Annotated in this window: 57 protein-coding genes (1 of these 57 running past the window's edge); 12 read left to right on the forward strand and 45 right to left on the reverse strand. The window is 60.7% G+C overall.

What is annotated here, in order from left to right; genetic code table 11:
- The 5 genes from ACODSZ_RS19115 to ACODSZ_RS19135 all read right to left on the reverse strand — a co-directional run.
- Window positions 1-2,689: S8 family peptidase (locus ACODSZ_RS19115; protein ID WP_488928280.1), on the reverse strand; the 2,689-nt coding region annotated here is incomplete at its 3' end.
- 273 nt (window positions 2,690-2,962) lie between these two features.
- Window positions 2,963-3,490, reverse strand: coding sequence for a hypothetical protein (locus ACODSZ_RS19120; protein WP_488928281.1), 528 nt, complete (start codon window positions 3,488-3,490; stop codon window positions 2,963-2,965).
- Between the two features lie 292 nt (window positions 3,491-3,782).
- Complete coding sequence (locus ACODSZ_RS19125) at window positions 3,783-5,258, reverse strand: efflux transporter outer membrane subunit (RefSeq protein ID WP_488928282.1); 1,476 nt, start codon at window positions 5,256-5,258, stop codon at window positions 3,783-3,785.
- Complete coding sequence (locus ACODSZ_RS19130) at window positions 5,258-6,826, reverse strand: MDR family MFS transporter (protein ID WP_175343623.1); 1,569 nt, start codon at window positions 6,824-6,826, stop codon at window positions 5,258-5,260. Before ACODSZ_RS19130 ends, ACODSZ_RS19125 begins: the two co-directional genes overlap by 1 nt.
- Window positions 6,823-8,016 (reverse strand): HlyD family secretion protein, encoded by a 1,194-nt coding sequence (locus ACODSZ_RS19135; protein WP_175343622.1) that lies wholly within the window; start codon window positions 8,014-8,016, stop codon window positions 6,823-6,825. The genes ACODSZ_RS19130 and ACODSZ_RS19135 overlap by 4 nt, the downstream gene beginning before the upstream one ends.
- Window positions 8,017-8,228: 212 nt before the next feature.
- On the opposite strand from ACODSZ_RS19135, the gene ACODSZ_RS19140 reads away from it, so the two are divergent.
- A complete protein-coding gene (locus ACODSZ_RS19140; protein WP_034350741.1) occupies window positions 8,229-8,753 on the forward strand; it encodes a MarR family transcriptional regulator in 525 nt (174 codons plus the stop codon).
- Between the two features lie 92 nt (window positions 8,754-8,845).
- Here the strand turns inward: ACODSZ_RS19140 and pip are convergent, their stop codons facing one another.
- The gene (pip, locus tag ACODSZ_RS19145) at window positions 8,846-9,814 is read right to left on the reverse strand and encodes a prolyl aminopeptidase (protein WP_488928283.1); all 969 of its coding nucleotides are present in this window, start codon (window positions 9,812-9,814) and stop codon (window positions 8,846-8,848) included.
- Window positions 9,815-9,881: 67 nt separating this feature from the next.
- The gene (locus tag ACODSZ_RS19150; RefSeq protein WP_008330522.1) at window positions 9,882-10,343 is read right to left on the reverse strand and encodes an Lrp/AsnC family transcriptional regulator; all 462 of its coding nucleotides are present in this window, start codon (window positions 10,341-10,343) and stop codon (window positions 9,882-9,884) included.
- Between the two features lie 198 nt (window positions 10,344-10,541).
- On the opposite strand from ACODSZ_RS19150, the gene ACODSZ_RS19155 reads away from it, so the two are divergent.
- From ACODSZ_RS19155 to fnr, 4 genes are all read left to right on the forward strand, one after another.
- The gene (locus ACODSZ_RS19155; protein WP_039784832.1) at window positions 10,542-11,609 is read left to right on the forward strand and encodes a 1-aminocyclopropane-1-carboxylate deaminase; all 1,068 of its coding nucleotides are present in this window, start codon (window positions 10,542-10,544) and stop codon (window positions 11,607-11,609) included.
- A 207-nt stretch (window positions 11,610-11,816) separates the two neighbouring features.
- Window positions 11,817-12,443, forward strand: a complete 627-nt coding sequence (locus ACODSZ_RS19160; protein ID WP_175343619.1) for an OmpW/AlkL family protein — start codon at window positions 11,817-11,819, stop codon at window positions 12,441-12,443.
- A 253-nt stretch (window positions 12,444-12,696) separates the two neighbouring features.
- The gene (locus ACODSZ_RS19165; RefSeq protein WP_008330529.1) at window positions 12,697-13,767 is read left to right on the forward strand and encodes a fatty acid desaturase; all 1,071 of its coding nucleotides are present in this window, start codon (window positions 12,697-12,699) and stop codon (window positions 13,765-13,767) included.
- Between the two features lie 374 nt (window positions 13,768-14,141).
- Window positions 14,142-14,990, forward strand: a complete 849-nt coding sequence (fnr, locus tag ACODSZ_RS19170) for a fumarate/nitrate reduction transcriptional regulator Fnr (protein ID WP_488928284.1) — start codon at window positions 14,142-14,144, stop codon at window positions 14,988-14,990.
- Window positions 14,991-15,021: 31 nt separating this feature from the next.
- On the opposite strand, the gene ACODSZ_RS19175 is transcribed toward fnr, so the two are convergent.
- The 17 genes from ACODSZ_RS19175 to yddG form a co-directional block, all read right to left on the reverse strand.
- Window positions 15,022-15,279 (reverse strand): hypothetical protein, encoded by a 258-nt coding sequence (locus ACODSZ_RS19175; protein WP_488928285.1) that lies wholly within the window; start codon window positions 15,277-15,279, stop codon window positions 15,022-15,024.
- A gap of 75 nt (window positions 15,280-15,354) precedes the next feature.
- Complete coding sequence (locus tag ACODSZ_RS19180; RefSeq protein WP_008330536.1) at window positions 15,355-15,900, reverse strand: FixH family protein; 546 nt, start codon at window positions 15,898-15,900, stop codon at window positions 15,355-15,357.
- Window positions 15,901-15,953: 53 nt separating this feature from the next.
- Complete coding sequence (gene ccoG / locus ACODSZ_RS19185) at window positions 15,954-17,429, reverse strand: cytochrome c oxidase accessory protein CcoG (protein WP_488928286.1); 1,476 nt, start codon at window positions 17,427-17,429, stop codon at window positions 15,954-15,956.
- A 140-nt stretch (window positions 17,430-17,569) separates the two neighbouring features.
- Complete coding sequence (gene ccoP / locus ACODSZ_RS19190; RefSeq protein WP_175343615.1) at window positions 17,570-18,502, reverse strand: cytochrome-c oxidase, cbb3-type subunit III; 933 nt, start codon at window positions 18,500-18,502, stop codon at window positions 17,570-17,572.
- Window positions 18,495-18,689 (reverse strand): cbb3-type cytochrome oxidase subunit 3, encoded by a 195-nt coding sequence (locus tag ACODSZ_RS19195; protein ID WP_008330546.1) that lies wholly within the window; start codon window positions 18,687-18,689, stop codon window positions 18,495-18,497. The genes ccoP and ACODSZ_RS19195 overlap by 8 nt, the downstream gene beginning before the upstream one ends.
- Before the next feature lie 4 nt (window positions 18,690-18,693).
- Window positions 18,694-19,308, reverse strand: a complete 615-nt coding sequence (gene ccoO, locus ACODSZ_RS19200) for a cytochrome-c oxidase, cbb3-type subunit II (protein ID WP_175343614.1) — start codon at window positions 19,306-19,308, stop codon at window positions 18,694-18,696.
- A 12-nt stretch (window positions 19,309-19,320) separates the two neighbouring features.
- Window positions 19,321-20,748 carry a cytochrome-c oxidase, cbb3-type subunit I gene (ccoN, locus tag ACODSZ_RS19205; protein ID WP_008330550.1) on the reverse strand — a complete coding sequence of 476 codons (1,428 nt, stop codon included), beginning with the start codon at window positions 20,746-20,748 and terminating at the stop codon, window positions 19,321-19,323.
- A 152-nt stretch (window positions 20,749-20,900) separates the two neighbouring features.
- The gene (gene ccoS, locus ACODSZ_RS19210) at window positions 20,901-21,074 is read right to left on the reverse strand and encodes a cbb3-type cytochrome oxidase assembly protein CcoS (RefSeq protein WP_008330551.1); all 174 of its coding nucleotides are present in this window, start codon (window positions 21,072-21,074) and stop codon (window positions 20,901-20,903) included.
- Window positions 21,074-23,590, reverse strand: coding sequence for a heavy metal translocating P-type ATPase (locus ACODSZ_RS19215; RefSeq protein ID WP_175343613.1), 2,517 nt, complete (start codon window positions 23,588-23,590; stop codon window positions 21,074-21,076). The genes ccoS and ACODSZ_RS19215 overlap by 1 nt, the downstream gene beginning before the upstream one ends.
- Window positions 23,591-23,592: 2 nt before the next feature.
- Window positions 23,593-24,447, reverse strand: a complete 855-nt coding sequence (locus ACODSZ_RS19220; protein WP_488928287.1) for a sulfite exporter TauE/SafE family protein — start codon at window positions 24,445-24,447, stop codon at window positions 23,593-23,595.
- 11 nt (window positions 24,448-24,458) lie between these two features.
- On the reverse strand, window positions 24,459-25,910 hold the full coding sequence (hemN, locus tag ACODSZ_RS19225; RefSeq protein ID WP_175343611.1) for an oxygen-independent coproporphyrinogen III oxidase: 1,452 nt from the start codon (window positions 25,908-25,910) through the stop codon (window positions 24,459-24,461).
- A gap of 243 nt (window positions 25,911-26,153) precedes the next feature.
- A complete protein-coding gene (locus tag ACODSZ_RS19230; RefSeq protein WP_488928288.1) occupies window positions 26,154-27,689 on the reverse strand; it encodes a histidine-type phosphatase in 1,536 nt (511 codons plus the stop codon).
- A 49-nt stretch (window positions 27,690-27,738) separates the two neighbouring features.
- Window positions 27,739-29,853 (reverse strand): TonB-dependent siderophore receptor, encoded by a 2,115-nt coding sequence (locus ACODSZ_RS19235; protein ID WP_488928289.1) that lies wholly within the window; start codon window positions 29,851-29,853, stop codon window positions 27,739-27,741.
- 133 nt (window positions 29,854-29,986) lie between these two features.
- Entirely contained in the window at window positions 29,987-30,400 is a 414-nt protein-coding gene (locus ACODSZ_RS19240; RefSeq protein WP_488928290.1) for an ExbD/TolR family protein, read from the reverse strand.
- Window positions 30,400-31,134 (reverse strand): MotA/TolQ/ExbB proton channel family protein, encoded by a 735-nt coding sequence (locus ACODSZ_RS19245; protein ID WP_008330565.1) that lies wholly within the window; start codon window positions 31,132-31,134, stop codon window positions 30,400-30,402. The genes ACODSZ_RS19240 and ACODSZ_RS19245 overlap by 1 nt, the downstream gene beginning before the upstream one ends.
- Window positions 31,135-31,156: 22 nt before the next feature.
- Entirely contained in the window at window positions 31,157-31,939 is a 783-nt protein-coding gene (locus tag ACODSZ_RS19250; RefSeq protein ID WP_488928291.1) for an energy transducer TonB, read from the reverse strand.
- Window positions 31,940-32,103: 164 nt separating this feature from the next.
- Window positions 32,104-32,997, reverse strand: a complete 894-nt coding sequence (yddG, locus tag ACODSZ_RS19255) for an aromatic amino acid DMT transporter YddG (protein ID WP_488928292.1) — start codon at window positions 32,995-32,997, stop codon at window positions 32,104-32,106.
- A gap of 192 nt (window positions 32,998-33,189) precedes the next feature.
- Here yddG and ACODSZ_RS19260 point away from each other — a divergent pair, with 192 nt between their 5' ends.
- Both ACODSZ_RS19260 and ACODSZ_RS19265 read left to right on the forward strand, forming a co-directional pair.
- Complete coding sequence (locus tag ACODSZ_RS19260) at window positions 33,190-33,843, forward strand: 7-cyano-7-deazaguanine/7-aminomethyl-7-deazaguanine transporter (protein WP_488928293.1); 654 nt, start codon at window positions 33,190-33,192, stop codon at window positions 33,841-33,843.
- 96 nt (window positions 33,844-33,939) lie between these two features.
- Window positions 33,940-35,097, forward strand: a complete 1,158-nt coding sequence (locus tag ACODSZ_RS19265) for an MFS transporter (protein ID WP_175343605.1) — start codon at window positions 33,940-33,942, stop codon at window positions 35,095-35,097.
- A gap of 82 nt (window positions 35,098-35,179) precedes the next feature.
- Here ACODSZ_RS19265 and argE read toward each other — a convergent pair whose 3' ends face one another.
- Window positions 35,180-36,382, reverse strand: a complete 1,203-nt coding sequence (gene argE, locus ACODSZ_RS19270) for an acetylornithine deacetylase (RefSeq protein ID WP_008330592.1) — start codon at window positions 36,380-36,382, stop codon at window positions 35,180-35,182.
- A gap of 521 nt (window positions 36,383-36,903) precedes the next feature.
- Here argE and ACODSZ_RS19275 point away from each other — a divergent pair.
- Window positions 36,904-37,359, forward strand: coding sequence for a response regulator (locus ACODSZ_RS19275; protein WP_175343604.1), 456 nt, complete (start codon window positions 36,904-36,906; stop codon window positions 37,357-37,359).
- Between the two features lie 82 nt (window positions 37,360-37,441).
- Here ACODSZ_RS19275 and ACODSZ_RS19280 read toward each other — a convergent pair whose 3' ends face one another.
- Complete coding sequence (locus ACODSZ_RS19280) at window positions 37,442-37,684, reverse strand: hypothetical protein (protein ID WP_008330598.1); 243 nt, start codon at window positions 37,682-37,684, stop codon at window positions 37,442-37,444.
- Between the two features lie 497 nt (window positions 37,685-38,181).
- Between ACODSZ_RS19280 and ACODSZ_RS19285 the strand changes: the two genes are divergently transcribed.
- Together ACODSZ_RS19285 and ACODSZ_RS19290 are read left to right on the forward strand one after the other, a co-directional pair.
- Window positions 38,182-39,450: a lipopolysaccharide biosynthesis protein gene (locus ACODSZ_RS19285; protein ID WP_488928367.1), complete on the forward strand. Its 1,269-nt coding sequence runs from the start codon at window positions 38,182-38,184 to the stop codon at window positions 39,448-39,450.
- Between the two features lie 14 nt (window positions 39,451-39,464).
- The gene (locus tag ACODSZ_RS19290; RefSeq protein ID WP_488928294.1) at window positions 39,465-40,730 is read left to right on the forward strand and encodes a hypothetical protein; all 1,266 of its coding nucleotides are present in this window, start codon (window positions 39,465-39,467) and stop codon (window positions 40,728-40,730) included.
- 374 nt (window positions 40,731-41,104) lie between these two features.
- On the opposite strand, the gene ACODSZ_RS19295 is transcribed toward ACODSZ_RS19290, so the two are convergent.
- From ACODSZ_RS19295 to ACODSZ_RS19350, 12 genes are all read right to left on the reverse strand, one after another.
- Complete coding sequence (locus tag ACODSZ_RS19295; protein ID WP_008330613.1) at window positions 41,105-41,728, reverse strand: LysE family translocator; 624 nt, start codon at window positions 41,726-41,728, stop codon at window positions 41,105-41,107.
- Window positions 41,728-42,183: an Lrp/AsnC family transcriptional regulator gene (locus tag ACODSZ_RS19300; protein ID WP_488928295.1), complete on the reverse strand. Its 456-nt coding sequence runs from the start codon at window positions 42,181-42,183 to the stop codon at window positions 41,728-41,730. The genes ACODSZ_RS19295 and ACODSZ_RS19300 overlap by 1 nt, the downstream gene beginning before the upstream one ends.
- 1,259 nt (window positions 42,184-43,442) lie before the next feature.
- Window positions 43,443-43,964, reverse strand: coding sequence for a hypothetical protein (locus ACODSZ_RS19305; protein WP_488928296.1), 522 nt, complete (start codon window positions 43,962-43,964; stop codon window positions 43,443-43,445).
- Window positions 43,965-44,158: 194 nt separating this feature from the next.
- Window positions 44,159-44,506: a hypothetical protein gene (locus tag ACODSZ_RS19310; protein WP_488928297.1), complete on the reverse strand. Its 348-nt coding sequence runs from the start codon at window positions 44,504-44,506 to the stop codon at window positions 44,159-44,161.
- Between the two features lie 574 nt (window positions 44,507-45,080).
- Window positions 45,081-45,359, reverse strand: coding sequence for a hypothetical protein (locus ACODSZ_RS19315; RefSeq protein WP_488928298.1), 279 nt, complete (start codon window positions 45,357-45,359; stop codon window positions 45,081-45,083).
- A 1,371-nt stretch (window positions 45,360-46,730) separates the two neighbouring features.
- The gene (locus ACODSZ_RS19320; RefSeq protein WP_488928299.1) at window positions 46,731-47,096 is read right to left on the reverse strand and encodes a DUF1353 domain-containing protein; all 366 of its coding nucleotides are present in this window, start codon (window positions 47,094-47,096) and stop codon (window positions 46,731-46,733) included.
- Between the two features lie 4 nt (window positions 47,097-47,100).
- Window positions 47,101-47,517 (reverse strand): hypothetical protein, encoded by a 417-nt coding sequence (locus ACODSZ_RS19325; RefSeq protein ID WP_488928300.1) that lies wholly within the window; start codon window positions 47,515-47,517, stop codon window positions 47,101-47,103.
- A gap of 44 nt (window positions 47,518-47,561) precedes the next feature.
- Window positions 47,562-47,732, reverse strand: coding sequence for a hypothetical protein (locus tag ACODSZ_RS19330; RefSeq protein WP_488928301.1), 171 nt, complete (start codon window positions 47,730-47,732; stop codon window positions 47,562-47,564).
- Between the two features lie 2 nt (window positions 47,733-47,734).
- A complete protein-coding gene (locus ACODSZ_RS19335; protein WP_488928302.1) occupies window positions 47,735-48,277 on the reverse strand; it encodes a hypothetical protein in 543 nt (180 codons plus the stop codon).
- Between the two features lie 37 nt (window positions 48,278-48,314).
- Window positions 48,315-48,818, reverse strand: coding sequence for a BRO family protein (locus tag ACODSZ_RS19340; protein WP_488928303.1), 504 nt, complete (start codon window positions 48,816-48,818; stop codon window positions 48,315-48,317).
- Window positions 48,819-48,918: 100 nt separating this feature from the next.
- Window positions 48,919-49,572, reverse strand: coding sequence for a glycoside hydrolase family 19 protein (locus tag ACODSZ_RS19345; protein ID WP_488928304.1), 654 nt, complete (start codon window positions 49,570-49,572; stop codon window positions 48,919-48,921).
- Window positions 49,557-49,853, reverse strand: coding sequence for a hypothetical protein (locus ACODSZ_RS19350; RefSeq protein ID WP_488928305.1), 297 nt, complete (start codon window positions 49,851-49,853; stop codon window positions 49,557-49,559). The genes ACODSZ_RS19345 and ACODSZ_RS19350 overlap by 16 nt, the downstream gene beginning before the upstream one ends.
- Window positions 49,854-50,024: 171 nt before the next feature.
- Between ACODSZ_RS19350 and ACODSZ_RS19355 the strand changes: the two genes are divergently transcribed.
- Together ACODSZ_RS19355 and ACODSZ_RS19360 are read left to right on the forward strand one after the other, a co-directional pair.
- The gene (locus ACODSZ_RS19355; RefSeq protein WP_488928306.1) at window positions 50,025-50,336 is read left to right on the forward strand and encodes a hypothetical protein; all 312 of its coding nucleotides are present in this window, start codon (window positions 50,025-50,027) and stop codon (window positions 50,334-50,336) included.
- A 40-nt stretch (window positions 50,337-50,376) separates the two neighbouring features.
- On the forward strand, window positions 50,377-51,135 hold the full coding sequence (locus ACODSZ_RS19360) for an FkbM family methyltransferase (RefSeq protein ID WP_488928307.1): 759 nt from the start codon (window positions 50,377-50,379) through the stop codon (window positions 51,133-51,135).
- Here ACODSZ_RS19360 and ACODSZ_RS19365 read toward each other — a convergent pair.
- The 7 genes in view from ACODSZ_RS19365 to ACODSZ_RS19395 are tightly spaced (at most 33 nt apart) and all read right to left on the reverse strand, a layout consistent with a single transcriptional unit that may run on beyond the window.
- Window positions 51,132-51,419 carry a hypothetical protein gene (locus ACODSZ_RS19365; protein ID WP_488928308.1) on the reverse strand — a complete coding sequence of 96 codons (288 nt, stop codon included), beginning with the start codon at window positions 51,417-51,419 and terminating at the stop codon, window positions 51,132-51,134. The genes ACODSZ_RS19360 and ACODSZ_RS19365 overlap by 4 nt on opposite strands.
- Before the next feature lie 11 nt (window positions 51,420-51,430).
- The gene (locus ACODSZ_RS19370; RefSeq protein WP_488928309.1) at window positions 51,431-52,159 is read right to left on the reverse strand and encodes a hypothetical protein; all 729 of its coding nucleotides are present in this window, start codon (window positions 52,157-52,159) and stop codon (window positions 51,431-51,433) included.
- A 9-nt stretch (window positions 52,160-52,168) separates the two neighbouring features.
- The gene (locus ACODSZ_RS19375; protein ID WP_488928310.1) at window positions 52,169-52,831 is read right to left on the reverse strand and encodes a DUF2612 domain-containing protein; all 663 of its coding nucleotides are present in this window, start codon (window positions 52,829-52,831) and stop codon (window positions 52,169-52,171) included.
- Window position 52,832: 1 nt separating this feature from the next.
- Window positions 52,833-54,011 carry a baseplate J/gp47 family protein gene (locus ACODSZ_RS19380; protein ID WP_488928311.1) on the reverse strand — a complete coding sequence of 393 codons (1,179 nt, stop codon included), beginning with the start codon at window positions 54,009-54,011 and terminating at the stop codon, window positions 52,833-52,835.
- A complete protein-coding gene (locus ACODSZ_RS19385; RefSeq protein WP_488928312.1) occupies window positions 54,008-54,361 on the reverse strand; it encodes a contractile injection system sheath initiator in 354 nt (117 codons plus the stop codon). The genes ACODSZ_RS19380 and ACODSZ_RS19385 overlap by 4 nt, the downstream gene beginning before the upstream one ends.
- 10 nt (window positions 54,362-54,371) lie before the next feature.
- Window positions 54,372-55,115: a Gp138 family membrane-puncturing spike protein gene (locus ACODSZ_RS19390; protein WP_488928313.1), complete on the reverse strand. Its 744-nt coding sequence runs from the start codon at window positions 55,113-55,115 to the stop codon at window positions 54,372-54,374.
- A gap of 33 nt (window positions 55,116-55,148) precedes the next feature.
- A protein-coding gene (locus ACODSZ_RS19395) for a phage protein (protein ID WP_488928314.1) crosses the window boundary here: on the reverse strand, window positions 55,149-55,586 show its 3' end. Its footprint extends 537 nt past the window's final position; the window shows 438 of its 975 coding nt (coding positions 538-975); its start codon lies beyond the right edge, outside the window; its stop codon occupies window positions 55,149-55,151.

Below are 55,586 nucleotides of genomic sequence, written 5' to 3' on the forward strand. Positions count from 1 at the left end.
TCGCGGCAGGCGTACTGGTAGCAGGCGCACTCGTTACCGGCGTGCTCGCGGCAGGCGTACTGGAAGCCGGCGCGCTGTCTACCGGTGTACTTGCGGCTGGTGTATTGGACACTGGCGTGCTCTCCGCCGCTACACTTGCGGCAGGTGTAGTGGTGGCCGATGTGTTGGTGACAGGAGCAGCGGAGGCAGGTGTACTGGTCACCGCTGCGCTCGCCGCCGGTGTACCGGATTCAGATGTGCTTGCCGGCGTAGCGGCCGGCGCGAGCGTGTCATGGACCAGCTTGTCGATACTCACCGCAGTGACGATATCCAGGTCCACGGCGTTGCTCGTCACCACGGGGTGGAAGTCGAACAGCAGCGAATTGTCCGAAACGTTCAGGCGCGGCGCGCTGAGACTGCCGGCCGTGACCACGCCAGCCAGCTTCTGACCGTTGTTCAGCGTCGCAGCCTTGGCCACATCGACCGCCATCGCGGCGCCCGAGGCGAAGCTGGCCGCATCGGTCACCACCAGCTTGCCGTATTGGGTGGCGCTGGCCACGCCTATCGTCAGGGTCTGTCCCGCCGTCTGGACGTAGCCTGGCACGCTCAGCGTGCCGGCCGCGATCGTCGTATTGCCGCTGTAGCTCACCGTACCGAGCACGCGCAGCGTCCCCTCGCCCTGCTTGACCAGGCTGCCCGGCGCGCTGCCATCGGCCATGCCGTTGTTGAGCGTGAAGGTGAAAGCCTGAGTATCGATATTGCCCGTACCGCTGATGCGCACCGCATTGGCCAGGGTCAGACTGTCAGCGGCGGCGCGCAGGGTGGTGCCATCGCCCATGACCAGCGCGCCGCTGCCCAGCGCGGTGGACGAGGCCACGCCCAGCGTGCCGCCTTCCAGGCGGGTGCCGCCCGAATAACTGTTGTTGCCCGACAGGGTCAGGCTGCCCTCGCCGGTCTTGACCAGGCTGCCCACGTAGTCGGCATCGGTCTTCTTGCGCACGGCGTCGAGGTAGGCGGTCTGGCCGTTGTAGTTGCCCAGGGCCAGGTTGGCCGCGACGGTATTGGCATCGGTGGAGAGCATGTAGGTCAGCAATTGCTCCTTGCTCAGCAAAGGCCCGCTGCCGGACTGCTTCAGAATGGCGGCCGCCAGCGTGTTGGCGGTCACGGCCTTGTCGGCGTTCTGGAAGGCGGTATTGTCGGCCTTGCTCTTGCTGGCCTGATAGGCGGCGTTGAGTCGGGCCCGCGTCTGCACCAGCGCCAGGGCCGCATCGTAGTCACTGTCGACCTTCGCCGTGACGACGGCAGTGGCACTGTCGAGCGTCGCTTGCAATGTGGAGGGAGACAAAGCCTCCCAGGCGGCCAGTTGCGCCTTCTCTTCGCTCTTGCGCTGGATCAGCGCGGCTTCGGAAATGTCGTTGCTCCAGGTATCGGCCTTGCCTGCACCGATCCTGGCATTGAAGACGCCCAGCAACTGGCCGGGGCCGTAGAGGGCCTTGTTCAGATCCGGCAAACCCCAGCCGAACATGGCGTTGGGAGCATCGGCCGGACCATCGCCGAGATGCTTGGCCGTAGTCAGCAGAATGGTGCGGATGGCCTGGTTGTCCAGCTCCGGATAACGCTGCATCAGCAGGCCCAGCGCGCCGGTCACGTGGGGGGCCGCCATGGAGGTGCCGGAGGCGTTGACCAGGGCGGTGTCGGAGGTAATGTTCAGGCTGGGAATGGCCGAGCCCGGTGCGGATACGCACCAGTACCTGGCCAAACCGCACTGGTTGGAAAAACTGGGCAGCGCCGAACTGGCATTGACCGCGGCCACCGCGATCCAGTTCTGCTCCAGCTCCGGCCTGAAATACGGCAACGCCGAGCGGATGTTGACGTTGGCCTTGCCGGTATTGCCGGCGGCCCAGACCATGAGCGCATTGGACTCTTGCGCGACGTCGGCTGCCGCATCCAGCCAGCTCTTCTTGCCGCCGCCCTGGAGGCGCTGGTAGGAGGCCGCCACGCCGCCGATGCTGCCGAAATCATCGCGTGAATCGGGGCTTCCCCAGCTGCTGTTGATCACGCGCACACCCGCGCTGGCGAGATTGCCGTAGGCCGCCTTGAAGTAGTTGTAGTCCACGTTCACGCCATAGACCGAACTGTCGGTGCCGTTGGTATTGGTGATGTAGTAGTCGCTGTCGAACGCCACGCCCAGGAAACCGGCGCCATTCTTGGATGCCGCGATGGTGCCGGAGACATGGCTGCCGTGCTTGTCGTTGAGGGAGCTCAGGGCACCGGTGGTGCTGAAGGCGTCACCAGCCTTCCAGGGCTGCTTGCCATCCTGGTATTGCGATCCATCGTTGGCATAGGTCCCCACGACGGCCAGCGGCGTGGCGTTGCGGCCGACGAATTCGGCATGGGTCAGCATGAGCCCCGAATCGACCGAGCCCAGCTTGATGCCCAGGCCGGTGTAGCCCGCCGCATAGGCATATTGGGCATTCATGGCGCCCAGGCCCCAGTTGGTCTTGAACTCCTTGTTGTCGGCCCAGCTGGCCACGGCCGCTGCCGCATCGGTGCTGGTGCTGCCGTCATAGTTGACATAGCTCTGCGCCATCGCCGGCACGCTCAGGGCCGGGCCCAGGGTCAGCAATACGGCAGCATACAAGGCTTTTTTCTTGAAGACGGCCGGTGGCATCGGCGCGACTTGATGTAGCGACTTCTTGTTCTTCTTCATCTTCCCTTCCTAGGTCGATCGTGTGGAATTGGCCAGGAGATCGGGAATGCTTGCCCGCCCCCGCGCTGCGTGTCGTCGCCCCGGATGCCGGCTGATACCGGCTTTTTGTAGGGGCGAATTGTCGGGGGCCGACCAGGTTCTGCACATTGTCTTTTGGTGCTGTTTGCACGCAGACAATGTGCTGTTTTTAGCATCACGCCAGGGCGTGATCAGAGGAAGGAAAAGACAAAAAAGAAGCGCAAGCCAGCTCAGCCGCGCTGACCGCAACCTGCTTCAGAAACGCCAGTTGGCGCGGATCCGATAGCTCACGCTGGCCTTGAATGGCCAGGGCGGACGCGGCGTTCCGGGCACGGCCTCGGTCAGGGCGGCCAGGCCGTCGCGCTCGGCAAGGAGCTCGAAGCGACTGGCCGGATGGTGACTGCGTGGCGGCAGCGCACGCCCGCCGGAATGCAGCTGCGAGAGCACGCCTGACAATGACCGTTGACCAGGCTGGCCCGGCAGGGACAGATCCAGATCAGCCACGCCAGCGGTGCCGAAGAATGTGTCTTGCCGACGCGAAGTACCAAGCTGCAGGCCAAGATCAAAGGTCCCCGGAACCAGGCCCAGGCCCGCCGCCAGATTGACGATGCCGGCCGTGGACGCCAGGCTGTAGCTATGGCCGCTGACCCGGTGCTGGGCCCTGGCGGCCAGGCCCAGCATCAGGCCCAGCACCAGCAGCATGAGGGCATTGCGCCAATAGGAAAGGAAGATCGCCGCAACATGCGGCACGCCATGCTTGCTCAGGTTCTCACGATTGCTCATCTGTTTGCCCACCTCGACGCTGCGGAATCGATCAGGGCAAACCACCATGCCGGATGCCCCGTCCTCGTTTTTTTTCATCCCCGGAGGGACGCTGCTCACCGCTTGTTATGTCGCGTATTGTCGGAGCACTGGGCGATTCTGGACACTGTCTTTTGGTGCAGCTTCCGTAAAGAATATGTGAATTATTTTTCGTAAGCTCACCCACCCGGAAGATGAATCTTCTGTCGCAATGGCGCAAAAAAACCGGCAGCGCATCGAGGCGCTGCCGGCGTGGGGGTGCGCTCGGGCGGATTCAGCCCGGCTGGTCGGACCAGCCCAGTCCCAGCGCCTTCTGGATGCCCACGAAGCTGCGCGTGAGATTGGCCTCGGCCTGCAACAGGTTCTGTTGCGCGGTGAGTTGCTGGCGGGTGGTATCGAGCACCTCGATGAGCGTGCCGGTACCGGCCTCATAGCGTTGCCGCGCCAGCGCCAGCGCACGGTCGGCGGAGACCTTGGTACGTGCGAGCGTGGCCACGCTGATGCGACCATAGCGCATGCGCGAGAGCGCATCCTCGGCATCGCGCAGCGCTTCGAGCACGGCCTGGCGGTACTTCATCTCGGCTTCGTCACGCACCCGTTCGGCTTGCGTGACGCGCGCCCTGGCGCGGCCAAAGTCGAGGAAATTCCAGCTCAGCATGGGGGCGCCGATGGCAGCGAAATCATCCAGGCGCGTCAGGTCCGATGGATGCGTGCCGCCCAGCCCGATGACACCAAAGAGCTTGAGACTGGGATAGCGTGCCGCTTCGGCCTGGCCGATCCTGGCGGTATCGGCGGCCAGCGTGCGCTCGGCCGCACGCACGTCGGGCCGGCGACGCAGCAACGACACCGGATCGCCGACGGCGACCTGTTGCGGTGGCAGCGGCACCGGTGCGGTCGCGGCCAGTTCCGCATCGAGCGTGCCGGGCTCCTGCCCCAGCAGCGTGGCCAGCTGGTTGAGGTAGGCATCGCGCTCGGCCTGCAAGGGGACCAGGTCGGCGCGGCTGGCATCGAGCTGGTTCTGGACACGCAACTGATCCAGCGACGAGGCGGTGCCGCGCTGGACCCGCTGATCGGTCAGCTGCAGCATCTGCTCCTGCGCCTGCACCGCTTGCCGGCCCAGCGCCAGGCGCTGCTGGCGGTCGCGCAGGCTGATATAGGCGTTGCCCACTTCGGCGGCCAGGCTGACCTGTACATCGGCCAGCGAGGCTTGCGCGGCGTCCGCCGTCGCCGTGGCTGCCTGGACGGCGCGGCGGTGTGCACCGAAGAGATCGATCTCCCAGCTGGCATCGAAGCCCACGCTGTAGAGATTGGCGCTGGTGGCCGAGCCATTGCCGGAGCTGGAACCGCCGGTCAGCGCCCCCAGATTGGCCGGTGGCAGGCGTGCGTGCGCCGCCAGCGCCGAGGCGCCCACGCTGGGCGCGGCGTTGGCCTGCTCCAGCGCCAGCCCGCCGCGCGACTGCTGCAGGCGGGCGCGGGCCACGCCAAGATTCGGGTTGGCCTGCAAGGCGCGTTCGATGAGACTGGTGAGCTCGGCATCACCCAGGGCTTGCCACCACTGGTTGATTGGCGCGGTGGTAGTCACGGTGTCGCCGCCGCGCACGAACTGCCTGGTGTGTGCGGCTTGCGGGGCGGCCTCGGGCGGGCCGGCATAGTCCGGACCGAGGGCGCAGCCGGCCAGCAGAGCTGCCGCGGCCAGGGCGATGAGGCGCGTGGCCGGAAAGGAAGAAGAGGTCTTGTCCATGTTGTTCATCAATGAGAAGCCACCGGTGCGGCATGGGTCGGCAAGGGACGCAGGAACAGCACCAGCGGCGTCACGCACAGGATGGCCACGCCCAGCAGCCAGAACAGGTCGGCGTAGGTCATGGTCAGCGCCTGGGCCTGGATGGTGCTGCCCATGAGCCGGATGGCCACATCCTGGCCGCCCAGCAGATGGCCTTGCGCAGCGATGGTGGATTGCACCAGCTCGGAATTGGCGTTGAGGCTTTCTTCCAGGCGGCGGCTGTGCAGCCACAGGCGCTGGTCCTGGATCACGGCGATGGCAGCCAGCGCCAGCGAGCCGCCAAGATTGCGCGCGGCGCTGTAGAGTCCGGAGGCATCGCCGGCCTGCGAGGGGGGCACCGAGCGGATCGCCGCCTGGTTCAGGAACAGCATCGCCAGCACGGTGCCCACCCCGCGCATGAGCTGCGAGGCCACGAAGGAGCCGCCGTAGGAGAGCGGGCTGAGGTCGGTCTCGATGAAGGCCGATGTCGCCAGCAGCAGGAAGCCCGTGCCGACGGCGATGCGGATGTCCACCAGCCGCATCAGCAAGGGCGTGAAGGGCATCATCAGGATCATCGGTACGCCCGAGAGCAGCACGATCCAGCCCGACTGCAAGGAGTTGTAGCCGGCGATGCCGGAGAGGAACTGCGGGATCACATAGGCCGTGCCATACAGCGCCACGCCCACGATCATGGCCATCATCACCACCGAGCCGAACTGGCGGTCACGCAAGAGCCGCAGCTGGATCACCGGATGGCGCGAGCGCACCTGGCCGATGGCCAGCAGGATGAAACCCAGCACGGAAGTGGCGGCCAGCCAGCGGATGTCGGGCGAGGAAAACCACTGCTCGCGCTCGCCCTCTTCGAGCACCACCGTCAGCCCGCCCAGCCCCAGCGCCAGTCCGGCAATGCCGAACCAGTCAGCCTGGCCGAACTGCTCGAACTTGGGACGCTCATAGGGGATCGCCACCAGCAGCAAGGTGATGAGGGCCGCGCCCACCGGCAGGTTGATGAAGAAGGCGTAGTGCCAGCTGACGTTCTCGGTGAGCCAGCCTCCCATCACCGGCCCCAGCACCGGCCCGAGAATGGCAGTAGCGCCGAACAGGGCATTGCCCACCGGCTGCTGCGCGCGCGGCAGCCGGGTGGCGATGATGGTCATGGCGGTCGGAATGAGCGCACCGCCCGTGAAGCCCTGCCCGACCCGCCCCACGATCATCATCGGCAGCGTGGTCGAGAGACCGCACAGCACCGAGAACATCGTGAACAGGCTGGCTGCCGTCAGCAGCAGCACGCGCAGCCCCAGCAGCCGCTCCAGCCAGGCCGACATGGGGATGATGACGATCTCGGCCACCAGATAGGCGGTGGCGATCCAGGTACCTTCGGTGCCGGAAGCACCAATCTCGCCCTGGATGGTGGGCAGCGAGGAATTGACGATGGAGATGTCCAGCGTGGCCATGAGCGCGCCCAGCGTACCGGCGGCTACTGCCAGCCAGGCAGCGGCATCGGCCTTCTCTCCCTGGACGCCCTGCCCTGGCGACGCGGCGCGCGCGGCGCTGCTCACTGCGGCTCCTTGCGGGTGGCGTTGATCTCGCTGTTGCGTTCGCGCAGATCGCGCAGTTCATCCTTGGCGGCGATGGTGTTGACCTCCACCGTCACCGACAGGCCGGCCACGAAGGCGCGGGTTTCTTCCGGGGTGGCATCGATGGCAATGCGCACCGGCACGCGCTGGACGATCTTGGTGAAGTTGCCCGTGGCGTTCTGCGGCGGCAGCAGCGAGAACTGCGCACCGGTGCCCGGCGAGAGGCTGTCCACATGACCGTGGAACTCCACGCCCGGCAAGGCATCGACCTTGATGATGGCGGGCTGGCCGATGCGCATGATGCCGATCTGAGTTTCCTTGAAGTTGGCCGAGACGTAGAAGTGTGTCGGCACCACGGTCATCATGCGCGTCCCCGGCGAGACGAACTGGCCGACCCGCACCTGCTTGTCGCCGATGCGGCCATCCACGCTGGCGCGGATCTCGGTGTAGCCGAGGTTGACGCTGGCGGCGTCATACTGCGCACGGGCGGTTTCGCCCTGGGCCTGGGCCTGGCGCACCTGCGCCTGCAGCGAGCGCACCCGCAGCTGGGCCGCATCCAGCGCCGCACGGCGCGCCGCCACGGTGCTGCGCGCCTGGGCCTGCTGGTTGCGCAGGCTGGTCAGGCGTTCGCGGGTCTCGGCGCCGGAGGCGGCCAGGGGCGTGTAGCGTTCCACTTCGGCGCTGGCGAAGCGGGCATCCTCGTCCGCCGAGGCCAGCTGTGCCTTGGCCTGGGCGATGGCGGCCTGCTGCTCGGCCAGCTGCGCCTTGGCAGCTTCCTCGCTGGCGGCGGCGGCATCGATCTGGGCCTTGGCCTGGGCCGCCTGCGCGGAATAATCACGGGCATCGATGCGTACCAGTGCCTGGCCGGCCTTGACGATCTGGTTGTCGGCCACCAGCACCTGGTCGACATAACCGGTGACCTTGGAGGAGACCGTCACGCTGTCGGCCTGGACGAAGGCATCATTGGTGCTTTCGAGATACTTGCCACGGAACTGGTAGTACAGCACCCAGGCCGCTACGATGACCAGCACCAGCAAACCCAGCGTACGCAGGATGAAACGGGCACGCGGGCTCATGCGTTTCTTGGGAGCGCTGTTCTTGTCGTTACCGGGAGAGGAGGAATCTGGCTGGGATGGACTGGCTTCTGGTTTGCCGGGTGTGGCGTCGGTCATCTTTTTTATCCTAATATCGGGGCGCGGAAGGTTTCAAACGGAATCCATACGGTGCCAGTACAGTGTTGGTGACTGGCAATACACTTGGCCGTTGGGGAGCAATACAGTGCCAATACAGTGCCAAGACAGTGGCGATACAGCGTCAGTACGGTTGTGCGCAAACCAAGGCAATAATTAATGAGGTACCATATGATATGGTATCTGGAAAAATCATGTCTACAAGCTTTACAAACGATGACAGCAGCAGTGCCGCCGAGGCACTGCGCGACTTCTACATTCGCTCGCACCGCACGCTGGACAAGCTCATGGCCGGTGAAGGCGCCTCGCTGGCGCGCAACAAGATGCTCGGCCATATCGAGCGCAACAGCCCGGTGCGCGCGGCTGATCTGGCGACGGCCTTCGGTTTTGCACCGCGCACCATCACCGAGGCCATCGATGCGCTGGAGCGCGACGGACTGGTCCGGCGCAGTGGCGACGCCAGCGACCGCCGGGTCAAATACATCGCTTTGACCGCATCGGGCAAGGAAGTGCTGCGGGCCTCGGAGCCGGTGAAGAAAACCTTCATCGATGGACTGTTCGCTGCCTTGAGCGAAAAGGAGATCGCCAGCTTGACCACTGTCCTGGGCAAGCTCAACCATCGATTGGCGGAACTGGAAGAAGTGTATTCCGCGCCCCCCTCTGCGACAGCCGTTGCAACGGATGAGGTACCCGCCAGGCGCGGTCGAAAGAAAAGCTGACACGGCAGAACAGACAAGAAAAACGCTCCCGCCAGGGGAGCGCCAGAACATGCGGTATGGCGAGGGGTGAGACCGCCCTCAGCGCCGGGCCATCACCGATCCGCGAAACGATCGGTGGCTGCGATGAGCTGGTCGAGAATACCGGGTTCGTTGTAGGCGTGACCGGCACTGTCGATCAAGTGCAGTTGCGAACCGGGCCAGGCCTGGTGCAGGTCCCAGGCGGACTTGGCCGGGGTGGCCAGGTCATAGCGACCCTGCACGATCACACCGGGAATGCCTTCCAGGCGCGCGGCATTGGCCAGCAGCTGGCCCTCCTCCATGAATCCCTTGTTGAAGAAGTAGTGGTTCTCGATGCGCGCAAAGGCCAGCGCGAATTGCGCATCGTTGAAGGAATCGATCAGGCCCTCATCGGCTACCAGGGTGATGGTGCTGGCTTCCCAACGGCTCCAGGCGCGCGCGGCCTGCAGCTTGGCGGCTTCGTCGTTGCCGGTCAGACGTTGGCGATAGGCATGCACCAGATTGCCGCGCTCGGCCACCGGGATCGGGGCCAGGAATTGGTCCCAGCGATCCGGCACCATCCACGAAGCTCCCTCCTGGTAGTACCAATCCAGCTCGGCCTGGCGCAACAGGAAGATGCCGCGCAGGACCAGCTCGGTCACGCGCTGTGGATGGGTCTCGGCATAGGCCAGCGCCAGCGTGCTGCCCCAGGAACCGCCGAAGACCTGCCAGCGGGCGATGCCCAGCAGTTCGCGCAGGCGTTCGATGTCGGCCACCAGGTCCCAGGTGGTATTGGCCTCGAGGTTGGCATGCGGCAGCGAGCGGCCACAGCCGCGCTGGTCGAACAGGACGATGCGGTATTTTTCCGGATTGAACAGGCGCCGGTGCGAGGGGCCGCAACCGCCACCGGGCCCGCCATGCAGGAAGACCACCGGCTTGCCCTTGGGGTTGCCGCAGACTTCCCAATAGACCTGGTGACCGTCACCAACGTCGAGCATGCCGTGCTCATGGGGTTCAATGGGGGGATAGAGGCCGCGCAGGCTGGCAGGGGCGGAAGTGGTCATCAGCAGATCCTTGGGGATGAAGACAAAAGAGGCAGTATAGGGTGGGCAGGATGAGAATGCAGATTCCTCATTCCACCACGAGTTCCGGATTGTTCTTCACTTCGTTGAGGACAAAAAAGGAACGCAATTGCCGCACCCCCGGCAAGCGCAGCAGGGTGTTGGCATGCAGGCGATTGAAGGCTTGCAGATCCTTCACGCGCAGCTTGATCCAGTAATCGAATTCCCCGGCCAGCAGCAGGCACTCCTGGACGGCGGCAATCTCGCGCACCGCCTTCTCGAATTCGGCGAAGCTCTCCGGGGTGGAACGGTCCAGCACCACGCCCACCGTCACCAGTACCGGCAGACCTAGTTTTTCGGGATCGAGGATGGCGCGCACTTCCTTCACATAGCCCTCGTCCATCAGCCGTTTGGTGTGGTTCCAGCAGGCCGTGGCACTCATGCCGAGCTTCTTGGCCAGCTCGGCATTGCCGATGCGGCCATCCTTCTGCAGCGCCTTGAGGATGCGCTTGTCCATGCGGTCGAGCGTCATGATGATTCTTTCCTTAAATGACAAATTGTCGCAATTTTATTTGCATGAAATAATTTACATCGATTTTTCATCACGAATAATGCCATAAATTCGGAAGCACCATTTTAATCCTCCGGCGTAAAGTTGATCCCGGCGATTCACCATGAATCGGACCAGATTCGGACCCCTTTCGACCATCCACCTGAACCGGAGCACTCCATGCTGGCACTCGACAAACTCTTCCCTCGCAAGACCCTGGGCTTCTTCCCCTCCCCCATCCACAAGCTGGAACGCTTGTCCGCCATGCTGGGCGTGGAAGTGTGGGCCAAGCGCGATGACGTCTCTTCCGGCCTGGCCTTCGGCGGCAACAAGATCCGCAAGCTTGAATGGCTGGTGGCCGATGCCCTGGCCAAGGGCTGCGACACCCTGGTTTCGATCGGCAACATCCAGTCCAACCACACGCGCCAGGTCTGCGCAGCGGCTGCTGCCGTGGGCATGAAGTCCTACACCGTGCAGGAAACCTGGCTGGAATGGGATGACCCGGTCTACGACAAGGTCGGCAACATCCTCCTGACCCGCATCATGGGCGGCAACCCGATCATGGGCGGCTATGGCTACTCCACCACCGAGAAGGACACCTGGGCGCGCGCCCTGGAAGAAGTGCGCGCCAAGGGCGGCAAGCCCTATGCGATTCCGGCCGGTGCGTCGGACCACCCGCTGGGCGGCCTGGGCTATGCCAACTTCGCCGATGAAGTCGCAATGCAGGAACAGCAGCTGGGCATCTTCTTCGACAACATCGTGGTGGCCACCTGTACCGGTTCCACCCAGGCCGGCATGGTGGTCGGTTTCGCCGCCCAGGAAAAGCGTCGCCGCGTGATCGGCATCGACACCGCCGATGACGAAGCCATGACCCGCCGCGCCGTCACCAAGATCGCCAACGACACCAGCGAGCTGATCGCCGCCAAGGGTGGCCAGCGCGTCGTGGTGCGCGATGCCGACATCGAGATCATTCCCGACTACAGTGGCCCGGCCTATGGCTTGCCGAGCGAGCAGACCATCGCCGCCATCCGTACCGCGGCCGAGATGGAAGCCATGCTGACAGATCCGGTGTATGAAGGAAAATCCATCGACGGCTTGATCGACATGGCCAAGAAGGGCCATTTCAAGGGCCAGCGTGTACTGTATGCCCACCTCGGTGGCGCACCGGCACTGAACGCTTATTACAAGGCCTTCGAAGATCCGGAAAACCTCACCAAGCTGGCGCGCGAAGCACGCTACAAGGAGTAAGCCGGAGCGCTCCGCGCAGACGCATCGGCGCGCTGCACATCCAGCCCGTGCCTGCTCAAGCAGGCCGGGCTTGTGTCATTTTGGGGCGCAAGTTCCCGCTGGCCGGCTCATTTTTTCTTCATGTGCCTGCCCGCTTGATCGGCATCAAAGCCCGCAGAAAGCTTCACGCGTACCTTTCGGACATCCTCACTCGACAGGTAAAACACCGTGAAAAAAATCGTCACCCTCACTGCCGCCGTGGCCGCCCTGGCCTCCTCCTTTGCTGCTGCTCCCGTGTTCGCACAGGAAGCCCAAGGCCCGTGGCTGGTGCGCGTACGCGCCGTCAACCTGAGCCCGGAAAACAAGTCCGACCCGGTCGGCGGCACCGGCGCCTCGGACCGCATCACCATCAACAACAAGGTGATTCCCGAGTTCGACATCAGCTACTTCTTCACCCCGAACATCGCTGCCGAACTGGTGCTGACCTATCCGCAAAAGCAGGACGTGCGCCTGGACGGCACCAAGATCGGTACCTTCAAGCACCTGCCGCCGACCCTGACGCTGCAATACCACTTCATGCCTGAAGCGGCCTTCAGCCCCTACATCGGCGCCGGCATCAACTACACCCGCATCTCCAGCGTCAGCCTCGCCAACGGCCTGCAACTGGATAGCAGCAGCGTCGGTGGCGCCCTGCAGATCGGTGCCGACTACAAGATCAACAAGAACTGGCTGATCAACTTCGACATCAAGAAGGTGCAGATCTCCAGCGACGTGAAGACCGCTGCCGGCACCAAGGTCAGCAACGTCAAGATTGATCCGTGGCTGATCGGCGTTGGCGTGGGTTACCGTTTCTAAGGTATTCTTGCCGCACCCAAACGGCGCGATCCGTCATCGATGATGACCGGTCGCGCTGTTTTTTGGGATCCGCGCTAACGTCCCGCCACCGGTTTTCCGGCCGCCATGTCTTGCAATGCCATCCGCCCCTTGCAGCGTTAGCTGGAGCAGTCTCCTGCGGCATGCTCCCCCGTCCACCGTTTGATAGTAGGAAGAGGTAATTACGATGTCGACGACTTCGCACCCCCACACCCCGGTCGCGCCTGGCGCACCGATGCCCCATCGCAAGATCATCCGCTCCTGGGTGATCCCCATCAGCCAGCGCAGCACGGCCATCGCCCTGGCGCTGTCGGTACTGGACTTCTGCCTGTTCGGCGCCAGCCTGGCGGCCATCGTCTGGGCCCCCTGGCTACTGGCCAAGATCGCCCTGGGCGTGGTCAATGGCTTCATCATCGGACGCCTGTTCATCCTCGGCCACGATGCCTGCCACCAGGCCTTCACGCCCAGCCGCAAACTCAATACCTGGCTGGGCCGCCTGCTGTTCATGCCTTCGCTCACGCCCTATAGCCTCTGGGCCGTGGGCCACAACGTGGTGCACCACGGCTATACCAACCTGAAGGGTTTTGATTTCGTCTGGCAGCCGCGCTCGCTGGAAGAGTTCCGCGCCCTGCCGCGCTGGCGCCAGCGCCTGGAGCGCCTCTATCGCAGCGGCTTCGCTCCGGGTCTGTACTACATGGTCGACATGTGGTGGAAGCGCATGTACTTCCCCTCCAGGAAGCAGATGCCGACCCGTCGTGCCGAATTCATGTGGGATGGCGTGCTGGTGACGGCCGTGGCGGCTGTCTGGATCGCCGGCCTGGCCTGGGCTGCGCAAGCCACCGAACAATCCTTCTGGACCCTGCTGGTGACCGGTTTTGCGATTCCGCTGCTGTTCTGGAAGGCCATGATCGGCTTCGTGGTGTATGTGCACCATACGCATACCTCAGTGGCCTGGTATGAAGACAAGATCACCTGGGCTGCTGCGCAACCCTTCGTCTCCACCACCGTGCACCTGACCTTTGGCCGCTACTGGGGCGCGCTGCTGCATCACATCATGGAACACACCGCGCACCACGTGGACATGAGCGTGCCGCTGTATCGCCTCAAACAGGCCCAGAAGAAGCTGGAAACCATGCTGCCCGGCCGCATCGTGATCCAGCGCTTCTCCTGGCGCTGGTATTTCGATACCGCACGTCGCTGCAAGCTGTACGACTTCAAGCGCCTGTGCTGGACCGACTATCGCGGTCGTCCCACCAGCACGCCGCTGCCGCTGCCGGAAGTCAACAAGGCGACGGCCGAAGCCTGATCCGGCAGTGGCCGGTCAACGCCTTCAGATCGCCACGAAGATACTGAAGTTTCAATAACAAGACGGTCGCATGGAAGGGCATTCGCGGGTCCCCGGTAACCCCGCGATACCGCCCACTTTCCCCCATCAAGGCCGCTTCTCTACACTGCGCTGTGCGCGCTTTCCGGTGCCGCTCAGGCACCGTCAGTTGTGACGGATTGCAGTGAAATTGCGCGTGACGACGCGGCCTCGCCAGTCGATTTCGGCGATTACTTCGACCATGTTTGATCTGGGACAAGAAATGCCGTCTGATACGGGAATACTGTGCTTCCTATTACGTTCCGCGCACTTAAAATCGAGTCATTCGATTGCCACAAGTCCGCCGGGAACATCGTATGAACCAGCCTTGCCACTCCACTTCGCTCGCCGCTGGCGCCACCAACGCCAACGCTTCCCTGACCTCATGTTCGCCGCTGACGGCCGCGCGTGAAGCCGCTGCCAGCTCCGCGCTGCGCAGTTGCACCGCCTGCGGCATGCACCAGCTGTGCCTGCCCATGGGTCTGGACGAATCCGACATGAAACGCCTGGACAAGATCATCGGCCGCCGCAAGGTCGCACGCGATGACTTCCTGTACCGTATCGGCGACCGTTTCACGGCACTCTATGCAGTGCGCGTGGGACACTTCAAGACCTACCAGGAAAACCTCGACGGCGACCGCCAGATCACCGGCTTCCAGATGCCCGGCGAACTGCTGGGCATGGATGCCATCAGCACCGAGCAGCATCAATGCGATGCGGTGGCCCTGCAGGACAGCGAAGTCTGCGAAATCCCGTTTGCACGCCTGGAACAGCTGTTCGGCCAGATTCCGCATCTGCTGCGTCATTTCCACCGCATGATGAGCCACGAGATCACCAGCGAACAGAACGTCATCATGCTGTTGGGGAACATGCGTGCGGAACAGCGGTTTGCCGCTTTTCTGGTGAATTTGTCTTCACGTTACGCTGCACGCGGCTATTCCTCCACACGCTTCCAGCTGCGCATGACGCGCCAGGACGTCGGCAACTATCTCGGCCTGACCATCGAGAGCATCAGTCGCCTGATTTCCAAGTTCCGCAAGCAGGGTCTGCTGGCGGTGGAACAGCGCGATGTGGAAGTGGTCGACCTGGCCGCGCTCAAGCGCCTGGCTGCGGGCATGGATGCCTGCACTCCGGTGGCGGCGGCAACCGCCCGCTCGGGCAGCTAAGCGCTAGCGGCCCGAAAAGCGTCCGGAGTGCTCAGCCCTGGACGAAATGGCGCAGGCGCTCTCTTGGCAGCGCCCGCGTCAGCCGTACGGCCAGCAGGCCACATGCGGCAAAACTTCCCCAGAAACAGAAGAACCCTACGGTGTAGGCCGCCAGTGCTTCCCACTCATGGCCGGCTGCCATGGCCAGCTCCTCGGGATTGAACAGGGAAAAGAACATTCCTTCGGCCGCGATGGCCATCAGGAAGGCGACCCAGCCCACGATGGCGAGATTGCGTTGTTGTTTGCGCATGACTGTCTCCTTGATGCAGGAAGTTTCATCCGTAGAGGGCCGGTCTTGAAGCCGACTTCACTCCAGCTTAGCGCATTATTCGGCCGGTGCGTAGGCCTCGGCATTCATTTCGATGCTGCGCTGTTGCGGCCACACCCAGGTACCGTGCAGGCGCCAGCGGTGGCTGCCATCTTCGGCTACCAGGCGCCAGCGCGCCTGTTCCATCTCCGCCAGCGGCACCGAGAAGCTGCCATCGGCGGCGGGGTGGACCATGAGCGTCCTGTCCTTGGCGGGCAGCGTCGGGTGCACCAGGTTCAGTACCAGGGTCTGCCCTTCTTCGCCGGTAGCAGGCGTCTGGCGCATCTGCAAGCGGCCCCGCAGCACCGCGCTGGCCGGATCATAGGCAATACCGATGGAGGCGCCCAGGCGCTGCGCTTCGTGATCGCGGCGCAGGTCCTTGTTGATGGCCTTGCCCTGCTTGTAGTAATCGTCGGCCACCAGCGCATCGGCGCGCGAAATGGCCAGCCAGGCGGTGAAGATGCCGGCCACCACCACCACGGCCGGGCCGGACATCAACAGCCAGGGCCAGCGGTGACGGTACCAGGGAAGGGTGTTGCCAAGCTTGGGGGAGACGGTCTGCATGGTTTCCTCTCGATATGACGTTGGGTTCATGTGAGCTGCGCCATTTTCTGCCGTCAGCGGCGCGGCACCAGGAAGACCGCCTTCTCGCTGACGTGCAGCGCGGGCTGGTCCTCGGCCTGCAATTCGATATGAATCTTGTTGGAGCCGGACTCGCCTGCCCCGTGCGGTGCCCTCACCCTGACCGGCACCATCAGGGTCTGGGTCGCAGCCAGTTCGATGGGACCGACTGGATCGACCGTCAGACCATCGATGCCGGTGGCGCTGATGCGGTAGCGATGGCCGCGCTCGTCGGTATTGATGACCTGCAGGCGATAGACGTTTTCGATGATGCCATCTTCCACTTCGCGCCCCATCGAGCCCCGGTCGCGGATCACATCCAGCTTCAGCGGGGTGCGCACCACCAGCGAGCCCAGGAACAGCGCGATCACCGCCCCCAGGATGGCGGTGTAGATGAGGATGCGCGGACGGAACAGGCGGCGCCGGATTTCCGGCGTCGAGAAGCCCTGCTCGATGGCGTTCTCGGTGGAATAGCGGATCAGGCCGCGCGGACGGTCGATCTTGTCCATCACGCTGTCGCAGGCATCGACGCAGGCGGCGCAACCGATGCACATGTATTGCAGGCCCTGGCGGATATCGATGCCGGTGGGGCAGACCTGGACGCACATGGTGCAGTCGATGCAATCGCCCGCCTTGCTGCCCTCCTGCAGCTTGGCCGCCTTGGCCGCCGGCATGCGTGGCTCGCCACGGGTGTCGTCGTAGGTAATGATGAGCGAGTCGCGGTCGAACATGGCGCTCTGGAAGCGCGCATACGGGCACATGTACTTGCACACCTGCTCGCGCATCCAGCCGGCATTGCCGTAGGTGGCGAAGGCGTAGAAGACAATCCAGAAGCTTTCCCACGGGCCCAGCGCGAACTGCCCGATTTCAGGCAGCAGGTCGCGGATGGGCGAAAAGTAGCCGACGAAGCTGATACCGGTCCACAGGGCCACGCTGCCCCAGGCCAGGTGCTTGGCCGACTTGCGCCAGAGCTTGTCGAACGACCAGGGCTGGCGGTCCAGACGCATGCGGGCGCTGCGGTTGCCTTCGATACGACGTTCAATCCACAGGAAGATCTCGGTGTAGACCGTCTGCGGGCAGGCATAGCCGCACCAGACGCGGCCGGCGATGGCAGTGAAGAGGAACAGGCTGAAGGCACAGATGATCAGCAATGCGGCCAGCCAGATGAAGTCCTGCGGCCACAGCACCAGGCCGAACAGGTAGAACTTGCGCGAGGCCAGGTCGAACAGCACGGCCTGGCGCTCGTTCCAGTTGAGCCACGGCAGGCCGTAGAACACCAGCTGCGTCAGGAACACGCACAGCCAGCGCAGGCTGGCGAAGCGTCCTTGAATCTCGCGCGGGTAGATCGGTTCACGCGCGGCATACATGCGGATGACGGCATATTCATCCTTGCCGTCCTTGCGGGGCGCTTCCTCCTGGGATGGCGGGCCCTCTTCCTTGCCCTGCCTGGGTGTCATTGCGGCCTTGTTCATGGTCTTGCCTGCTCTGCTTTCGCTCTCTGTCATGCGCCCCTTGGCCGGGCGCGGCCGGTATGGCCATCACGAAGAACGCCGGGGCCGCGCAGTTCTGTGACTGCGTCGGCCCCGGCGCGGGTTCAACTGCTCATCGGAGCCTACTTGGCCTCGGCATTGCTGGGCTTGTTGGACAAGCTCCAGACATAGGCCGCCAGCACGTGCACCTTGGGTTCACCGAGGAATTCGCCAAACGCCGGCATGGTGTTGTCGCGGCCTTTGTTGATGGTTTCCTTGATGGTGTCGATGCTGCCGCCGTAGAGCCAGATCTTGTCCGACAGGTTGGGCGCGCCCAGGGCCTGGTTGCCCACGCCGCCAGGGCCGTGGCAGGCCATGCAGGCGGCGAACTTGGACTTGCCCAGCTCGGCCTTGATCGGGTCATGCGCCGAGTTGGACAGGCTCAGCACATAGTTGGCGACGTTGTCGACATCCTTGTCGGTCCCCACCGCAGCAGCCATGGGTGGCATGACGCCGTGACGGCCCTTGAGGATGGTTTCCTTGATGATCTCGGGTGTGCCGCCATGCAGCCAGTCGTTGTCGGTCAGGTTAGGGAAGCCCTTGTTGCCGCGTGCATCCGAACCGTGGCACTGCGCGCAGTAGGTCAGGAACAGGCGCTCGCCGATGGCATGGGCCTGCGGATCAGCGGCCACTACCTTCAGGTCCTTCTTGAGGTAGCTGTCGAAGAGCGGTCCGTACTTGGCTTCGGCCTGCTTGACGTCGGCATCATGCTCGCCGGTCGAACGCCAGCCCAGGGTGCCGGGCAGGTTGCCCAGGCCGGGGTAGGCGATCAGGTAGCCCACCGAGAAGATGATGGTGATATAGAACAACCACATCCACCAGCGCGGCAACGGGTTGTTCAGTTCGGTCAGGTCTTCGTCCCAGACATGACCGGTGGTCGAACCGGCGATGGGCTGGTCGCCCTTCTTGACCTTCCAGCTGGACTGCTGCCACAGCAGCAGCGCGCAACCGGCGATACCCAGCACGGTCAGGACGATGATCCAGATATTCCAGAAACCATTGGTGAAATCAGCCATGGCTTGTCTCCTTGTCGCTGCTGTCGGCCGCGGGCTGGCCGATGTCGCCATCGGCGAAGGGGATCATCTCGGCTTGCGTGAAGTCAGCGGGCTTGTGGCTGACATAGGTCCACCACAGGATGCCGGCAAAGGTGAGGAAGCTGATCAGCGTGATCAGGCTGCGTGGATCGGTCAACATTTCAATCATGGTCTTATCTCTCCGCCTTGATCAGGACACCCAGGCCTTGCAGGTAGGCGATCAGCGCATCCTGTTCGGTCTTGCCGACCAGCTCGGCCGGCGCATTCTTGATGTCTTCTTCGGTGTACGGGTCGCCGATGCGCTTCAAGGCCTTCATGCGCGAGACGATGTCGTAGTTGTCCAGCTTGGTCTGCTCCAGCCACGGATAGGCCGGCATGTTGGACTCCGGCACCACGTCACGCGGATTGTGCAGGTGGGCGCGATGCCATTCATCGCTGTAGCGGGTGCCGACCCGGGCCAGGTCCGGACCGGTACGCTTGGAGCCCCACTGGAAGGGGTGGTCATAGACCGATTCACCCGCCACCGAATAGTGGCCATAACGCTCGGTCTCGGCGCGCAAGGGGCGGATCATCTGCGAGTGGCAGTTGTAGCAACCCTCGCGGATGTAGATGTCGCGGCCGGCCAGGCGCAGGGCCGAGTAGGGCTTCAAGCCGGCGATCGGTTCTGTGGTCGATTTCTGGAAGAACAGCGGCACGATCTCGGCCAGGCCACCCACGCTGACCACCAGCAGCACCAGGCCGATGAGCAGCCAGGGGTTCTTCTCAATCCATTCATGCGAAAACTTCATACTTTCCCCCAATCAGTGCGCAGCGTTGGTCACGGCAGGAATCGGTGCGACAGCCAGTTCGGTGCCGCGCATGGTGCGCCAGGTGTTGTAGGCCATCACCAGCATGCCGGACAGATACATCAGGCCACCCATCAGACGAATGACGTAGTACGGGTAGGTCGCCTTGACGCCCTCGACGAAGGTATAGGTCAGGGTGCCGTCGGGATTGACCGCACGCCACATCAGGCCCTGCATCACCCCGGCGATCCACATGGCGGCGATGTAGAGCACGATGCCGATGGTGGCTACCCAGAAGTGGATCTCGATCAGATCCTTGCTCCACATCTGGGTCTTGCCCGACAGACGCGGGATCAGGTAATACATCGCTCCCATGGTGACGAAGCCAACCCAGCCCAAGGCACCGGAGTGCACGTGGCCGATGGTCCAGTCGGTGTAGTGGGACAAGGCGTTGACGGTCTTGATGGCCATCATCGGACCTTCAAAGGTGGACATGCCATAGAAGGACAGCGAGACCACCAGGAACTTCAGGATGGGATCGGTACGCAGCTGGTGCCAGGCGCCCGACATGGTCATCATGCCGTTGATCATGCCGCCCCAGGACGGTGCCAGCAGGATCAGCGAGAACACCATGCCCAGCGACTGGGTCCAGTCAGGCAGCGCGGTGTAGTGCAGATGGTGCGGACCGGCCCACATGTAGGTGAAGATCAGCGCCCAGAAGTGCACGATGGACAGGCGATAGGAGTACACCGGACGGTTGACCTGCTTGGGAATGAAGTAATACATCATCCCCAGGAAGCCGGCGGTCAGGAAGAAGCCCACCGCGTTGTGACCGTACCACCACTGGATCATGGCATCCTGCGCGCCGCTGTACATGGAGTAGGACTTGGTCAGCGTGGCCGGCATGGTCATGCCGTTGACGATGTGCAGGATGGCCACGGCGATGATGAAGGCACCGTAGAACCAGTTGGCCACGTAAATGTGCTTGACCTTGCGCTTGACGAGGGTGCCGAAGAACACCACGGCGTAAGCGACCCAGACGATGGCGATGAGAATGGTCAGGGGCCATTCCAGTTCGGCGTATTCCTTGCCGCGGGTCAGCCCCATGGGCAGCGTGATGGCCGCACCGACGATGACCAGCTGCCAGCCCCAGAAGGTGAAAGCGGCCAGGAAGTCTGAGAACAGCCGCACCTGGCAGGTCCGCTGGACGACGTAATACGAGGTAGCCATCAGCGCACAACCGCCGAAGGCAAAGATGACTGCGTTGGTATGCAGGGGACGCAGCCGGCCGAAGCTCAGCCAGGGAATCCCCATGTTCAATTCGGGCCATGCCAGCTGGGCGGCGATGATCACACCGACCAGCATACCGACTACGCCCCACAGGATGGTCGCCACGGTAAATTGGCGCACAACCGTGTAGTTGTAGCTATTTTCTTTGCTCACGAAACTCTCCCCACTTTGTTGAGTACTGTTCAATGCGAGCTTACGGGGCAAGCCTTCCAGGGGCATTGACGTGTATCAAGTAGAAAGACAGCGGCAGAGAAATGCCGCAGATCGTGAGCCACAGGCCGCAGCGCGCGGCACGCAAGAGCGGCTCAGGAAGGATCGTGCCGACCCTGCGGCGCAGGGGTGTCATCGTCGTGGAGAATGCGCATGGCCGGGCCTTCGAGGTCATCGAACTGGCCGCCGTCGGAGGCGCGGAAGAACACCCAGATCGCCACGAACACCAGCAGCGTACTGAGCGGAATGAGCAGGTAGAGCGCTTCCATCACGCCCCTCCTGCCAGTGCTGGCCGAGGTGCCGATGTCGGCACCGTGACCGGCAGCGATGGGCGCGTGGCCCGACTCAGGCGCAAGGCATTGCCGACCACCAGCAGCGAGCTGGCCGACATGCCCACCGCCGACATCCAGGGATCGAGCAGGCCGAAGGCTGCCGCCGGGATGGCGAGGAAATTGTAGAGGCTGGCCCACACCAGATTCTGGCGCACGATGCGCATGGTGCGCCGAGCCATCTGCGCGCACTGCGCCACGGCAGACAAGCGGTCGCTCATGATGACGGCATCGGCACTGACCTGGGCCAGCGCCGCACCCTTGCCCATGGCGAAGGACACATCCCCGGCGCGCAGCATGGCGGCGTCGTTGATGCCATCGCCAACGATGGCCACCACCGCCCCGCCCTGCTGCAGTTCGCGCACCACCTCCAGCTTGCGTTGCGGGGTACAGCCGGCAATCACTTCATCGATGCCGACGGCGGCCGCCACCTCGGCGCAGACGTCAGGCTGGTCACCGCTGAGCAGGATCACGCGCATGCCCTGCGCACGGAAGGCGGCCACCGTCTCTTCGGCATCGGCACGCAATGCGTCAGCCAGGTCGAAGCGCGCCAGCCAGCCATCGCTGTTGCCCAGATAGACCGACCCGGCCGCCGCGGCAGCGGGATGACTCAGCTCGGAAGGCAGCCGTGCTCCGGCAAGCTCGGCCACGAAACGACGCGCTCCCAGACGATGCGGTACGCCATCGATGAGGCAGTGCATGCCAGCACCGGTCACCGAACCCAGTTGCATCACCTCGCACGCCGCAATACCCTGACGCCGCGCCTCGTCCACCAGTGCCCTGGCCAGTGGATGCAGGCTGCCGTGCTCCATGGCCGCTGCCAGCGACAAGGCCCGTGCTTGCGGAATGCGGCTCCACAAGGCCGTCAGTTGCGGCCGGCCCTGGGTGAGCGTACCGGTCTTGTCGAAGAGAATGGTATCGGCGCGTTGCAAGGTTTCCAGTACATTGCCACGCACCACCAGGGTACCTTCACGCAGCAGGCGATCCGTCGCGGCGGCCAGGGCCGAGGGCGTGGCCAGCGACAGCGCACACGGACAGGACACCACCAGAACGGCGATGGCCGTGGCCCAGGCGCGCGCAGGATCGATCAGGTGCCAGGTGAGAAACGTGATGGCCGCCAGCAGCAGCAAGGCCACCACGAAGCGCGAGGCCACGATGTCAGCCCACTGCGCCAGGGCCGGCTTGCCCTGCCCGGCTTGCTCGGCCAGGCGGGTAATGGCGGCCAGCGTACTCTCGCGCGTGGTGCGCAGTACACGCAGCAGCACCGGCTGGCTCAGGTTGACGGCACCGCCCGGCGCCTCCTGGCCGGGCTGGAAAGTCTGCGGACGACTTTCGCCGGACAGCAGAGCCAGATCCAGTTCGGCCAGACCTTCGAGCAGGCAGGCATCGGCGGCGATGGTATCGCCGGGACGGGCCAGAATGACGTCGCCGACCTGCAATTGCGCGGCTGCCACCAGCGTCGTCTCACGTTGCTGCGGATAATTGCGCAGCACCAGCGCCGCCGCAGGAAAAGCCTGCTGCATGCGTTCCAGCGCCGCCGCCGACTTGCGTCGTGCGGCGGTTTCCAGATAGCGGCTGGCCAGCAGCAGGAAGATGAACATGCTCACGCTGTCGAACCAGATCTCGCCCTCCCCGCGCCAGGTGGCGATGGCGCTGCCGGCGAAGGCGGCGGCGATGCCAATGGCCACCGGCAGGTCCATGCCCGGCGCACGGGCGCGCAGACCTGCCCAGGCGCCGGTGAAGAACGGCAAGGCCGAATAGAACACCGCCGGTATGGTGAGGAACAGGCTGGCCCAGCGCATCAGCGCCATCATGTCGGGATCGATGCCTTCACGCGTCATGTAGACCGGAACGGCATACATCATCACCTGCATCATCGACAGGCCCGCGATGAACAACTGGCGGAACAGGCGGCGACCGGCGCGGCGCGCCTGTTCGCCCTGGCGTAGCGGATCGAAGGGATAGGCGGTATAACCCAGGCCACGCAGGCCGCGCAGGATGGTGGAAGTGGAACAAAGGGCGGGATCACGGCGGATGTGCAGCCGTGCACTGGCCACGTTGAGTTCGGCCATGTGGATACCGGGCAGCCGCGCCAAGTATTTTTCGATCAGCCAGACGCAGGCGGCACAGCGCAAGCCATCGATGGACAACACCAGTTCCTGCGCTTGGTCGGTTGTGCCAGAAACTTCACCATCGCCTGTCTGCACGGGCAGGTCCACCAGCGCCAGCTCGGGCGGCAGCAATTGTTCCGGGTCGACACGGGCTGAGGGAACGGTACGACGCAGGTAGAAATCTTCACATCCACTCTCGACGATGAGCCGGGCCACGCTCTGGCAGCCCACGCAGCACAGGGCGCGCTGAACACCGCCGATCTCCAGCCGCCACGACTCCCCCGCCGGCACCGGCTGGCCGCAGTGGAAACACAGATTCGCCGCGTCACTTTCCTGCTTGCGCATGGTCATCCTCCATGTACCGGACTGACGCAGAATACGTCGATCCAGCCACGTGCGATTCCCAGGCCGCCTATTTCGGCAACGCGCAGCAAACCCAGCAAGCCGAAGGCCAGCACGATCACACCGGCGCTGCGCCGCACCCAGGCCCGCGCGACCAGCTGACGCAGGCGCGCACCCGACATGCCTGCCACCAGCAGCACCGGCAAGGTGCCGGCACCGAAGCTCAGCATGGTCAATGCGCCCTGCCAGGCACTACCGGCCATGAGTGCGGTGAGCAAGGCGCTGTAGACCATTCCGCACGGTAGCCATCCCCACAGACTGCCCAGCAGCACGGCCTTGGCGGGCGTATCGACCGGTACCAGCCGTGCCGCGTGCGGACGCAGGCGCGCCCACAAGCCGCTGCCCAGTTGCTCCATGCGTGACATGCCGCTCCACCATTGGGTCAGGTAGAGCCCCAACAGGATCAGGATGAGATTGGTGATGACGTAGGCCACCGTCTGCGCCGGTGCCATCCAGCCCAGCACATCGGCGCCGCGCAGCAGACCGGCGGCGATGCCACCGGCCAGCGCACCCGCCAGCGTATAGCTGGACAGGCGTCCCAGGTTGTAACCCAGCACGCGTACCAGGTCTTGTCCGAAGGCCCGCAGCTGCGCCGGGCCAACGAAATGAAGAGGAATCACGCGAGGTGTGCCGCGCACCTGCTGAGCCGCCATGACGCAGACCTGAGCCGGCGCCTGTGCAGGCCTGCCCGAAGCACGGGCAGGCGCGGCCGAACTGAGCGCACCGACGATGCCGCCACACATGCCGATGCAATGGACACTGCCCATCAGGCCTACCAGGAAGATCGGCAGCAGGTTCATCGTGGCTCCGCTCAGACGGTCTGCGAATAGCGCTGCGGTGCGTCCTTGTTTTGGCTCGCAGCCTTCTCGCGATCCTGGGTCAGGTAACGATCGAACACCATGCAGATGTTGCGGATCAGCAGGCGCCCCTTGGGCTCGACAGTGATCCATTCAGGTTCGATCTTGATGAGGCCGTCTTGCTCCAGCAGCTTGAGCTTTGCCATCTCGGGTGCGAAGTATTCGCGGAAGACGATGGGATAGGCGATCTCCAGCGAGTTGATCGACAGTTCGAAATTGCACATCAGTCGCTGGATGATGAGCCGGCGCAGCACGTCATCCATGCCCAGCTGGATCCCGCGTGCAATGGGCAAGGTGGAGTTTTCCAGACGGGCGTAATAGCCGTCCAGGGTCTTTTCGTTCTGGCTGTAGCTGCCGCCCACGGCGCTGATGGCCGAGACGCCGCAGGCCACCAGATCGGTCTCCGAATGGGTGGAATAGCCCTGGAAGTTGCGATGCAGGCGGCCCTGCTGCTGGGCGATGGCGAGGTCGTCGGTGGGTTTGGCGAAGTGATCCATGCCGATGTAGACGTAACCCGCACCGGTCAGCTGGCGGATGCACAGCGAGAGCATATCGAGCTTGCTGTCGGCGCTGGGCAGGTCTTCTTCCCTGATCTGGCGCTGGGTCTTGAACAGCGCCGGCATGTGCGCATAGTTGTAGACGGCGATGCGGTCGGGGCTGGCGGCGATGACCTTGGCCAGGGTGCGCGACATGGACATCACGTTCTGCTTGGGCAGTCCGTAGATCAGGTCGATGCTGACCGAGCGGAAGCCGGCATCACGCGCGGCGGCGATGATCTGCAGCGTCTGCTGCTCGGACTGCACGCGGTTGACGGCCAGTTGCACCTCCGGATCGAAGTCCTGGACGCCCAGGCTGATGCGGTTGAATCCCTGCTGGCGCAGCTTGTGGACACGCTCCACCGAGACCGTGCGCGGATCGATTTCGATCGAATATTCGCCGACGTGATCCGGTGCCAGCGTGAAACTGTGGCGGATGTGGTCCATCAGGTCAGACATCTGCTCGTCCGACAGATAGGTCGGCGTACCGCCACCGAAGTGTAGCTGCTCCACCTGGTTCATGCCGGAGAACAGCGAGCCCTGCATGCTGATCTCGCGCTTGAGATAGCTCAGATAGAGTGCAGCCTTGGCGCGGTTCTTGGTGACGATCTTGTTGCAGGCACAGTAGTAACAGATGGTGTCGCAGAACGGAATGTGCAGATACAGCGACAGCGCCCGCCAGGCGCTCATGTTGCGGCGGTCGGAGACCGCGTGCAGGTAGTCGGTGACGTCAAAGTCGCTGGAAAAGCGGTCTGCCGTCGGATAGGAGGTGTAACGCGGGCCACGCTGGTCCATTTTGCGCAGGACGGCCTTGTTCATGCCGGCGAGACTGGCGGAAGGATGCAGGGTGGACGGATGGGCGACTTGCATGCGATGCTCCTGGCCGGCTGCCGCGCCGGACTGACGCGGCGCGCACATGCGCTGGGCCGCGAGCCCACCGGGCGAGCTGGTATTGACTGGAGCTTGCAGAATAGACAGATCCTTGCAGGATCGCATTGATGTGCATCAAAGGGGCGGGCCTGTTGACCGGTGGATATCAGTTACGTCATGGCTCAAGCAGTACAGCCGCATACCGGCGCCCGTTGGCTCAACCGTGCCACCAGCCTCAGCACCTCAGTGCTGAGCGCCTGCGCGGGCCTGTCCATAACAGGCCCGCAACGCGTGATAGTCGTAGTAGTGGCTGCGGGGCGCGATCCTGGCCTGATCACAGGACGACTTGAAATCCATCTCCCCCTCGTTGTACAGCAGTCGCACCAAGGTACGCCCGGCGGCATTGGCAAACATGTCCCATTGCAGGTTGGCAGCCATCGGCGCAATCTGCGCGCCACGCCAGCCATTGCGAGCCGGCGCATAGGGTTCACGCGCGTCAACCTGCTGCGCCGCACCGGGCAGGCCCAGCAACGTGGCCAGCGGTATGACGATCTCGGCATGGGCAAAGCGCAGCTTGGCCAGATGCTGGCGCTGACCACGGTCGATGGCGTCGGCCTCATCAAAGAAATCCTGCAGCAGGATGCGTCCCATGCGCGACGTCACATCGCCCTGCTCTACCATTGCCGGCCCTTTGCTGTAGAAATCTTCAGCATCTTCGATTTCCGCGAAGACCTGCGCCGCCATCGGAGGCATGATGTTGTCGAAAACCTTCACATTGCTACCAGCCCGCTCCAGTTCAGTACGCATCCCGGCACTGATGGCATAGAGGTCATACAGCGCCCTGGCTGCCTGCACGCCGCTGGCGATGACGCTGCGGCCGTCGCCGGTCAGGGTATTGGTATGACGCCCATCCGCGCTGGTAAAGCTGAGCGTGCCGCTGTTGCTGAAACGATAGCTACCCCGCTCCAGGCGCGTCAGGAAGTCCGCACTGAACAGCCTCGACAGGACCGCATCGGCGGCGTCCTGCAAGCGCGGATCCTGGCCGATGCGCGCCAGTTGCGCCTGCAGCGCCGCCCCATGCAGATAGGCTTGGTAGGCGCGGCTATCCCTCCAGGTCTGCAGGCGCAGCGTGGTCGTCTGTGTCGGGAGATTCTTGGGCAAACGATGGAAATACAGCAGATAGGCATCCTTGGACGGCCCCTGCACATGACCACGCAAGCCCGGACGAGCGGCCAGCAACGACTGCGTGAAGGCCTCTGCACTATCCACCGCGCGATCCTTGCCCGAACTGACCACGACGACCTCGCGTGCACCTGAGCTGGCCTGGTCGAACAGGCCGGGCAGACGTTGCACCATCCGTCGTGCCAGCTCGATGTGCTCTTGCAGCCCGGCCAGGGTCTCGTTGCCATAGCCGGGCTCGCTGATTCCGGGCACACCCGCCCCCAGCAGAAAATTGGCCCGCAGCATGGCCTGCAAGGCCGGTCCCAGCGTCTGGCCCAGCGGGGTCAGTGCGTGCTCCTGCTCGGCCTGCTGCCACAGGCGATAGAGGGCCAGATCGGATTTCATCCCGGTCAGGCCACGAGAACCATGGCGCGCCAGCAACTGGGTGAACACCGGTGCATAGCCGGCAGGCACCGGTTCCAGGCTGGAGAGCGGCTGGCGCGGGGCATAAGGTGTCTTGGTCTGGCGATCGTCACGATCAGCGGCCTGCGCCAGGCTGGCGGCCAGCAACAGGCCGATCAGCCAGGCACAGGCCCTGGCAGTTTTATGGAAGTTCATGCCACCGATCATGCGATATCAGCCTTTCCGGGTCGGGAACCCCTCACGCTCAGAAGTCGGCGCGCACGTTCAGGTTCAGGGTACGCGGCGCCCCCACGTTCAGGTAGGTTTCCTGATAGTAGGTCCAGTACTTGCGATTGGCCAGATTGGTGATGTTGGCGCTCCAGGTGGTCATGTGGCCGCCGATACGGGTGCGATAGTTCAGACCTGCATCGAACAGGCTGTAGGGCGAGAGCATGTTGGTATTGGCCGAATCCAGCGCCATGGTACCCACATACTGCGCGCCGGCATGCAGTGACAGGCCTGCCAGGGTCGGCACCCGGTAGCTTAGCTGCGCACCGGCCTGTACATCTGCCGCGCCGACGGCGCGCTTGCCATTGACCGCTGCTGCCGCATGGGTGACTTCGGAGCCCATCACCATCACGCTGCCATCCAGGCTCAGGTCCCGGGTGAGCTGTAGCGACGCATTGACTTCCACCCCGCGATAGATGCTCTGACCATCGGCCACATAGACGTTGGCGCTGTTGATGTACTGCGAGCCACGCTCGATGCGGAACAGCGCCAGGCTGCCGTTCCAGGCGTCGTGCTCGGTCTTGACGCCCACTTCTGCCTGCTTGCTCTTGATGGGAGCGAAGGTCTGGTTGGCATTGACCGTCGTAGTGGGCGCCGAGGCGCTTTGCTCCAGGGCCTCGGCATAGCTGACGTAGACCGTCGTATCGGCACGCGGCTTGAACATCACGGCGGCCGTCGGGCTCAGCGGACTGGCAGTGAAGCGTGCACTGGTGGCGTTGGCGGTGGTGTAGGCGGTATCAATGTAATTGGTGTAACGCAGGCCGGCCAGCAACGACCAGCGCTCATCGAACTTCATCGTGTCGCTGGCGAAGAGCGCGGTCTGCGTGGTCCTTTCATCACGATAGGTACCGCCGCTGTAGTTGACGCTATCGGCCGAGTAGATCGTCGGCGCATACAGGTTGCCGGTGCCGATGTAGGGCTTGGGCGTGGTCACGGAAGAAGTGGAAAGCAGGTTCTGGGCCATCGCACCGAACACGACTTCATGCTGCAGGAAGCCGGTGCTCACCTTGCCCTGCACCATGGCCTGTGCTTCGTTGAATTCGTAGCCATGGTATTCGGATGTGAGGCGGTCGCGATAGTTGCCGCTATTGCTGGTGATGTAGTACTGATCCTTCTTGTAGACTCGCACCGATTCGGAATGACGCACGGCGACGGTGGCCTTCCAGTCATCCGAGAGACGATAGTCGGCACTCAGCGTCACCAGGCGGTAATCCACATTGGTGTAGGAGCCATTGCTGTAGAGGCGCGTGCTGCCATCCAGCGCCGATGGGATCTTGAAGCCGCTGACGATGACATCGGTGCCACCGGCGGTGATGCGCCGCTGGTAGAGGGCATCGAGCCTGACGGTCAGGTCGCTGCTCAGCCTTGCATCGAAGGAGGCACCGATGGATTGGCGGTTGATGCTGCCGTGATCGGCCTCGGTATCGCCGCTCTCGTTGACCAGGTTGATGCGGTAGCCCAAGCGCTGGTCCTCGCCCAGGCGACCTCCGGCGTCGACGTGTTCCTTCCACGTCCCGCCACTGGCATAGCCGAGATCGGTAGCGAGAAAAGCGTCATCGGTCGGACGCTTGGTGACGTAGTTGACGATGCCCCCCGGCGAGCCAAACCCGTACATGAAACCGGACAAGCCCTTGAGCACCTCCACCTGCTCGAACATCTCCAGCGGCATCTCGGTGCCCCGATTGATGTTGGCCAGGCCATCGATCTTGTAGCCGTTCAGGTCGTCCAGGCGCAGCCCGCGTATCGCAATGGTGGCCGGGTGAGTGCCGTTGACCGGACTGCTGTTGCTGACGCTGGCGTCGTACTTCAGCACTTCGGCCAGCGAAGTGGCCTGGCGGTCTTCGATCTCGTCGCTCGTGACGGCGCGCGTGGAGAACGGCGTCTCCAGTTCGGAACGCTCGCCGAGGGCTCCTCCGCTGACCTGCTCGGCCAGCTTCTTCTTGTCGGCGCTGTCGGTCACGGTGATCTGGGGCAGCACGCTGTCATCGGCCTGTGCCAGCAGCGGGCCGCTACTGCCCAGCAGCAGACCGGCGCCCAACAAGGCGCGCCGCATGGTGGAAGGACGGGGGGTGGCAATACGTCTGGAAATCATCTTGAACTCGCAGTGGATGGAAGTGAGGAATTTGGCCTTGCTTTTTTATGGTCTGAATCCGGGCATGCCCGATCAGCCTTTGGTATCGGTTGAATCTGATCTGTCTGCCTGTCTGCCTGGCTGCCTGGCTACCTTATGGCCGCGGATCGGTCACGAAGCCGATCTTGGCCAGCCCGCCAGCCTGTGCCATGGCCATCACCTGCGCCACCTTTTCATAAGGCGTGGTGCGGGCCGCACGCAGATGCAATTCCGGTGGCTGCGACCGGGCCGCCGCGGCGCCGATGCGGGCCTTCAGTTGCGCCATGTCGACCGGTTCGTCATTCCAGAAGGTCTTGCCCTGGGCATCGATGGCCAGGTTGATGCTGTCCGGCTTGAGCGTATCGGGCTGGGCTGTGGTACGCGGCAGGTCGATTTTTACCGCGTTGTTCATGACCGGCACGGTGATGATGAAGATGATCAGCAGCACCAGCATCACATCCACCAGCGGGGTGGTGTTGATCTCGGGGTTGAAGTCGTCGTCCGATTCGGACAGGGATCCCATGCCCATCACGCTGCTCCCTGGACGCGCAGGTGCATCGTATGGGACTGTTGCGGCCCGGCACCGGAGGCATCGGCGCGAGCGCCGGTGACGAACAGCGCATGCAGTTCGAATCCGAACTTGTTCAGGCGTGCGATGATGCTCTTGTTGCCACGCAGGAGCGCGTTGTAGCCGAAGGTGGCGGGAATGGCGACGGCCAGGCCCAACGCCGTCATGATCAGGGCCTCGCCCACCGGGCCGGCCACCTTGTCGATGCTGGCCTGGCCGCTGCTGCCGATGGAGACCAGGGCGTGATAAATGCCCCAGACCGTTCCGAACAAGCCCACGAAAGGGGCCGTCGAGCCGACCGAGGCCAGGACGGCCATGCCCGACTGCAAACTGGCCGAGGCCTCATCGATGGCCTGGCGCAACGACAGTGTGACCCATTCGCTGACCGGCAGACGATCCTGCAACTGGCCCTGATGGATCGTGTGATGATCCACCGCCCCTTGCCCGGCACTGGCGAGCGCGACGAAGGGATTGTCCCGCCCCAGACAAGAGACGCCGGCAGCGACGTTGTCAGCCTGCCAGAAGGCGTGACCGGCGGCCTGTGCCGGGGCGCGATAGCGCAACAACTGCAGGGCCTTGGTCAGAATGACGTACCACGAGGCCATCGACATCATCGTCAGCAGAATCGCCACCGCCTTGGTGACGACATCGCCTTGCGACCACAAGGCCGTGAGGCCGTAGGGACTTGCATCCATTGTTGATTCCTTTCTGGCTGGATTACTGCGTCAATTGAAATTTGATCGGCACGACGACATAGGCAGACTGTGCCCGGCCCTGCTCTACATAAGGCTGAAAGCGGGCCTGCGCGACCGCCACGCGTGCTGCCTGGTCGAGGCTGGCGATGCCCGAGGATTTTTCCAATGCAATCTGTTCCACGCTGCCCTGGGCATTGATCAACACGCGCAGCAGCACTTCACCTTCGTCGCCACGACGACGGGCAGCGGCGGGATAAACCGGTTGCGGGGCGGTGAGGTATTGCACGCCGCTGGTGATGACGGGCGGACTGGATGGGCGGGACACTGCCGCTACCGGTGCAGCGGCAGCGCTCGCGGCGGCAGGCGCAGACGAGGATGATGCAGAAGCGGCTGGCGCAGTCACGGCGGCCGCGGGAGGCGCCAAGGTCGGCGCTGCGCTCACGGGAACGGATACGGGCATGGCTGCCTGGTGGGCGCGCGGCGTTGGCGCGGGCCGCACGTGCACGGTGCGTACCGGCGGTGCGGGCGCCGGTAGCGCAGAAGAACGGACCGGCTGGGGTGCTGGCTCGAAGAGCGCCAGCATCACGGTGCTCGGTACCGGTGGTGTAATGGCAGGGGGTGACAGCGGACGCATCTGCAGCGCCAGCCACAGCACACCAAGATGCGCTGCGATCACCAGCAGCGCCGGCCGGACCGTCCGCCACCGGTCCGCTGCTGGCCAGGCGCGCCCAGCCGGTGAAGCAGCCGCTGCCACGGCCATGCCGGCAGCGGTGCGCTGAGGAAAATGAGGGAGAGATGACAACATGACTCGCGCCGCAGGGTACGGCGTTGCTTTGAAAAAAGCAGGAGTCTAGGCAGTCATGATGACCTTGCCGTTACGCTTGTGTGACAACGGCGTCAGGAAGGGCGTCGCCGATGTAAAACTTTGTAAGCCCCCCCTCCCCAACGGAGCTCCCCGCGCGACGAACGTCAAGGGTCCCGGCGTCCCGCCGTCGCCCGCCAGCACAGGATCGACCCGGCACACACCAGCGCGGCACCCACCCAGAACGAGAGCGGCAAGGGGGCTCGCAGCAGCAGCGCCGACAGCGCCGATGAAAACACCGGAATGAAATACGAGGCCCCCGCCAGCACCGTCACGTTGCCATGCAGGATGCCGATGTTCCAGGCTGCATAGCCCAGCCCCATGGCAGCCGAGGCCAGCACCAGATAGACTGCTGCGGGGATACTGAAGGATAGTTCATCGACATGCCCACCCAGCAAGACCTTCACCCACAAGGCCAGTGCCACCAGCATGAAGAAAGGAGTCACGCCGTTCTTGCCCCCGGCGATGCGCGTGGTGACGGTACAGTAGGCGGCCCAGATGAGGGCGCCGATGAAAGCCAGGCCATAGCTCAGCGGGTTATCCTGGATGTTGATGAGAATGCCTGGCAGATCCAGCCCCTGGTCGCCGCCCAGCACCCAGCAGATCCCCAGCATGGACAGGATGAACCCGGGCACCACCAGCAGCGTGGCGCGCTGCCCGCCGAACAGGATGGCCGCCACCAGCGTAAAGGTCGGCCACAGGTAGTTGACCATGCCGACCTCGATGGCCTGGCGGCCATCATGCGCATAACCGATGGAAAGCGACAGGCACAGCTCATAGGCCACGAACAGCACACTGCCCCACGCCAGATACCGGCGCGGAAAGCTCGACAGCCGCGGGAAACCCACCGACACCATCAGGATCAGCGACGCCACCGTATAGATCGCCGCCGCGCCGCCGGTGGCGCCGAGATGTTCGCTCACGCCCCGGATCAGGCCCACGATGGCGCTCCACAGGACCACGGCGCTCAGTCCGATCAGGGTTGCCTTCTTGCTGTTCATTGCACCTGCCCAAAAGCGCAAGAGTGTACCTCATGGGCCACGCTGCCTGTCCTGCAGCGGCGGGAGACCCAAGGCCCGCCCCCGCTGCCGTGATAGAATCCTGCCCCTTCTGTCCGCGCTTGAGTGGCCGTCACCCACCTGGCCGGACGTGTTCCATGGGTTCCCTCGCCCCCATTCATCAAAAAGGTTCATATGACGACTCTCGACCTGCGCCGCCACGCTGCGCTGACCTGGCTATCTCTGTTCCACCTGGTGGTGATCACCTCCAGCAATTACCTGGTGCAACTGCCGGTTTCCATTTTCGGCCTGCATACCACCTGGGGCGCCTTCAGTTTTCCCTTCATATTCCTGGCGACCGATCTGACGGTGCGATTCTTCGGCGCCCCGCTGGCCCGCCGCATCATCTTTGCCGTGATGCTGCCGGCGCTGTTCATTTCCTACGGCATCTCGGCGCTGTTCTACATGGGGCAGTGGCAGGGCTTCGGCGCGCTGGCGCATTTCAACCTCTTCGTGGCGCGCATCGCGGCGGCCAGCTTCACGGCCTATGTACTGGGACAAGTGCTGGACGTACAGGTCTTCAACCGCCTGCGCGCCTCGCGCCACTGGTGGCTGGCGCCGTCGGTATCGATGATCTTCGGTAACGCCAGCGATACCATCGCCTTTTTCTCCATCGCCTTCTGGCGTAGCAGCGATCCCTTCATGGCCACGCACTGGGTGGAAATCGCGCTGGTCGACTACGGCTTCAAAATCGCCATCAGCCTGCTGTTCTTCCTGCCGGCCTATGGCGCCCTGATGTCGTTCCTGAAGAGCTGGTTCGCCCGCCCTCTGGCCGCCGATCCGGCCTAAGGCCTGCAGCGATTTCCATCCGGCGGTAAACTTGTGGCTTTTGCGCGCTCTGCCCGGGCGCGCCCTCCTCCTCTCCACTCTCCACCTGGACTGCGCATGAACTGGCCCCTGTTTGCCCTTGCCGTTGCCGCCTTTGGTATCGGTACCACTGAATTCGTCATCATGGGCTTGCTGCCCGACGTCGCACGCGATCTGGGGGTGAGCGCACCGGCCGCCGGCATGCTGGTCTCGGGCTATGCCCTGGGCGTGGCCGCTGGCGCCCCCATCCTCGCCATCCTCACCGCCAGATGGCCGCGCAAGCAGGCGCTGGTGGGGCTGATGTGCCTCTTCATCCTGGGCAACGTGCTGTGCGCGGTAGCGCCCAATTACGTCTTCCTGATGGTGGCGCGGGTGGTCACTGCCTTCTGCCATGCGGCCTTCTTCGGCATCGGCTCGGTGGTAGCCGCAGAACTGGTCGCGCCGCACAAGCGCGCCCAGGCGGTGGCACTGATGTTCACCGGCCTGACGGTGGCCAACATCCTTGGCGTACCGCTGGGTACGGCCTTCGGCCATGCGGCGGGCTGGCGCTCCACCTTCGGCGTGGTGACCGGGATCGGGGTGCTGGCCGCCATCATGCTGTGGACCATGCTGCCCAGGAAGATCCCCATGCAGGCCGGCAATATCTTCCAGGAGTTCCGCTCCATCATCGATACCCGCGTACAGCTCTCGCTGCTGACCTCCACGCTGGCCTCGATCAGCATGTTCAGCGTGATCACCTATATCGCCTACATCCTGCTGGATGTGACCGGTTTCACCACCCGGCAAGAGAGCTGGGTGCTGCTGCTTTTCGGTGCCGGCATCACCGTGGGCGGGCTGGTCGGTGGCAAGCTGGCGGACTGGAAACTCATGCCGGTGATGTGCGGCGTGTTCCTCTGCATCGCCGTGGTACTGGGACTGTTCTCCTTCACCAGCCACTACAAATGGCCGACGCTGGTCACCATGTTTGCCTGGGGCGCCTTCGCCTTCGCGGTGGTACCGGGCGCGCAGATCCGCGTACTCGATACCGCGCGTGGCGCGCCCAACCTGGCCTCCACCCTCAACCAGGGCGCCTTCAATCTGGGCAACGCCACCGGCGCCTGGGTCGGCGGCGTGGCGATCTCGGCGGGCCTCCCCCTGACCGATTTACCTTTGATCGGCTCGGTCTTCGCCCTGCTGGGACTGCTGACGGTGGCCTTCTCGGCCTCGCTGGACAAGCGCGTGCGCGCCCCGGCCTGATCAACCACGACGCCAGCAAGAAGGCGCTTGTCCCTCGCGGGAAAAGCGCCTTTTCTTCATTGCGGCAACGACAGCGGCGCCGTCAAGCCGCCGTCAGATGTGCCGAAGCGATGAAGTTGTCGAAGAAACCTTCACATCTGGCCAATTGCTCCAGCGTGACGAACTCATTAGGCTTGTGGGCATGGACGATGTCGCCCGGTCCGCAGATCACGGCCGGCATGCCGGCCTGGCCGAACAGCCCGCCTTCGGTACCGAACCCGACCTTGCGTGCACGTTCGCTGCCCAGGATGCGCAACGCCGAGCTCACCAGCGGATCATCGGGTGGCGTGCTCATGCCGGGATAGGCCGTGAGGGTCTCGAATTCGATGCGTCCTTGCGCGCCCTCGATCTGCATCTGCGGCAGCAGTTCCTGCTCGGCATAGCGCCTGACTTCCTCGAACACCTCCGCCGGATCGATACCAGGCAGGAAGCGATGCTCGAAGACGAACTCGGCCTTGTCCGGAATGATGTTGGGCGCATTGCCGCCGTTGGAAAGCGTGGTGACGATGGAAGAGTACGGTACGTCGAAGTCGTAATCCTGCGCCTCCGAATTGCGTACGCGCAGGGCGATCTCGCGGATCTTCAGCTGCATCATGGCGGCATAGTCGATGCTGTTGATGCCCAGGTGCGGGCAGGAAGAATGGGCTGCATGACCATGCACCGAGCAGCGATAGGATCGCTTGCCCTTGTGCGCGATGACGGGCTGCATCATGGTGGGCTCACCGATGATGACGCCGGTGGGCCGGATGTCGTTCTGCTGCAGATCGGCCAGCAGCTCGCGTACCCCGAGGCAGCCGACCTCTTCATCGTAGGAGAAAGAGAAGTGCAGCGGCGTGTGCAGCCTGTCCTGGGCGATAGCGGGCAGGCGCGCCAGGCAGACCGCGATGAAACCCTTCATGTCGCAAGCACCGCGACCGAATAGTTTGCCATCGGCCACGCGCGCCACGAAGGGATCGGAATCCCAGTTCTGGCCGGTGACCGGCACCACATCGGTGTGGCCGGAGAAGACTGTTCCGTAGTGTCCGGGACCAGCGTCGCCCAGGGTGGCGAAGAGGTTGGCCTTGCGCCGTTGCGCATCGTAGGTCAGACGGGTGGTGGCGCCGTGGCGCTCCAGGGTGTCGCGCACCCATTCGATGAGGCCGAGGTTGGATTCGCGGCTGATGGTGTTGAAGCCGATGAGGGTCTTGAGGATATCCAGCGTCGCCTGGGTCGGGGCCGCAGCGGCTGATGTCAGTGGTGCATTCATGATGATGGTTTGCCTGTTCAAATCCGGAACGCCGGGCCATCGGACAGGAGGACAGATGGCGTGGGTGTTCCCTCAGAAGTGCAGCAAGCGGCGTGCCACGGCCTGCCCCTGCTGGCATGGCGGCCAGCCGAGGCAGACGGCGCGGCTGCAGATCCCTGCGCCTGGCTCCCTGCCGTCTCATCGGACGGGATCGGCATTGATCCGGGGGATCGCTACCCTGCACGTGAAGGACTTAGCTTACACCGCAATACATGGCGTGGTTGGAGAGATGAAGGATTTTCACGGCTGGGGGCGGGGATGCGCGCTGGCGAGCTTGCCCTGTCATGGCCCATCGAACAGGCCGGACGGCCTGCTCGACCGCGAAGCCGGGCCGTATCAGGAAAATCCTGCTAGGCGCTTTTGCGCATTTTTGTCAGACTGCTGCTGAAGTTTTGTGCCGGGAGAGGCGCCCGCAGAGGCCAGCATGGATTCCCGCAGCACAGGAATGGTGATCAGGGTCACTACAAGAGAAGGACAAGACCATGAAGCCGCCGATCATATTGATGATTGAGTCGAACGGCGAAGCAGTGGAGCTGGCGCGTTTTGCGCTCTGGCGCCAGAATTTTCACTGTGTATTGCAGTGGTATGACGAAGCAGACGCTGCCATCGAGCGACTGTTGCCACGCCGCCAGGAAGGGCAGGTGCAGTTACCGGGCATGATTTTCCTCGATCCGGGCATGATGGAGAACAATGGCCTGGACTTCATCGAGGCCATGAGGGCGGGCCGCAACACGCGCGCGGTACCGATCGTGGTGTTTCCTGACAGTGATTACCCGCCGGAGATGCCGGCGCTGCTGGAAGCCGGTGCCGTAGAATATGTGCTCAAACCCGAGACGGCCCAGCAATACATGGATGTGGTAGTCGACCGTGCGCGGCGCTGGAGCAAGCGACGGCGCCGACGCGATTCGCCTGCGGTGAAGGCTGACGGGGATGGCTAGCGGCCCGACAAGAACGCCGCGATCCTCGCAGGTCGCGGCGTTTTTTCTTGTGCCCGCACGCATGCTGGGGGAAAGTTGACGCTTATTTCTTCACGCGCGTGCTGATGTGGCCATCGAACTCACGCTGCGCTGCTTCCAGCCTCTTGAGGGCTTCCTGCCAGGGGTGGTAGTCGGCTTCCGTGAGCCAGGAACCGTCAGGATTCTGTTTCCACTGTTCCAGCTTGGCGGTCATTTTTTCATATTCTTCCAACTGGGCGACCAGTAGCGATTCCATTTGCGTCTTCAACTCTTCAGCGCGGGTGATCCAGGGATCCTGTTCTGACATGGGCGACTCTCTTTCGTCATGAATGAAGGTGCGGGAATGTTAACACGACCGCCAGCGCAGCGATCACGCCTGAGAAGCTCTGCAGTGGGATGCAGCACTTGATGTGCTTCCTGCATGGAAGGCATTTTCAAAGAGGATACACATTTCCACTTTAATGAATGCAGAAAAGAGAATTGGAACCGGAAGTCGCTTGAAGCAGGAACCTTGCCAAATGATGATGATCATATTGAATCTTCTTTTTGGCAAAGTCATCCAGTTGCCTAATCTCTTGTTTCACCAAAGAATTCGCTGCAAAAAGGTATGACAACCTTAGCGAAGCGCATGGCGGGAGATGAGCTTGGCTAGCTTGCCCTAAAAAAGTGGCCAAGTTTTCCATAAAGAGTGACACTGTTCTCGCTAACCACGACGATATGAATTAGACTTTTTGACTTTGCTGCCTCCTATGAACAGGGATAAAAATTAATACCCGACGGATTACACGAGCGCCGAACGTCGTACTGAGAAATGCGGCCTTCAATTACGGCGGCATCATATGGCGGGCGGGTCTGAGTATTCTTCTGATACCTGTCTACGTCCATCACCTCCCCTCCGGGCAGTGGGGGGTGGTTGCATTCTGCATGGCCCTTCAGGGCTTCCTCACTCTGGTCGATGCCGGGCTGGCGCAGATCCTGCCCCGCGACATCGCGCGTGCCAGTGCCTCGGCAGAGTCATGCGCCCACACCTTCGCGAAATTTTCTCGAATCTATATGTGCCTGGCCGGCTTGGTATTTGCCATCGGCCAGATTGCCGTCCCATGGCTTGCAAGCACTTGGCTCAAGCTCGACGGTATCGCGCCGGCAGATCTGGAATTGGCTCTGCGACTGGCGTTCGTTTTATTCTTCTTTCAATTCTGGAACACAGTTCATCTGGGTTACTGGAACGGAATGCAAGAGCAGCATCGGTCCAATATCAGCCAGGTCGTTTTTGCCAGCCTGAAACATGGCGGCGCCGTGCTGATGGTGCTCCTCTGGTCGCCCAGTGCCGATTCTTACCTGCTGGCATTTTCTGTCGGCTCAGTACTCGAATGGTCATGCAATCGCAAACTGATCATGACCGCGCTACCCAAGCGAACTTTCAAGCTCCCGTTCTCTGACCTATTTGCGTTAGCGCGTTCGACTGCGGCACTTTCCCTGGGCGTGCTTTTGGGAATTCTGGTCTCCCAGCTGGACAGATTGCTGTTACCAGGCATGGTGTCGATCGACAACTATGGTCGATATGCCGCAGTTGCGGGTCTCGGACTGGCATTTTTTCAGTTCCAGTCGCCGGTCATCAACGCGCTCTATCCTCGTATCGCCACGGAGCTGCCGACCGGTGAAACGAAATCTCTGCGGACACTCGCTCTGGCGATCATGGTAACCAGCATGCTGCCCTGTCTGCTGGTGGCATCAGCCGCAGGCTGGCTGCTTGATCTCTGGATCCGCAATCCGATGATTGTCAGGATGGGCAGCCTGCCGCTGCAACTCATCCTCATTTCCATCGCAGTGAATTCGGCCTATCAGATTTGTTACCAGCAGATCCTCGTCTATGGAGATGGGCGCTACGTGATGTGCGTCAATGGATGCAATGTCCTCATCGTCTCAGTATTCATCTTGTTGGCTGTTCCACACATGGGCATTGTGGCCGGAGGCGCAGGCTGGCTTCTTGCATCGAGCGTGCAGCTCATCGCAGGATTGTTCTGGGTATTCGTGCGCAAGCCCCGAATGACAGCGGCCAGAGCCGCCAACTAGTTGCGCAGGAACGAATGCCTTTTCCCAAACGAACAGCAGATCAAGTTTTCTGGTCCTGCACCGGCTTGTATCTCATTCTTGGGATGGCCCTGGGGCTGTTCACACAAGTCCATTTCAAGGAGGTGCTTCATCTGGGCATTACGGTGACCGATGTCTCCGCCCTCGCACACTCACTGAGCGAAGTCCATGACCTGAGCAACTTTCTGTACATCAAACGCTACGATCTCGCTGGATTGTTGCTGCTTTACGCCCCTGGCTATCAGATCAGTCCCTCGTTTTACACGACGATCAATGCCCTTCTTTTTCTGGGGACAGCGCTCATCTACAAGCGATTGGTGGTTGACCGGCTTGCTGAAGGAGGAAGTCGCACCATAGCGATGCTTGGATTGCTCGGCAATCCTTTCTTCTTGATGAATATGGCGGGCCCCAACAAGGAAATTCCCCTCCTGCTGTTGACCTTGCTGCTGGCCTACATCCTCATGAACCAAGCCCCGGGCTGGCTCTGGAAAAGCATGGCCACAGCGAGCCTGGCCATCTTTTTCCGGGATGGCTATGGCGTGCTGCTGATGATCTTCGTCGCCGTCTACTACGTCTCCGGCATCCAACGATGGACGCTTCCGAGGTACTGGAAGGTCATGCTCATGTGCGTCGTGATCTCTGCAGGAGTGGGAGTATTCGCGCACACGCTGGCCGAGTGGCTACCTTTTGTAAGACGCAACCTGAACGTTGCCAAGCTTGTTGCCCATGACGCCACGGCCCAAGTGGCTAACGGCACAATCACCTGGTTCTCCATGTTCATGGTCCTGGTGCAATGGGGGCGGCGGCTGGTCTTGAACGCGGCAAGTCTTGCGTTATTCCCGGTGCTCACTCAGCAGAACGGCTCCATCTATTGGGTCGGGGTGAGCTATGCCATTTTCGGCTGTCTCAATCTGGTAGCGTGTCTCAGCGCCATCTTGACGCTGGTCTCGACGACGAAGGCCGATGCGGCCGCCCCGCCCCAACCCGACGCGTTGGCGCTGGCCAAAGTTCTGTCGATGATATGGCTGGGCTTGTTCCTGCTGATGTCGGCCTCGGCCTATGTCCAACCACGCTATCAGATGACCATTTTGCCGATAGGCCTGGCGGCAGTCGCATTTCAGAAGCGCAATGTCCGTCACGCGATTCTGTGGATTCCGATTGTGCTAGTCCTTGGTTTTCTGGCATTGCGCTACGCGCATGGCAGACTCCCTTCTTCGGCTGCATTCGACTCTTTCCCAGTCAATCCTTATGTCCCGCGCTAAGGCATGAAGAAGATCCCGCGATATCTTTCGTGTTGACATCCTCCACACAAGCAATGCGGATATCGATGGCTGCTTCTGGCCGAGTCTGTGTAAAAACGTGGGGATTTTTAATCAATCGAAAAATCGACCTCTCAGATCAAGCCGTATTCAGTTTTCTCACTAACGGGAGGGGGCTAGCTACCGACGATTTCCCAGGAGATTTGCGTTTTTACACAGCCTCGGCCGATTACGGACATCTGGCCCCGAAGAGGAATCTCGCAGGAATGGAAAAACTCGAAACATGGATAAGCAGCCTGCCAATTATGCGGAGTAGTGGATGGACGAGAGGGCGCGATTTGCCCGTTATCTACCCTTTAGAATCAAATAGCCACCTATCAAATCACCAGGTGCAGAAGCGATCCGAACGCGTAAAGTGCGAAACCGATCAAGATCAAACCGGAGAGTCGCGATACCCATGTCGTGAAGCTTTCCGGTAACCGCTGCCGCATCATCGCCACGCCACCGCTCAGGAAAAACCACCACAGAATCGATCCCAGGAACACGCCCGCTACGACAAGCGTTGCATTGAGCCCGCCGGCAGCCTCTGCCAATCCGAGACCTGCAAACATCGCCGCGAAGGAAAGAATGGTCGCCGGATTGCTGATCGTCAGAAGAAAAGTCGCCGCCACTGTCCCGAGCAAATCGCGCGTACCAAGCTGCGCCGCCGCCCGCTTGGGTCCGGGCGTCAGATTTTTCCAGCCGAGCCAAAGCATGAACAGGCCGCCAATCAACTTGAGAGGCACATCGATCATTGCCAATACGGCGGCAAAAGCGGAAAAACCAATCGCCGCCAGACCCGCATAAAAAGCATCCGCAGCCGCCGTTCCCAACCCTCCAGCCACGCCGGACCAAAAACCACGTTCGAGGGTGCGAGTAATGCACAAAGCACCGATTGGCCCCAGCGGGGCTGCTACCGCCAGACCGAGAAGCAGGCCTTTTCCCAGCAGCAGAATCTCCATCAGACCATTCCTTCCTTCAAAATAAAGGGACCATCCACGACAGACGACAAGGCGATAATCGTCTCGGAACGGGCGAGATAGCCATGCTTTTTCATGTCCGCCAGAAAGTCCTCAATCCCTGCTAGCGACCGCGTATGGATTTTGATGAGATAAGACCATGGGCCGGTTACGTGATGACACTCCGCGATAGCAACATGTGCGGCCGCATAACTGCGGAACGCAGCCTCATCGGCTTGAGGCGCAAGGGCAATCCAGACAAAGGCAAGAATCGGCAAATCCAGCAAATGCGGATCTGCATCAACAGTCGTGCGGCGGATCGCGCCGCTTGCGGTTAGGCGGCGAATACGTTCATTGACGGCCGATGTAGACAGCCCCACCGCGCTACTAACATCTGCCAGAGAGCGCCGTGCGTCTTTCGCCAGAAATCCGATTATTTTGCGGTCAGTATCATCCATGACCACATTATTTATTGTTTAAGTATATTTTTCAATAAAATTTTCTTAACGAGGCATGATTCGCGTGACTGCGATCATAGAGATGAGAAGAGCCTCAAGGCTAGCCCTACGGTGCATGCCGCGTGGACGCACTGCTCAAGAACTCGAAGACTCCGGAAAAGGAAAAACTTGAACTGGCGTTGTTGGCCGCTTGAGGAGATTGGGCTCGAAGCAACACTGGCGTAGCTGAATGCCGTAGCCACTGAGTTATAACTAAGCAGCTTTGATCTGAGGCATAAGGTGGCCACCGCCCGAAAAGCAAAAAACCGCTATCGGCCAAGGCTGATAACGGTTTTCTGAGATTTGGTTGCGGGGGCAGGATTTGTCCGTTATCTACCCTTCAGAATCAGTTGAGAAATAGCTGGAAAGGTCCGCTTCTAGCCGGACGCTGTCTTCCTGAAAGCGTCGAACCACCATACGAGTTCTTTGCTGCCACCACAGCCGACTAACGCGAATTTCCTGGCCTTTCATAGGCGTCGACCAATCTGTAAAGAGTCAGCAAAGTTGCACGTTCGCCAGGCTCGCCCTCAAGAATGTCTATCTCATGCCGGATTCGGTAATACTCTCTCTCCCCCCTGATTTTTCCTCGATTCAGAACCTTCTGCAGAACTTGATTTTCCTTGGCGCAAAACTCCGGGTAGTGCTTAAGCGTAGCATTACTCCATGCCATCGATAATATCGCTCTCCACTCACGAGGCACCCCTTGTATCACAATGGGCAGCTCTCGCCACCCCTGCTCGAGACCTGACGCGATTTGAGAGGGAGTAGGCTTCGGAACGAAAGTGCGAACCTTCGCGACAAACATCCGAACTCCGGCGAACGTGTCATACAGTTGCCTGACTCGTTCGTCGGGAATCCCCTTGATAGCATCAGCAAAGGCCTCAGACGCGGCACAAAGCTTTTCGACTTTTGACATAGCGTAAAATCAAATATGTGTAATGCTGGGTGACGATAATGTATCAGCTCATATCGGCCAGTTAAAGGATGCTTCTGGCCGATAGCGAACATCTTGGCTCAAAAAAGTAACGGAGTAGCCCGATGTGAAAGCGGGCTATGCATCTAGCAAATCACGCTGAGGAGTTGATGGACGTGGGGGCGGGATTTGTCCGTTATCTACCCTTCAGAATAAGCTGAAAGACAGGCTTATTACCCAAAAGCACGTCTAGCGACTAAGGTCCGCTTCTGGCCGGTAGCAGACATGGCTGCCTGTAAATACGGACCTAATCGCACATAACGTCAGTAGCGACAATTACCCAATGCGTCGCCGGTCTATCTATCTCAAAGCTAGAAATGCACGGTCCACCATCAGAGAATTCAATCCCGATTCCTCCTGCGTATAGACGTGAGACATGAACGTCCCAAGCTTCTCTCCTCGCAAGAACAATAGCCGCTCCCGCTACCTGAACTGCTGCAAAGTGCCCATGCTCATCATAACTTCCAGTGTCTACACTATGGATTGTTTCCGCAGTATGCGAAATTACGTACTCATAGGACTGATAATTGTCTCCACATAGCATTTCAAGCGCCAGACGAGAGGCAAGCGCCGGTTCATGATTTGTGGCAAGAACATGTATTTCGGCCTCTATCCGCTGGCGCTCAGAAGAAACGCAGGCATTTGGATATCCTTGAAATCTGTCATTAAAGGGGGCTGGTTTTAATGGGAAATTCTGTGCGTAGGCAGATGAAAAAAGGTTGAGCGCAGACAGAATCAGTATCGTGATGGCAGGGCGATATCTTTTCATTTTTGGCAATCCTGGTTGGCCACGACCATGATGGCCTCATTGCCAACGATGGCTATATTGTCTTCTTCTGGCCGATTGCGGACATCTTAGCCGAAGAGGATTCTCGCAGGAATGGACAGACTCGAGACCTGGATAAACAGCCAGCAAACTATGCTGAATAGTTGATGGACGAGGGGGCGGGATTTGTCCGTTATCTACCCTTCAGAATCAGTTGAGAAATAGCTGGAAAGGTCCGCTTCTAGCCGGACGCTGTCTTCCTGAAAGCGTCGAACTACCATACGAGGGTCATCATGCTTGGCCCGTATCTTGTCAGAGACGAAACCGAGGTCACAGCCGAAGCAATAGTAGCCATCGACAAATTGCTCTAGAGGCGCATTGCCGATTTTCTCTGGTTTGCATTCATCAACCGCAATTTGATCTTTGCGCCTATATCCAGCGCGCTCTTCTGAAAAAACATTCGGACTCGCTCGACCAATGAGCACTGTTTTCTTACGAACATTGGTACTTGAGCCACATTTTGGACAGGCTTCAATATTATCCATCCTAAATTTCCATCAGACTTGATCGCTTTTCACGGCAGCTTCTGGCCGATTGCGGACCTAGCGTTTTTTGATAAGGCAATTATCTCTGAACCGACCTCCTGGAGAAGGCACGGAAAATCAGATAGGCCAGAAAAATGACCAAAATTAAAAATACGCAGAACGGCCAGATGTTAAACGTGCCAAGGACAAGGACGCCAGGCTCTCCAACTATCCGGTAATGCTCTCCATCCCGAGGTATAGGTATGGAGAAAATTCCTAGATATGAGTCCAATATGAAGTAGCAAGCGTAACTCGCCACACCGGTGGAAAAAAAATAGGTCCAAGGACGTGAAAGATTGCGCCAAAAAAACGCCGCCGCTACTGCCGCACAGAACAGAGGGAGCACCATTATCAAAATGGATTCCAAGTCCATTTGGTCTAGCAGCATCAAGATTGCAAGGCCGATGGCGAATATCGTTAGAGCAGATCTGGACGCTAAAGATGGATTCTTCATTGAATCATTTGAATGAGGTATTGATTGTCTACTAGGTTCGCTTCTGGCCGATTGCGGACCTTATTTTATTGATTTTATTGACTACACCTTTTCTCTCTCTTCTTTACGCTTTCGATATTCGGCTATATCTATGCGGCCATCTACCAAGGCGGCGACATCGGGATCAGAGTGCGAAGAAAATTGCTTCAATGCGGTTTTGAATCTAGAACCTACCCCTAATAGCCAAACGACAAAGAATATGAGCGCCAGCCCTAATAGGTTGCGATAAGACAATGTTGTCTTTGCGACGATTTCTGGAGCAAAAAAGATAAGCAGCCATGCAATATAGAACGCTGCCAAATCCCAATATTTTTTGAGCACGACATTCCCCCCTCTCCAAGTTTGAATCTATGTTGAGCGGCGGCTTCTGGCCGATTGCGGGAGCCCCTACATGGCGCAGGCCGCTTCACTGGGTGACCATGCCCAAGCAGCCACAAGATTTCCGATAACCGGGAAAAATATAAATGCAACGCATAGCAAGATTCCGGCGGCGAAAGCACTTCTTCGGAACCGCAATACCTTTACCGGGGAAATAAGCGATTCCGTAAGCGGACCTAGATAATAGAAAACGTTAGCGAAAATCAAAAAGAAGAGGAAAAAAATTCCCCCAAGAAAAAGGCTGGGCAGCGTTATTTCCAAACACGGTAGGCGAGACTCAAATACCCACCATACAACGAGTAAAGAAAAAAAAGATACGGGAGCAGCCGACAACAAGATTCGATTAAATAACGAGCGCCTCGAACTCCACCAGGCCTTGGGAGCAAGGTTTTCCATTGTTTCTGCCCTCTGAATGACTGAATGAAAAGGCCGCTTCTGGCCGAGGCTGTGTAAAAACGTAATCACCCGGAAAATCGTGGGTAGGGGACCGCTGACGTGCAGCAGGCGCGCCTACTGGTGGCCGAGCTCTATGGGAAAATCGATATCGTCACCGATGGCGAATGTCTGGGCTGAATACAACAATGCCGCTGAGAAGCTTTTGATCGCTTCTAGCGGCATGTCTCTAAAACTGGTTGCGGGGGCAGGATTTGAACCTACGACCTTCGGGTTATGAGGCCGAATCATGCAACTGCTGTTTATATAAATCAATGACTTAGCGACGCCCGTTGCGTGTCATTTGCAGGGAAATGCAGGGGAATGCGTAGGACACTCACGCAAAACCCACGCAGTCGGGAAAAAGAAAGTCACGCACACATCATGGCTTTCCCGCACTTTCGCAACGCTTGCGCCGCACCTCGGAATCAAGGAAAAACGCAACAAGTAACGCTCCCACTCCCGATATTAAATTGCATCCCACCATTGCAAGGATCAATACATCATCATCATCTGGGCCAAGCCAATGTGATAACGAAGCGAAAACACCGATACCCAAGATCAAGAGCACCGCACCTATCTTAGGGTATTCGCTCAATTTCTGCCTGAAACCACGCCCACTTGTACAGTCCGACTGAATTTCTTGTTGGCGAACTTGCGCCCCTCGCTCCCTATGCGCGGTCATATTCTATAGCCCAGTAATATTATTTATCCCCCGAACGTCAGCCGTTTAGCTGACAGCACAATATTAATTGCAAAATGATTAACCGTCAGTCAACTGTCAGGTTTTAGCGACAAATTCATTTCGAATTAGAATGCTTCGCCTTGGCGTAATTACAAAAAAAGCCCCCGAGCCTCCATATAGGAAGCCCGGGGGGAATTTCATTTCCAGTGTGACCAGCCGAATACACGCACGCCAGCCCACATCAGCCAGCGGCGCCAGGTTGGGACGTTGGTTATGGCGCTGGCCTCGCGCAGTACTGCATCCGCCGTGCGCCGGTCAACTGGATGAGGCACGCTGTACAGAAAATCGTGCAGGGCCGCAGCCTCGTTCGAGGTATCACCGGTCAGCAAGAAAATCACCGGCAGGCGCGGTACAGATGCCAGATCGGTCTGGAAGCCGCCCGGTACCACAAAAATCCTGCTTGCCACATCAGATTGATAGACCAGCGGCTTGACCAGGATCCACTGGCCATCGTCCTCTTCTGTAGCGTTCTCCAGCACCAACTTGGTCAGGAACTTGGCCATGGCACTACTGCGCCAGCGCGGCGCTGACTGCCACCTGGGCCACGGTCAATGCGGCCGATGCCGCCGCCTTGTTCGCCGGATCCAGCGGCGCAGCATTCACGATCTTGATGATGACGGGGAAGGCAGCCTGCACAAAATCGGATACTGACGTGACTTCCACGGTCGAGGAAGCCGCCGCTGCGGTGCAGACCTTGGTGGCCAGGGCCGAGGCGGTATTCAGATCGGCCAGCTGGTCAGCGGTCAGGACAGACTGCTGGGCCTGCAGGGAGAGGATGGTCGGCTGGACGACGGCACAGGCTTTTTTTACCTGGATCACCAGTTTGGCCATAACCACAGCCGGATCCTGCTGGGTGGTGGTCGAGGTGCAGGCGGCCAGCAGGAATGCGGCGGCCAGCGCCGCCAGAATGGCAAAGCGTTTCATGGGAGCTCCTGAGTTGGGTTGGCCGGGCTGGCCAGGGTTGGGAATTACTGCTGCGGCGGGATGGTGGTGGTGACTGCGTGGAACAGGCCGAGGCCGACCAGAACGTCACGCAGCACGGTCAGATAGTCAGCCGCCGGCGCAAAACCGGTCACTACCAGGGCGCCCCACACGGCCAGAATGGCCACGGCGCCCCAGAACTTCTTGTCGAAATTCATGATTACTCCTCATCGGGGGTGAAAACGAAACCGGCCTTGCGCGGCCAGGCCTGGAAGATCCACTCGGGGAAAGACATGCCGTGGATGGCGTGCCCCTCAAGCCGGTGGAATTTGCTGTGCAGCACCAGCATGTTGGCCATGCTGTCCACGAAGAGCTCCGGCTTATCCGGATCGAAGGCAGCCCAGTCGAAGCCGCGGGCAGCGGCCAACTTGGTGATGATGAAGATCAGCGACTGCTCAGCCGGGAAAGTTTCACCAGTCGGCTGGTCGGTATGTGGATCCAGCACCGGCAGCCGCGTGATCTGGCCCAGGGCCACGGCCTTGACCACCACCCAGTCCACCGCATCCGCGAATGCCCATTCCACGAAGAAATGGTGATACTCGGTGCCCTCGGCATGGCCGCTGATCGCGCACGGCAACTTGGCGGCGTGGCCAGCGTGCTTGGTATGGAGGAACGTGGCCGACTCGGTGCGCGGGGGATGATCCGGGTAAAAGACCTGCTCGGTGAGCGTGTCGTGCTTCAGGTGTTCGTTCGGGATGTCCATGGCGATCGCCCAAAAAAAAGCCCGGCGCTGGGCCGGGTTAGGTAAGTTGGAGGGAGGGTTGTAACTGGCTGAGAATTTCCTCAACCCGATCGCGCTTCGGCGGCATGACGCGCTTATGCTCGTTCAGGCCGCGTCCGCATAAACTGGCAAAGCGCTGCTGCGCCAGTTCGTCCGCCTTGGCCTCGTAGTAGAGATGCACAAGGGATTTCTGCTGATCGTTTTGCGACTCAATCAGGTCCAGTACCCAGCGGCGGAATTCTTGACCTTTCCCCGTACGTGCAAACATTGCAACTAAATGCGCACCGCGAAGCGTGAAAAACCGAGTCTGCGTTTTTAGATTCCCCGAAATGCCCAAAGTGGGCATCTCGAAGAGTCGGGTCATGGATGCCGAAAATTCTGCCTTATGCCGGTCGTACAACCGGGTCACCTTGCCAGGCTCTGCATATCCGAGTGCGCGTGCGATATCTGCGGCGCCGACCCAGCGCTGGCCATCCCGCTCAATGATGCGAAGGCTGTTGTCTTGGAACATAAGTTCTCTCATGTCAATCTCCGTGCCTGCAAATGAAAAAGCCACCGGATGCGCAGGCTAGGCATCCGATGGCCTTTACAAACTGCGTTTCAACCGCAGTTCAGAATTGGTTCTAGTGCAGTACTTGCTTCGCGTTCTTGAAGATGGCCAGGCGCTTGGCGTAGTCCATCGAGTCGCCCACGGCCGCAGTCTTCCTGCCGATGTTGATCACGTCACAGGCACCGTCGAAGTCACCGGCATCGGCATACTTGTTCAGGTCATTGATGTGCCAGTAATAGGCTGCAGCGCGGGCCGCTGCCTCGGGCATTTCCAGGAGCTCCGGGTGCGCAACGCAGTCGAGGTGGAGAGCCATCATCAGCGCGATGTAGTTGGTTTTGCCTGTCGTCATCAGCAGGCCGCGCCCTCGGAATAGATACCCTTCCCCGCTGGCCTCATCGCCGTTGCCCATCCGGTTGCAGTAGACCGCGTTCCCCATACGCTCGGGATTCCCTGCCAGCTCAGCCGCACGCGGCACCAGCGAGCGCCAGCGCGAACCGGCCGGCGAAGCGTTACCGATCTGGCGGATCCGGTCGGCGCTGTAATTGAGGTTCTCCACCAGGGTGGAAAGCTGCCCGGATTCAGCGCCAACGTTGGCCAGGAACATGCCCTGGCGCTGCGCGGTGTCGATGCCGAACTCGCGCATGGCTGAATTCAGCGGCCCCAGAAAAGACGATGCCCGCATCGAGGCGGGCATGATCTGGCGCAGCTGGTCTATCGTGAGGTCCATGGGATACGTCCTTTCAATCGGTCGCATGTGGCGACATATAGCCAGGGAATGGCATACAGGCCAGCGACACCAGCATTCATGGCCACCACCTCCACATGAGGTTCTGGATAGCCGCAGAGCGGTCGCAGCATAACGCCGAGCGCCCCGGTGGCGAGCACTGATGCGAAAACGCGATCAAAGTGATGCTCCGCCCCCGGAGTCATCTCGTTGAGGATGCAAAGCGCGCGGGCCATGATCATGCCCGCAGCCACGAAATTGATAATCAGCAGGTAATTGGTCATTGGGGTGCTCCTGGTTGTGGATTACCCCCTCCTAATTTTCCCCGAGCCCATTGGATGGCATATGGACCAAGCGTCTGCGTGCTGGCACCGATGGCGAATGCACTAAACAATCGCATCTGGTCCGGGATGCTTGCGGTCCACCCAAATACACTGGACTGCGCGGCCCAGGCCATGAACATCGGACCCACGTACCCTGCCGTCAACGTGCTGGTGATCAACGTAACGATCATCCGCATGATTGATGTCTGCCGAGTGATCGAAAGCCCCAGGCACCCTCCGCAAAAACCGGCCAACAGCAGGTCATACTGCAGCCCAAGAAACGATCCGGTCAGCGTGACCGTGCCCACAGCCACGGCGTACCCCGTCGCCGCGCTGGTTGTTGGTTCTGGCATTGAGCCCCCAAATGAAAAAGCCCGCGCAGGGCGGGCTACTTTTTACTATGAAGAAACTTGCAATTTCAATATGTTATATTTCACGGCATAGATGTACGGATATCCTGAAATAATTAATAGAAAATCAAATCATGAAATTTAGTCCTACTTCAAAATTCTTCAAATTAATGAGCAGGATCGAACGAGCAGCGGCTTTAGCTCAGGGCAAAGGCTATGGGGCGATAACGATGGAGCAAGAGGTCTTATTGCTAAACAGTCTCCTTAAAACCCCAGCCAAGCTAGCTATTGACGTTGGCGGAAATATCGGCAACTACACAGCCGAACTTCGCAAGCTGTCTCCATCCCTGGAAATTCATACCTTTGAACCTTCCCAAATCAATGTGCCAAAGCTGAATTCTCGTTTTGGCTCAGATACCGCGATCACAATCGTCCCATGCGCCCTTTCAAACACAGCTGGAGAAACGACCCTCTTCGCTGATGAGGCTGGATCCGGAATGGGCAGTTTGACAAAAAGGCGCCTTGACCATTTTGGCCTGACATTCAATGCTTCCGAAGAGATCAAAACTTTGCGCTTCGAAGACTATTGGCGTAATCAGCTCCAAGGAAGACAAATTGATCTGGTGAAAATTGACGTGGAAGGACACGAATATTCCGTGTTGTCTGGATTTGGCGATGCGCTTCCAAACGCAAAGGTCATTCAATTCGAGTTTGGGGGAACCGATATTGATACCAGAATTTTCTTACAAGATTTCTGGTATCTGTTTGCCAGCTATGATTTCGAAATCTACCGGTTCACCCCTTATGGCCTTCAGCTCATTCCAAAGTACATGGAAAATGAAGAGTGCTTTGTCTACACCAACTTCGTAGCTGTCAACAAAAGCTTGCCTTAAGCTGGCGGTAACGTAGCGCGCAAAGCAGCGATCTGATTGTCCAGATCCTGCAGCCATCCCCCGTCATGACCAAGCGCTGCCTCACGCATTCGCCGAGGAGTTGCCTCGATTTCGAGCGCAACGATTTGAGCGATGATTTCTTCGCGCCGCGATGGCGGCGGAGGTGCCTGGAGTCGCCCGGCTTCTTCGTCGGAAATTGGACTGCAATCCTCCGGAAGAAGGTATTCGAATTCAATCGAATCTAAAAAATAGACCTTGTTGTTCGAATCTTTGTAATAAGGCATTTCAGTTCCTTTTAGTATTCAACCCATCCACCGATACCACCGACTGCTGTAACCGAATAGGTAGCTCCTGGCGGGACAGGAAAGCCTACAAAGCTGGTGCCGGTAATTCCTGCCGGTTGGGGAATTGCCATATATGCGACGGTAATTCCACTGACAACTGCAGTGAGCGAAGTGTTCTGCACATTTCCAGTCCACACAGACACCCAACGCTCGCGTGGAGATGTGTTGGTGTAAGTGGTGCCAGAAACGCGACTTCCTGCAACGTTCTGAGGCGTCCGTGCAATCAATCCTTTTACCCAGCTCGTGCTGGGAGGATTGACGCTGCTGTCTGCATAGGTTGGGTCGGAGGCGGGGGTGACGACGGAGCCCTGCAGATATCTTCCGTCGGCATACTGACGGTTCAAAACCTGGCTGTTTCCTGCAGCGCCCGAAACGGGATTCGCTGCACTGAAAACCTGACTACTGTCGCCATTCAAGGCAGCGGTCGCCGCCTTCAGGTTTGCCAGCAGTGTGCTGGTGGTGCCGTCATCAATCGCGTCCGCTCCCGTACGATCGACGATCAGCTGCGCCAGCACGGCAGCCATGATGCTGGATTGGCGCCATACCTTGTTCAATTGTGCCGATTGCGCAGTACCAGAAGAAAAACCGGCGGAGCGAGCTGCCAGGCCCGAGTAGGTCACCTGATCAATGACGTTTGCATCGCCTGCGGTACCGAACGGAAGGAAGTTATTGACTGCCATGTTGTTCCTTTAAAGAGTGCGGGCCCAGGCACCGGTGTCGAAGCCGGCCACAAACTGGTTATTCATGTCGAATCCGAAAAGTGGGGCACCGTCAACGGTCGTGACGACTGAGATGGAAACCCTCACGCCGGCTGGTTTGATGGGGATGTATCCACCGGCCAAAAGCGCCAGGAACACGGGTGATGGAATGGCCCCGGACACTCCGATGGTCATCGACATGTCCTGGTGGTCTTCGATGAACACGTGAGTGCCCGAATCAAAAATGCTGTTCAAGATCGCGGCAGAACCCGCTAAGGTTCCATCCCAATGGTTCGCTCCGATCTTGGCCTTAATGAGGAGTCGGTAGGTCTCGTCATCCAGCGTTGTGAGACCGGTGTCTGGGTCAAATGGTCCTTTCCAAACGCCCTGATCAAAACCGATTCCCTCGATGTCAAAGGAGAAGTAGACGCCGACCAAGGGAACTCTGATGCTCCGTGAGATGCCGACCCATTCCCCAACCGCATCGAGTTGCGCGCCGATCGCTAGATCCAAGTCAAAGTTGAACGGCATGCCCTCCAAAAAATTGATTCCGTCGACCATGGGCTGGCAGACGGCCTCTACCATGGCCATAAATTTGGGTTTCTGATTATGACCCGACGTGATCAGATCGGTGTAATCGGTGATATCTGCCATGTCATGTCACGTCCAGGGTGATGGAGGCCAGCGAGGCACTGGCGGCCTCGTTGAACAGCAGCGAGGCATCTGGGGTGCCCACGCCGTGCGGCCCGGTCAGGACCAGCGAAACGATCTTAAAAGTCGACGAGCCATCCACTGCCTTGGCAGCTGCAATGCAACTATCCCATTCGACGCACGCTGCTTGGCCACCACCGATGCCGGTGCCATTGATGTAGTCGACGATGGCCTGCTGCGCAGCGGTACCGACAAGCGACGTATAGCCGGTCAATGCCTTGATCGTGAGCACTGCCGTGATCGGGGCATTCGTCGGACGGAAGTAATTGATGGTGATTGGGCGACCATAGATATCTGTGACCACCTGGGACGTTGTCCCGTAGGTGGGCGTGCCAGGCGTCTTCTTGGCCGCAATTGCATTGGCAATCGCCAATGAGTCCCCCCCCTCCACCACCAGAGAGATCGAGTGCTCAGGGATGCCGTTGCTGTCGGTGCTGTCGGTATCATTCTCGTAGCCACGATACCGGGTAACTCCTGAGACCCCGGCCACCGCGCCGACGATTCCGTCGAAGACAGTCAGGGATGGAATGGCCGTCGAGATCTTCTGGCGCGCCCTCAGCGCTGCATCGGTCTCCACCTCGTCACCTGGTACCGCATCGGCCAAATTGCTCGCGGTCTGCCATCCACGGGTGGGTGTGTTGATCGTATTGATCGTTCCAGCTGCTGCCTCTATCGCGCCGATGGTGGTACAGGTTGCCGTCACCGTGACGAATCCGGCTGGCGGGATGTTCACGCTGGACGGGAGCGCCCAGATGTTGTTGTTCTGGTCGCGGACTGAACCGCCGTTGATGGGGGTTCCAGCTTGGCCGACGATCAGAATATCGGCCGTGGAGTAGCTGGCGCTGTTCTTCTTGATGCCGTTGATCTTCACGTTGCTGGCCAGGGCTTCATCCTGCGCCGTCGACGGGCTGAAGGAGCGGTAGATCGCAATGGAAACGGCATTGGCATCGTTGATCGCCGCGGCAAAGACACCCAGCAGCTGGCCGTCCTTGCTGTCATTCTCGAGATAGACATCCTCACCGTAGATCGCGCGGTACTTGGTCTTGAGAAAGTCCAGGATGTCCGCATAGGTGGGCGCCGTGATGCCGTTGGCGTCAATGGTCGGTGCAGTCGTCGTGATCACAGTAGGCTCTGGACTTGGGTTGTTCCGTAGATCGTGTCGATGGTGGCGTTGACCGATAGATTTCGGCTGTCAGCGCTTACGGTGCTGCTGTAGGCGGTCAGGCGCTGCACACCTGGCGTACGCAAGATGCGCTGCCGGATTGCCGCGTCGTATGTGGTTGCAGTGTTCTTTCCCAGCACCTCGGTACTCCATGGCGTGCCATCGCTGGTATCCACGAACCATTCACCCTTGAAAAGCTGCAGCCGCGTGTTGACCGCCTGGGCGACGGCCTCCGGGCTGTCCTTGTAAAAGTCGAGTTCCTGCCTGCCGAAGACGTAATCGCCGTCGGCATCCTCTTTTCTGTACCGCATGGAGGTTTCCTCAGTTCACGGAGCTGGTTGGATTGCCGGTCGTCGTGGTGGTATGGGTGTGCGTGTCGTCCACGCGCTTGCCATTGGCGGTGATCTGGCCGATCACATTCAAGATCCCGGTGAAGACGGCAGCGGCACCGCTGGCCGACGAGCCCACCATACCGGCGATGAAGGTGAAAACACCCTTGACCAGGACCGATCCGGAGAACGAACTGTGCGGTGCCACCACATCAAAGCCACCAGGGGCAACCACCTTGATCTCGCCGGTACTGGGGTTCAGGTCAATGAAGGTGGCCCCATCGTCCGAGCGCAATTGCGCGGAAGTGGTGCTGACGTTGGCCAGGGCACGCGGCCGGGAGCGGAAGCCCAGGATGGCAAAGCCATCCGACAGGTCGTGCATGCGTAGCTCCGCCTGTTCCTGAATCCCGCCAGACTGCCACCAGCTGTCGATGCACCGGGAGGCGAACACCACCAGACACTCATCGCCCTGCGCGACCGGGAAGGTCATGCTGCAGCCGCCGGCGCCGGGAAACTGCACCGGGCAATCCAGAAGTAACGGGAGCGAGATACTGGCAAACGTTCCGTTCACCTGGCGCACCAGCATCTTGATGGTGGGTTGCGCGCTGCAGGTTTGCGCATCCGGGTCGAATGACTCAATAATGCAAGGCAGAGCCGTCCAAATCCCGCTGCGTAAGCCGTCGAAAGCCTCGCGCAAGGCGGTTTCTGGGTCCGCTACCCGTTCTCGTCGATCCATAGATTCGGTGGAAGTGTTCGAAGATCGTTGTCGCTAGCCGAACTTCTTGATGATGGCCACGTCTGCAGGCGGCACCGTGTGCTTGTCCTTGAAGCTGTCTGGGAGCACCGTGACATCGGCCGCCAGGCAGATGACGTCGGTATAGAAGTCCTGTCCGCGTGTATCCCCGTGGTGCTCGGCCGTCATGACGTAGTAAAAGCCGTCATCTTGAATCTTTGCCTGCAGCCCCACCCGGAAGTTCTGCGCCTGCTGCTGCGTATTCAGGCTGTATTCATAGCGCTGGATGCTGGCGTTGTCCAACCAGATCAGTTGGCTGATCTTCACGTAAGGATTAAGCAGCATCTTGACCGTGATGCCATTCTGGGTCTGCTCCGGCAGGCCGACCATGCCCGTCTCCGATGTGATGACCGGGATGTTCCCGGGCCGGTATGAGGTCTCCGGCACCAACTGCACCTTGCCGTCCTGAATGCT

The organism is Herbaspirillum sp. FG34, assembly GCF_057809315.1.

What these genes read in the sequence shown, in the direction of transcription:
- fnr (WP_488928284.1), top strand. Translation starts at nt 14,142, where the DNA reads ATGAACCAGCCTTGCCACTCCACTTCGCTCGCCGCTGGCGCCACCAAC.
- ACODSZ_RS19180 (WP_008330536.1), bottom strand. Translation starts at nt 15,900, where the DNA reads ATGCAGACCGTCTCCCCCAAGCTTGGCAACACCCTTCCCTGGTACCGT.
- ACODSZ_RS19230 (WP_488928288.1), bottom strand. Translation starts at nt 27,689, where the DNA reads ATGAACTTCCATAAAACTGCCAGGGCCTGTGCCTGGCTGATCGGCCTG.
- ACODSZ_RS19360 (WP_488928307.1), top strand. Translation starts at nt 50,377, where the DNA reads ATGAAATTTAGTCCTACTTCAAAATTCTTCAAATTAATGAGCAGGATC.
- ACODSZ_RS19345 (WP_488928304.1), bottom strand. Translation starts at nt 49,572, where the DNA reads ATGGACCTCACGATAGACCAGCTGCGCCAGATCATGCCCGCCTCGATG.
- ACODSZ_RS19245 (WP_008330565.1), bottom strand. Translation starts at nt 31,134, where the DNA reads ATGGATGCAAGTCCCTACGGCCTCACGGCCTTGTGGTCGCAAGGCGAT.
- ACODSZ_RS19310 (WP_488928297.1), bottom strand. Translation starts at nt 44,506, where the DNA reads ATGGATAATATTGAAGCCTGTCCAAAATGTGGCTCAAGTACCAATGTT.
- yddG (WP_488928292.1), bottom strand. Translation starts at nt 32,997, where the DNA reads ATGAACAGCAAGAAGGCAACCCTGATCGGACTGAGCGCCGTGGTCCTG.
- ACODSZ_RS19290 (WP_488928294.1), top strand. Translation starts at nt 39,465, where the DNA reads ATGCCTTTTCCCAAACGAACAGCAGATCAAGTTTTCTGGTCCTGCACC.
- argE (WP_008330592.1), bottom strand. Translation starts at nt 36,382, where the DNA reads ATGAATGCACCACTGACATCAGCCGCTGCGGCCCCGACCCAGGCGACG.
- ACODSZ_RS19150 (WP_008330522.1), bottom strand. Translation starts at nt 10,343, where the DNA reads ATGACGCTCGACCGCATGGACAAGCGCATCCTCAAGGCGCTGCAGAAG.
- ACODSZ_RS19280 (WP_008330598.1), bottom strand. Translation starts at nt 37,684, where the DNA reads ATGTCAGAACAGGATCCCTGGATCACCCGCGCTGAAGAGTTGAAGACG.
- ACODSZ_RS19385 (WP_488928312.1), bottom strand. Translation starts at nt 54,361, where the DNA reads ATGCGGTACAGAAAAGAGGATGCCGACGGCGATTACGTCTTCGGCAGG.
- ccoP (WP_175343615.1), bottom strand. Translation starts at nt 18,502, where the DNA reads ATGGCTGATTTCACCAATGGTTTCTGGAATATCTGGATCATCGTCCTG.
- ACODSZ_RS19330 (WP_488928301.1), bottom strand. Translation starts at nt 47,732, where the DNA reads ATGAATTTCGACAAGAAGTTCTGGGGCGCCGTGGCCATTCTGGCCGTG.
- ACODSZ_RS19340 (WP_488928303.1), bottom strand. Translation starts at nt 48,818, where the DNA reads ATGAGAGAACTTATGTTCCAAGACAACAGCCTTCGCATCATTGAGCGG.
- hemN (WP_175343611.1), bottom strand. Translation starts at nt 25,910, where the DNA reads ATGCAAGTCGCCCATCCGTCCACCCTGCATCCTTCCGCCAGTCTCGCC.
- ACODSZ_RS19355 (WP_488928306.1), top strand. Translation starts at nt 50,025, where the DNA reads ATGAACATCGGACCCACGTACCCTGCCGTCAACGTGCTGGTGATCAAC.
- ACODSZ_RS19220 (WP_488928287.1), bottom strand. Translation starts at nt 24,447, where the DNA reads ATGAACCTGCTGCCGATCTTCCTGGTAGGCCTGATGGGCAGTGTCCAT.
- ACODSZ_RS19375 (WP_488928310.1), bottom strand. Translation starts at nt 52,831, where the DNA reads ATGGCAGATATCACCGATTACACCGATCTGATCACGTCGGGTCATAAT.
- ACODSZ_RS19350 (WP_488928305.1), bottom strand. Translation starts at nt 49,853, where the DNA reads ATGACCAATTACCTGCTGATTATCAATTTCGTGGCTGCGGGCATGATC.
- ACODSZ_RS19165 (WP_008330529.1), top strand. Translation starts at nt 12,697, where the DNA reads ATGCCCCATCGCAAGATCATCCGCTCCTGGGTGATCCCCATCAGCCAG.
- ACODSZ_RS19240 (WP_488928290.1), bottom strand. Translation starts at nt 30,400, where the DNA reads ATGGGCATGGGATCCCTGTCCGAATCGGACGACGACTTCAACCCCGAG.
- ACODSZ_RS19305 (WP_488928296.1), bottom strand. Translation starts at nt 43,964, where the DNA reads ATGAAAAGATATCGCCCTGCCATCACGATACTGATTCTGTCTGCGCTC.
- ACODSZ_RS19235 (WP_488928289.1), bottom strand. Translation starts at nt 29,853, where the DNA reads ATGATTTCCAGACGTATTGCCACCCCCCGTCCTTCCACCATGCGGCGC.
- ACODSZ_RS19295 (WP_008330613.1), bottom strand. Translation starts at nt 41,728, where the DNA reads ATGGAGATTCTGCTGCTGGGAAAAGGCCTGCTTCTCGGTCTGGCGGTA.
- ACODSZ_RS19335 (WP_488928302.1), bottom strand. Translation starts at nt 48,277, where the DNA reads ATGGACATCCCGAACGAACACCTGAAGCACGACACGCTCACCGAGCAG.
- ACODSZ_RS19140 (WP_034350741.1), top strand. Translation starts at nt 8,229, where the DNA reads ATGTCTACAAGCTTTACAAACGATGACAGCAGCAGTGCCGCCGAGGCA.
- ccoG (WP_488928286.1), bottom strand. Translation starts at nt 17,429, where the DNA reads ATGAACAAGGCCGCAATGACACCCAGGCAGGGCAAGGAAGAGGGCCCG.
- ACODSZ_RS19175 (WP_488928285.1), bottom strand. Translation starts at nt 15,279, where the DNA reads ATGCGCAAACAACAACGCAATCTCGCCATCGTGGGCTGGGTCGCCTTC.
- ACODSZ_RS19195 (WP_008330546.1), bottom strand. Translation starts at nt 18,689, where the DNA reads ATGATTGAAATGTTGACCGATCCACGCAGCCTGATCACGCTGATCAGC.
- ACODSZ_RS19250 (WP_488928291.1), bottom strand. Translation starts at nt 31,939, where the DNA reads ATGTTGTCATCTCTCCCTCATTTTCCTCAGCGCACCGCTGCCGGCATG.
- ACODSZ_RS19275 (WP_175343604.1), top strand. Translation starts at nt 36,904, where the DNA reads ATGAAGCCGCCGATCATATTGATGATTGAGTCGAACGGCGAAGCAGTG.
- ACODSZ_RS19390 (WP_488928313.1), bottom strand. Translation starts at nt 55,115, where the DNA reads ATGGATCGACGAGAACGGGTAGCGGACCCAGAAACCGCCTTGCGCGAG.
- ACODSZ_RS19320 (WP_488928299.1), bottom strand. Translation starts at nt 47,096, where the DNA reads ATGGCCAAGTTCCTGACCAAGTTGGTGCTGGAGAACGCTACAGAAGAG.
- ACODSZ_RS19155 (WP_039784832.1), top strand. Translation starts at nt 10,542, where the DNA reads ATGCTGGCACTCGACAAACTCTTCCCTCGCAAGACCCTGGGCTTCTTC.
- ACODSZ_RS19365 (WP_488928308.1), bottom strand. Translation starts at nt 51,419, where the DNA reads ATGCCTTATTACAAAGATTCGAACAACAAGGTCTATTTTTTAGATTCG.
- ACODSZ_RS19260 (WP_488928293.1), top strand. Translation starts at nt 33,190, where the DNA reads ATGACGACTCTCGACCTGCGCCGCCACGCTGCGCTGACCTGGCTATCT.
- ACODSZ_RS19325 (WP_488928300.1), bottom strand. Translation starts at nt 47,517, where the DNA reads ATGAAACGCTTTGCCATTCTGGCGGCGCTGGCCGCCGCATTCCTGCTG.
- ccoO (WP_175343614.1), bottom strand. Translation starts at nt 19,308, where the DNA reads ATGAAGTTTTCGCATGAATGGATTGAGAAGAACCCCTGGCTGCTCATC.
- pip (WP_488928283.1), bottom strand. Translation starts at nt 9,814, where the DNA reads ATGACCACTTCCGCCCCTGCCAGCCTGCGCGGCCTCTATCCCCCCATT.
- ACODSZ_RS19300 (WP_488928295.1), bottom strand. Translation starts at nt 42,183, where the DNA reads ATGGATGATACTGACCGCAAAATAATCGGATTTCTGGCGAAAGACGCA.
- ACODSZ_RS19215 (WP_175343613.1), bottom strand. Translation starts at nt 23,590, where the DNA reads ATGCGCAAGCAGGAAAGTGACGCGGCGAATCTGTGTTTCCACTGCGGC.
- ACODSZ_RS19265 (WP_175343605.1), top strand. Translation starts at nt 33,940, where the DNA reads ATGAACTGGCCCCTGTTTGCCCTTGCCGTTGCCGCCTTTGGTATCGGT.
- ACODSZ_RS19120 (WP_488928281.1), bottom strand. Translation starts at nt 3,490, where the DNA reads ATGAGCAATCGTGAGAACCTGAGCAAGCATGGCGTGCCGCATGTTGCG.
- ACODSZ_RS19135 (WP_175343622.1), bottom strand. Translation starts at nt 8,016, where the DNA reads ATGACCGACGCCACACCCGGCAAACCAGAAGCCAGTCCATCCCAGCCA.
- ccoS (WP_008330551.1), bottom strand. Translation starts at nt 21,074, where the DNA reads ATGGAAGCGCTCTACCTGCTCATTCCGCTCAGTACGCTGCTGGTGTTC.
- ACODSZ_RS19125 (WP_488928282.1), bottom strand. Translation starts at nt 5,258, where the DNA reads ATGAACAACATGGACAAGACCTCTTCTTCCTTTCCGGCCACGCGCCTC.
- ACODSZ_RS19370 (WP_488928309.1), bottom strand. Translation starts at nt 52,159, where the DNA reads ATGGCAGTCAATAACTTCCTTCCGTTCGGTACCGCAGGCGATGCAAAC.